Origin of the sequence: Marmoricola sp. URHB0036, from assembly GCF_000426045.1 — a bacterium.
GTDB lineage: Bacteria > Actinomycetota > Actinomycetes > Propionibacteriales > Nocardioidaceae > Marmoricola.
Map to the genome: position 1 here is coordinate 1 of NZ_AUEP01000015.1, position 56050 is coordinate 56050.

The window sequence follows — 56050 nt, forward strand, 5'->3', positions numbered from 1 at the left end:
GACCTCAACGAGGACAGGGCGGCGGAATGGATGCCGGCGGCGGCTGCCTCGATCCGTTCGCAGTCCGCGCGGTCCTCCTCGCGCAGCGATCCGGAACGGGCACTCACACAGAGAACCGCGTCGGCTCTACTGGCCGCCGTCCTTAGCTGGGTTGCCAGCGCAGGCAGGTCACCTACCGCGACATCGGAGCGACGTGCGACGGCGACCGAGTGCTCCGCCGAGCAGACTGCACGCCACATCCGGTGGCGGCGATTCTGGACTGCCCACCAGCCAGGCGCGCCAACAGTGGAAAGCGCCACCGAGCCCCGGACACGCGCGGGGCCCGTGCCGTCCAGTTGCGACGCTTGGAAGAAGCCGCTGAGCCGATCACAGAGGGAGCGGTAACGGCGGCGAACACCCCGGACGACAACCACAGCCACGACGCCAGTCGTGATGACGAACAGCACGCCGGCAACACATGCGACAACCAGAACTTGCTCAACCACAGCGGATCCCTGCTTTCGTGCCGATGGGTCCCCCAAGCGCTTTCGTTTACTGTACGTGCGCCAAGTTCGAGGTCCGACAACGCTGGCGGCAGGCGCTTGCCGTGAGAGCCGACCTCTAGCGCCGCTTCGCGGCGGAATGACGCCTCTACGAGGATCGCAAGTGTTGTCCGCGAGGGATCGCGGCCAGGTCAGCTTGCTAGCACGCCGCAGAGGACTGAAGCGGCGTCGCGTCTTCACCACCGTCTGATCGGGCTGCGTCACCGGGCGCGTCACCGAGAGATGTGCTCCACCATGCCGACCATCAGCTCAACGGCAGACTTGTGGGGCAAGCCCTGTGCCCCGCAGAGCGACTGCCACGTGGTGAATGCCGTGGCGTGCGCGACCGCGGCCCGCACCGACTTGCGGCGGCTGGGTCGATGCACCAGGAGCGTGTCGAGCCACAACTCCTCGCGTGCGCGTCGGGCCGCCACGACGACCGCCGGTACCACGTTCGCGTCGCGGTGGATGTGCGTCAACATCTGCTCGCCGCGCCGATAGAAGTGGTAGATGTCTAGGAGCCCGGTGTGCAGCCGCTCGACCGGGTCCTCGATGGTGGCCCAAGCGTCCGGCTCCGGAAGGTGCTGCCGCGACAACCACTGGCGCGAGCAGGCGAGGAACAATGATTCCTCGTTGGCGAAGTGCCGGTAGACGGTGGCGCGTGTGACCCCGGCTCGTTCGGCAACCGCGGACACCGTCGTGCGGGCGGGCCCGAGGGTGCCATGGAGGTACTCCGCCGCGTCGACGATCCGTTGCCGAGTTCGCCCTTCATCATCGGCGCGCTTGGCCTTCTGATAGGTCCGCTTCGGCGCCGTGGTGCTTCGCTCACTCAAAGGCGTTGACACCCGCACTCTCCCGACCGACTATTTAGTAATACACCAGTGTATCGCGAAATCTAGGAGAGTGAGCAGGATGGGCCGTGTCGAGGCGTCTGAGTTGACCGTCGTACGCCCGGGAGAAGGGGAGGAGCGGGAACTCGGGACCATCGGCGTGGTCTTTAAGCTCTTCGGTGAGCAGACGAATGGGCAGGTGTCCGTCGTGGAACACCCGTTCCCCGTCGGCGCCTGCGTCCCGCCGCACATGCACACGCGGGAGGACGAGTATTCCATCGTCACCGAGGGCGAGATCGGCTTCCGCTCCGGCGACCGAGAGGTCGTCCTCGGCGCAGGCGGCTACATCACCAAGCCGCGAGGCGAGACGCACACCATGTGGAATGCCGGGCGTACGCCGGCGAGGATGATCGAGATAATTAGCCCGGCCGGTTTCGAGCACTTCTTCTGGGGGGTGACAGAGCTGGGCTCGGCAGGGCCGCCCGATCCGGAGGCCCTTGCCGCTCTCGCCGTCGAGCACGGACTGGTCTTTGGCAACGCACCCTGGCTGGACGACATCATCGCCCGCTACGACCTCACCCCACCACCCGGGCGCCGCTGAGGCAGGCTCGGCCACAGGGCCAGTTGGTGCCCGGCCACAACATGCACGTGACTGGGCCGCTCCTGTGGTCACGTGGCATCCGAACAGGGCGAGTCCACTCGCGGTGGAGTGACGCGCGTCGCACTCTGACTTCGATGGTCCGTCACGCGGCCGCAAGCACCTCAGGTGACGCCACCGACGACGTGCCTTGGGTCCGGTGGAGTTAGATCGAGCCATGACCTCCACCGAGCTCGGCACCCAGCTGCGTGCGTGGCGTGATCGGCTCACACCCGAAGCAGTGGGACTGCGCAGCCAGCCACGGCGGCGGGCACCCGGGCTGCGGCGGGAGGAAGTGGCGGGGCTGGCCGGGGTGTCGGGTGACTACCTGGTCCGCCTGGAGCAGGGGCGGGCTAGGCATCCGTCCGTACAAGTGGTCCACGCCCTTGCCCAGGCGTTGCGACTGAGCGACGAGGAAGAGGGTCGGCTGTACCGGATGGCCGGGCACCTGCCGCCCACGTCCGGACGGATGGTGCGCGAGGTCACGCCGAGCATCATGCGGATCATCGACCGCCTCGGCGAGACCCCGGTCAGCGTGATCGATGCGGCCTGGGAGACCGTGCTGCAGAACCCCGCGGCGAACGCGCTGTTCGGCGACGTGTCCGGTGAGAGCGGACGCGGGCGCAACCGCGCCTGGCGGACGTTCATGGACGTGCCCGGCATGGGACGGCTGGAACCACAGACGCGGTCGATGGTCGAGCGCGACGTCGTCGCGGACCTACACGCCGCGTTGATCCGGCTGCCCGAGGACCCCGCGCTGGTCACTCTGGTCGCCGACCTCCGTGAGGCGAGCCCCCGGTTCGCGGAGCTGTGGGACACGACGCCAGCGCGCGTGCGCGGTGCTCAGCGCAAGACGCTCGACCATCCGGTCGTCGGACGGATGACCGTGGACTGCGACGTACTCACCGTGCACGGCAGCGACCTGCAGATCGTGGTCTTCTCGGCCGAGCCGGGCACACCCGATGCCGACGCGCTGTCCATGGCCATCATGATGGACTCCGAGGGCATCTCCGTCGGCTGATCAGTGCCCCACCTGCACGGGCTGCACGCCCTCGAGCGCCTTGAGGTCGTCGGCGTCGAGCTCGATGTCGATCACTGCCATGTTCTGCTCGAGGTGCGCGACGGAACTGGTGCCGGGGATGAGCAGCAGGCGGTCGTACTGCGCGAGCAGCCAGGCCAGCGCGACCTGGCTCGGCGTCACGCGGTGCTTCTCGGCGACGGCGCTGACCTGAGGGTCGGCTGCCAGCGCTCGTGGACCACCGCCGCCGAAGGCGGAGCCGAGCGGGAAGTACGGGACGAAGGAGACACCGTGCTCGCGGCACAGCTCGAGCACGGGTGCGTCGCTGCGGTCCAGGATGCTGAACGGGTTCTGCACCTCGCCGATCCCCACCAGGTCGATCGCCACACGCACCGTCTGGGGGCGGACACTCGAGACGCCGATCAGGTCGATGTCGCCGGCGTCCCGGAGCTCCGCGAGGGCGGCGAGCTGGTCCTCGAGGGCCGGCTCCTGGACGTCCGGGTTGTCCCGCTCGAAGCGACGCAGGTTCACCAGGTCCATACGCTCGACCCCGAGTGACCGGAGGTTCTCGTGCACCGCGGCCTTCAGCTGGTGCGGCTCGGCCGCCGCGTTCCAGCCACCTTCGGCGTCGCGCTCCGCGCCCACCTTGGTGACCAGACGCAGGTTGTCGGGGTAGGGGTGCAACGCCTCCCGAATCAGCTCGTTGACTACGTCAGGCCCGTAGTACTGCGAGGTGTCGATGTGGTCGACGCCCAACTCAATCGCGCGCCGCAGCACCGCACGGGCAGCGTCCGGGTCAGCAGGCGGCCCGAACACACCGGGCCCGGCGAGCTGCATGGCACCGAAGCCGATGCGGTGGACGGGCTTGTCTCCGAGAAACGACATGGAAGTGGTCATACCCCCACACTGCGTCGCCAAGCCTGATGACACGAGAGGACCAGATGTCCTAGGACTCGCAGTACCACCCTGCGACCGCCCCAACCGTTACGGCTAGGCCTTTCGCGGCGGGAAGGGCTAATTCAGAACATGTCCGGGCAGTACGGCGCCCGGTGCCAGCCGAAGGCCGTCGTTGCCGCGGCTACTGCGCCCGGGGTGTGCTCGGTGACGCGGGCGGCGCGGTGCAGGTGCGTCAGGGGTACGCCGCCGAGGTAGATCGTCCCGAGCTCCAGGATGCCCATCGAGATGTCGGGTGGAGTGGAAACTCGCGTGACCTCGGCCGAAGCACCGGACGGATCGCCGTCGGTCACGAGGCGGTAGCGGCCGGAGTTCGCGGGGAGGAGGGGGTCGTCGATCTCGATGACCAGGTCGACGCCGGCGGCGTACTTGCGGGCACGCAGGGCGGCTTCGACGTCGACGACGCGGAGGTAGAGGTTGTCGGTGATCGAGGTGTCGACGGCGCGGGCGTCGGTGACCAGGTGGCGCAGGGGCTCGTCGAGGGGGCCGTTCCAGAGGTGGAAGGTGCGGGCGAGGTCGAGGTCGAGCAGGTAGCGCCAGATGCTGGCGTAGGCCTCGGGGTCCTCGGCCCAGATCTCCTTGACGCGTACGTCGCTCTCGGGCTCGGCCTCGAACTTCGGCTTGAAGCGGTACGTCGCGAAGGCGTCGACGTCGCCGGAGTCGTCGTAGTGCAGGACGTAGCGGATCTCCGAGGAGCCGTTGCGCGCGAACTCCTTGTCGAAGATCGCGAACTCCCAGACGTCGTCGTCGCGGACGAAGGTGCCCGGCCGCTCGGGACGCATCGACTCGTGCAGCCCGCGCGCGACGGGCAGGAACTCCTCGCGGGTCACCTCGTCCACCGATCCCGAGGTGCGTACGCCGGGCAGGAACTGCAACCGCCGGTTGGTGCCCTTGAGCACGGCGCGACTGCTGGCCGGGCCGTAGCCGAACCGCCCGTAGATCAGTGACTCCGAGGCCCAGAGAGCAGCCAACGGCTCGCCGCGCTCGGCGACCTGCTCGAGCTGGTGGGTCATCATCGCGGTGAGCAGCCCGCGGCGACGGTAGGGCGGGTGCACCGTCACGATCGTCACCGCGGCCGTCGGCACCGAGGCGCCACCGGGCACGGTCAGCTCACGCTCGAAGTCGCCGCAGGTCGAGACCCAGCGCCGGCCGACCTTGAAGCCGAACATCCGCTTCTTGTCGAACACCTCGCGGTCCATGTCCGCCAGCTCGGCGTGGTACGGCTCCTGGAAGCCGCGCGCGATCGCCTTGTGGAACTCGGTGAAGGTGGCGTCGGTGAGGTACTTCAGCTGCGGCTCGACCAGGTGGGGCGCGGTGGTTCGCTTGGAGACCATGGGCACATTCCAGCGGATCGCTCCGACAGGACCAAGCGATTAAGCCTGGCTGGCGGCGTGCCGCCCGGCGCGACGACCGAAGTAGGACCCCTCGGCGAGCTGCGTGCCCGACGCGTAGCCTTTGCCGTCCTGGGCGATGTTCACCGCGCAGGCGCCGGCGGCGTACAGGCCGGCGATGACCGACCCGTCCTCGCGCTGCACCTGGCCGTCGAGGGCGACGCGCATCCCGCCCATCGTGAAGCCGGCGTACATCGCCTTGCCCAGCGTCAGGTCATAGGCGCCCCACGGGCCGATGTCCTGTGGTTCCAGCCAGTCGGGGTGCTTGTGGAAGTCGGGGTCCTCCTTGCGCTCCGCGTGCTGGTTGTACGACGAGAGCGTCTCCTCCAGGGCACCGGTCGGGATACCCAGGGCCGACTCCATCTCTGCAACCGTCTCCCACCCGTCGATGAACGGGCACAGCGGAAAGTCGGGGTGCTCGATGTGGGCCGAGTCGACGATGAGGTACGCCGCCTGGTCGGTCTGGTCCATCACGAACCCCGACGTGCGCGAGTGGTAGGAGTCCTCGGCCACGAATCGCTTGCCCTCCTTGTTCACCACGATCCCGGTGACCAGCTGGGCGGGCGGGTAGAACGGCGCGGTGATGAACGCCTGCTCCATGCAGCGCAGCTCCGCGCCGGCGGAGGCGCCGAGCCGGATGCCGAGCCCGTCGTCGTACGTCGAGGCCAGGGGGAACAGCTTCGAGCCGAGCTGGGGGGTGTACTCGGCGATCATCTTGTCGTTGCCGACGTAGCCACCTGCCGCGATCACGACTGACCTGGCCCGGATGAAGCCGCGCTCGTCGTACTTGCGCCAGGCGAGCCCCACGACCGCCCCTCCGCCCTCGGGTCCGACCTCCACGACGAGGTTGGTGGCGCCGGTCTCGTAGCGCACGTCGGCGTCGGTCTCGGCCAGCCGCTCGGCCAGCGCGTCCAGCACGATCTTGGCGCCGCCGGTGTCGCCCGGCTTGGGCACCTTGTGGCCGCGTGGCGCTGGCTTGGCGAGGTCGCGGAACGGATGGACCTTCTCGTTGCCGGTGAACATCAGGCCCTGGGTGCCGGGCTGGATGACGGCCTTCTTCTCGTAGAGCGACCGCTCGAACTCCATGCCGAGCGCCTCGATCCAGTCGAAGTGCTCGACGCTGTCGTCGCAGAAGGCGCGGATCTTCGCCTCGTCGGGATCGAGGCTGACCGCCATCAGGTACTTGAACATCTCCTCGGCCGAGTCCTCGATGCCGGTCGCCCGCTGCACCGCCGTACCGCCGCCGAGGTAGAAGTGGCCGCCGGCCATCGCGCTGGTGCCGCCGTACTCCGACGCCCGCTCGAGCAGGATCACCGAGGCACCGGCCCGGGCGGCCTCGAGGGCAGCGCAGGCTCCGGCGATGCCGAAGCCGACCACGACGACGTCGACCTCGTCGCTCCACGTCTCGACGTCGGCGGCGTGTAGCAGCTCGGGGAGATCGGTGGTCATGGCCGGGAGTCTACGAAGAAACTAGAACGAGTTCTAGTCGGCGGATGCGGGTCAGCGCGTCCGGAGCCACTTGACGTAGGGCAGCCCGGCGAAGACGACGCGCCAGTTCTTCACGACGTAGTTGTGGTAGCCGGCCGTGCCGCCGGTGCCGCCCCAGTTCTCCTCCATGGCGCGCATGGTGCCGTTGCCGGCCGAGCTCACGCTCGAGGAGACGACGACACCGGTGTGCCCGACGTCGTTGAAGCGCCAGCTGGCGGAGAGGCTGAGCACGTCGCCCTTGCGGGGTGCCTTGCCCTTGGTGCCGTTCGCGATCTTCACGAACTTGGTCGGGTAGGCGGCGGCGTACCTGTCCACCGCCTGGGCGCCGTTGGCGATGCCGGGGTCGGCGCCGAAGCGCAGCTTGAGGTACCTCGCGACCAGCTCGATGCACTGGTAGCCGCTGTAGTAGATGGGCGAGCCGACGAAGGGACGGACGACCGGACCGCTCCCGTTCTTGGCGCCGTCGAAGCTGGGGCGACGGCCGCAGGCGTAGACGTGGACGTAGGCGTCGGAGTACGACGTGCCGAGGGCCTTGGCCCCGGTGTACGCCGCGCAGCCGCTGACGACCACGGGTGTGCTGGCACTCGCCGGGGCCGACGTCGCGACCAGACCCGCCAGCAGGGCGAACAGCAGCGCCAGGCACAACGACGAGGTGCGTCGGATCGGCTGGGTGCGCATGGGGTTCTCTCGTGACGGTGACGGATCAGGGTGGGGAGGTCACCGCTGCGACGGGAACGATTGCGACAGTAGGTGTGATAAGGGGTATTCCGGTTATCTGGGGTAAAGCGAACTAGTGGACCTCTGACGGCCACTTGCGCTGCGCTGGAATCCGTGTGGTCAGCGCCCGTCCGGTCGCCTCATAGACTCTGGGTCCGACCCCCCACCGCCGAGGTGCCACCCATGACACTCGACGTGCACACACTCGACCAGGTGCTCCTGGTGGGGGCGGCTGTGCTGCTGCTGTCGATCCTGGCGGTCCGGGTCAGCGTGGGGTTCGGGCTGCCGACCCTGCTGATCTACCTGGCCATCGGCGTACTGCTGGGGGAGTCGGGCTTCGGCCTGGAGTTCGACAACGCGGAGGTCGCGCACGCGCTCGGCTTCGCGGCCCTGATCCTGATCCTGGCCGAGGGTGGTCTGACCACGCCGTGGCCGGAGATACGCCCGGTGATGCGGCTCGGGGTCTCGCTGGCGACGGTCGGCGTCGCCGTGAGCGTGCTGGTGATGGCCGTCTTCTGCCACCTCGTGCTGGGGCTGAGCTGGGAGCTCTCGGTGCTGCTGGGGGCGGTCACCTCGCCGACCGACGCCGCCGCGGTGTTCTCGGTGCTGCGCAAGCTCCCGCTGCCGCGCCGCCTGACCGGTGCGCTCGAGGCCGAGTCGGGTCTCAACGACGCCCCCACGGTCGTGCTGGTGACCCTGGTCAGCGCCGGGTCGAACCACAGCATCCTGGGGTTCGCTGGCGAGATCGTCTGGGAGCTCGGGATCGGCGTCGCCACCGGCCTCGTGATCGGCTTCGGCGGGGCGTGGTTGCTGCGTCGCTCCGCGCTGCCGAGCTCGGGCCTCTACCCGCTGGCGGTGCTCTCACTGACCGTGCTCGCCTACGCCAGCACGGCGTCGGTGCACGGGTCCGGCTTCGCTGCGGTGTACGTCGCCGCGCTGATCCTCGGCAATGCCGAGCTGCCGCACCGGGCGGCCACCCGGTCGTTCTCCGAGGGAGTGGCCTGGCTGGCGCAGATCGGGCTGTTCGTGATGCTCGGCCTGCTGCTGACGCCGAGCCAGATCGACGCCGGCTCGATCGTCACGGCGGTGGTGGCCGGCGTCGCCCTGACGGTGCTGGCCCGGCCGCTCTCCGTCCTCGTCGCGTCGCTGGCACAACCGATGCGACTGCCCGAGCTGGGCTTCCTGTCGTGGGCCGGGCTGCGCGGAGCGGTGCCGATCGTGCTCGCCACGATCCCGCTGGCCAAGGAGGTGCACGGCGCCCAACAGCTCTTCGACATCGTCTTCGTGCTGGTGGTGATCGACACGCTGGTGACGGCGCCGACGCTGCCGTGGGTGGCCAAGGTGCTCAAGGTGGCGCGGCGCAGCGAGCCACGTGACCTCGAGGTCGAGGCCGCCCCGCTCGAGCGGATCGCCGCCGACCTGCTGCAGGTGACGATCTCGCCGAGGTCGTTGATGCACGGCGTCGAGGTCGGCGAGCTCCGCCTGCCGCCCGGCTCGTCGGTCGCGCTCATCGTCCGGGACGGCAGGACCCTGGTGCCGGAGCGTCGTACGGTCCTGCGGCGGGGTGACGACGTGCTCGTCGTGACTCCCCGCAAGGACCGGGTGGCGACCGAGCAGCGGCTGCGGGCCGTCTCCGTCGGGGGCCGTCTCGCGCAGTGGCTCGGCAAGAAGCCGCCGAGCTAGTGCCCCGAGTCGATCAGCTGACCTCGACGCAGGTCTCGACCGGCTTCGGCAACCGGATCTGCTGGGGCGCCTTCTTGTCCAGGCCCTGGAACTTGTTGCCGACCAGGACGTCGACGCCGGGGCCGAGGTCGGTCTTGGTGACCTCGACGCGGGTGCCGCCACCCAGGGCGAGGGCCACCAGCTTGGCGGAGTAGTCGTCGGCCTTGGTGGTCCAGACGACGGCGCGGCGCACCTGGGCGGTGCCGGGGGCGTTGCCGGCGTTGCCCGGGACGAAGCCGGCCGCCTCGATCTTGTCGAGCGTCTGCCCGGCCAGGCCGCTGCGCGTGCCGGCGTTGTAGACGCTGACCTGGACGTCCCCGCGCTTGAGGAACTGCTTGACCTCCTTCTCGGTGGTCGAGCACGGCTTCTTCGAGGAGCTGCCGCCGGGAAGCGGTGCGAGCGCGTGCTTGATCCCGTAGGCAGCCATGCCGCCCAGGACGATCAGCAGTACGACGAGGGTGATGCCGGTCGTCACCTTGCGGCCGGACACGCCTAGTCCTCGGCCACGTGCACGCGGGCATGCAGGACGTGTCGCTGCTGGAGGGCCGCGCGGAGCGCGCGGTGCAGGCCGTCCTCGAGGTAGAGGTCGTCGCGCCACTCGACCACGTGGGCGAAGAGGTCACCGAAGAAGGTCGAGTCCTCGTCGAGGAGGGCGGCCAGCTGCAGGGTGTCCTTGGTGGTGACCAGCTCGTCGAGCCGCACAGGCCGAGGCGGCAGCGCCGCCCAGTCCCGCGGTCCCAGGTCGTGAGCGGGGTAGGGCCGCCCGTCGCCCACGCGCTTGAAGATCACGGCGCCATCATAGGTAAGGCCCGGTCTACGCTGGCCGGCATGACCGATGCCCCCTCTTCGCCGGCCCCCTCGGACCCGATCAGCGCGGCGGTGGCGCCGGGGTACGCCTTCGAGGGACCGGCCCTCGAGCTCGGTGGGCTGATGGTCGACGCGAGCACGTTGAGCGGCGTACCCATCCGGATCCCGCTGGCCATGCTCAACCGGCACGGCCTCGTCGCTGGCGCGACCGGCACCGGCAAGACCAAGACGCTGCAGCTGATGGCCGAGCAGCTGTCCGAAGCCGGCGTCCCGGTGTTCGCCGCCGACATCAAGGGCGACCTGTCCGGCCTGTCGGTGCCCGGCACCGAGAACCCGAAGCTGACCGAACGCGCCAGCTCTCTCGGCCAGGACTGGAAGGCCGAGGGGTTCCCGGTCGAGTTCTTCGCCCTCGGCGGCCAGGGCATCGGTACGCCGCTGCGGGTGACCATGACCGCGTTCGGCCCCACCCTGCTGGCCAAGGTGCTCGGCCTCAACGACACCCAGGAGTCCTCGCTCGGGCTGGTCTTCCACTACGCCGACCAGGCCGGCCTGCCACTGCTCGACCTCGCCGACCTGCGCGAGGTGGTGAAGTACCTGACCTCCGACGAGGGCAAGGCCGATCTCAAGGACCTCGGCGGCCTGTCCAGCGCGACCGCTGGTGTGATCCTGCGCGAGCTGATCGCCTTCTCCGACCAGGGTGCCGACGCGTTCTTCGGCGAGCCGGAGTTCGAGACCAGCGACTTCCTGCGTACGACGCCCGAAGGCAAGGGGCTGATCTCGCTGGTCGAGCTGCCCAACCTGGTCGACCGACCGGCGGTGTTCTCGACCTTCCTGATGTGGCTGCTGGCCGACCTGTTCCACGACCTGCCCGAGGTGGGCGACGTCGACAAGCCCAAGCTGGTGTTCTTCTTCGACGAGGCCCACCTGCTCTTCAGCGACGCGTCCAAGGCGTTCCTCGACGCCATCGCGCAGACGGTGCGGCTGATCCGGTCGAAGGGTGTCGGGGTCTTCTTCGTGACTCAGTCGCCGACCGACGTACCCGACAACGTGCTGGCCCAGCTCGGCTCCCGCGTCCAGCACCAGCTGCGCGCGGCCACGCCCAACGACGCCAAGGCTCTGAAGCAGACCGTGAACACCTACCCGCACTCGTCGTACGACGACCTCGGCAAGGTGATCCTCTCCCTCGGCATCGGCGAGGCGATCGTCACGGTGATGGACGAACGTGGCGCCCCGACGCCGGTGGCGTGGACCCGGCTGCGCGCTCCGGAGTCGCTGATGGGTGCCGCCGACACGACTGCCATGGAGCAGGCGGTGAAGGCGTCGCCGCTCAACGCCAAGTACGCCGAGGGGATCGACCGCGAGTCGGCCCGCGAGAAGCTGGCTGCCAAGCTGGAGGCCGGTGCCGCCAAGGCGAAGGCGGAGCAGCAGGCCGAGCAGCAGGCCAAGGAACAGGAGACGACCGAGGACAAGCTGCGCAAGGAGGCTGACCGCGCGACGCGCACCCGCTCACCGCGCCGGTCGACCCGCCAGGAGAAATCGGTCGTCGAGGAGGTGCTGACCTCCACCACGGCGCGTCAGCTCGGTCGCACCGCCGTACGCGAGATCTTCCGCGGCCTGTTCAAGACCGGCCGCCGCTGACCGGTCGTCCCTGACGCGGTCTGCTCCACCGGGCTGCGTCGATGGACCGTCCCCGCGGTCAGGAGTAGGCAGGACGAAGGGGTGTGGAGAAGCCGCGCCCCCAGCCTGAGGAGGCGCAGATGAGCGTACTCATGACCCTACGAGTCTCGGGAGACCCCAAGGAGGTCGAGGCGACCGATCCGGACGTCCTCAAGACCATCATCGACCGAGCCAAGGAGCACGGCGTCATCTCCCACCACTTCTACGGCTCCGACAACGAGATCCTCGTGATCGACGAGTGGCCGGACGAGGCTTCCTTCCAGAAGTTCTTCGACGCCAGCCCCGACGTCGAGGAGCTGATGCAACGCGCCGCCACCGGTGAGCCGGCGATCTCCTTCTGGCACCACCTCGACACCCACGACGACGTCGGGTGACCGCGCGGGACTAGTGAACCGCAGCCTCTTCGGGCATGTCGGTCAGCTCGGTCGGCGCCTTCTCGTCGCTGTGTCCGGGCCACCAGGCCGTGTGCCCGAGGAGCGCCGTCAGCGACGGCGTGAAGAACATCGCCATCACGAACGCCGACACGAAGATGCCGAAGGAGATCGAGAAGCCCATCGCCACCAGCAGGGCGTTGCCGCCGAGCATCAGGGAGGCGAAGGTGCCGGCGAGGATGACGCCCGCTGCGGCGACCGTCGGACCGGCGTGCTTGAGCGCCTCGGCCGCGGCGTTGCGCGGTGTCTCGCCCTCGCGGGACTCCTCGCGCAGACGGGTGATCATCAAGATGTTGTAGTCGGTGCCGAGCGCGACCACGAACAGGTAGATGTAGATCGGCAGCAGGAAGATCAGGCCGTCCTCGCCCTTGATGTGCTGGAACAGCAGCACGGCCGCGCCGAGCGTTGCACCGAACCCGAGACCGACCGAGGCCATCAGGTAGAGGGGTGCGACCAGGCTGCGCAGCACCAGCGCGAGGATCAGGAAGATCACGATGGCGGCGACCGGGAACACCACGGCGTAGTCGCGGTTCATCGCCTTCTGGAAGTCGACGAACACCGAGGTCGTACCTCCGACCAGGGCGGTGGTGCCGTCCGGTGCCGAGTCGTGTGCCGTCGTACGGATCGGGCCCTTCACGGCGGCCAGCGAGGCGTCGGACGTCGGGTCCTGGCTCAGCACCACGTTGAAGAGCGCGGTGTCGCCCTTGGTGTTGGGGACGCCGGGAGCAACCTGAGCGACGCCGTCTGCCTTGCCCAGGTCCTGCGCGAACGTGGCCAGCTCGGCCTGGTCGAGAGGCGCTCCGTCGTCGGAGGACAGGAACACCTGGGTCGGGTCGGTGGCACCGGCCGGCAGGCCCTTCTGCAGCGTCTTGAGCGCGACCGACGACTCGACGTCGGAGGGGGCACCGGAGTCGCCGAGGTCGAAGGTGGGATTGAAGCCGAACGCGAAGACCGTGAGGATCGCGAGCACCCCGCCGGAAGCCAGGGCGTACCGGACCGGATGCCGTCCCAGCGACTGGCCGACGGCGGCGAACCGGGCGGCCTCGGGCTCGACCTTCCACGACTTCGAGGGCCAGAACACCCGCGTGCCGAGCAACGACACGATCGCCGGGAACAGGGTCAGCGCGGCCAGCACGGTCACGAAGACTGCGATCGCGAGCGCCGGGCCGATCGACTTGAAGATGCCGAGCGAGCTGAGGACGAGGGCCATGAAGGACACGATCACCGCGCCGCCGGCCGAGGCGATGGCCTCGCCTGCGCGCTCGACGGCGTGCTCTACGGCCGCCTTGCTGTCCTCGCCGTCGCGCAGCCGTTCGCGGTAGCGGAACAGGAAGAACAGGATGTAGTCGGTGCCGATGCCGAACAGCACCACGATCAGGATCACCTGGATCGAGGAGTCGGTCTTGAGGTCGAAGAGCTCGTTGGCGAAGCCGACCAGGCCGACTGCCACCTGCGACACCAGACCGATCACGATGAGCGGCAGGACGGCGATGATCACGCTGCGGAAGATCAGGCTGAGCAGCAGCAGGATCAGCGCGAACGTCGCGATCCCCACGATGGCCTCGGCGTTGGCCGATGCCTCCTGCGAGTCGAGGGCCTGCGGCGCCGGTCCGGTGAACCCGAGCCGCAGGTTGGTGTCGGCGACGAGCGGCTTGGCGTCCTTGCGCAGGTCCTTGACCGCGTCCATCGACGGCTTGTCGTAGGCGTTCTTGCCCTCGGCCATGCCGATGACGCCGATCTGCACGAGCTTGTTCTGGCTCGCCGGCTGCGCGGCTGCCCCCTTGAACACCTTCGGCAGGTCGCTGCCGAGCGAGGTGACGATCTTCTGCACGTCGGCCTGGTCGGCGCTGGTCAGCTTGCCGCCGTCCTTGCGGTCGAAGACCAGGATCGCTCCGGGGGTCGTCTGCTGCGGGAACGCGTCCTGCTGCAGCTTCGCGGCCTTGATCGACTCGTAGTGGCTCGGCAGGAACTCCGACTGGTCGCTCGTGGCCGCGAGCTTCGGCGCGGTGGCTACGACCACGACGGTCACCACGATCCAGCCGAGGATCACGTACCAGGGATGACGACGGACGAGACGACCCAGAAATGCGAACACGGACAAAATGTATCGGCCCCACCATTCACTTGCGTATCAGCGTCGTGTCCGGCAGATGAGGAGTGCGTGTCTAGGGTGAGGAGGTGACTGCTTCTCCCGCGCGCGCCGTACAACGCCGCCTCGGCCTCGCGCTGCGTTCGCGTGTCGCTGGCGACGATGCCCCCGAGCGCGCGCAGCGCATCTGGGGTGCGGAGGGTGAGCGGTGGTTCACCTCGGAGGACCCGATCTGGCGGGTGAACGCCGATGCCTCCATGTTCCCCGGCGGGCTGGCCGCGCTGCTGCTGCAGTCCCTGCACCCGTCGGCGATGGCGGGGGTCGCGGGCCACAGCGGCTACAAGGGCGACCCGTGGGGACGCCTGCAACGCACCAGCCACTACCTCGCGGTCACCACCTTCGGGACGGTGGGCGACGCCGAGCAGGCGATCGCCCACGTGCGCTCCCGCCACCGAGTGGTGCGTGGTGTCGACGACCGCGGACGGCCGTACGCCGCCGACGACCCGCACCTCCTGCGCTGGGTGCACGTGGCGGAGATCTGGTCGTTCCTCACCGCCTACCAGTCGTACGCCGAGACACCGCTCTCCGACGACGAGGCCGATCTCTACGTCCACCAGACCACCCGGGCCGCCTCGCTGCTCGGCGCGACCGACCTCCCGCACACGGTCGAGGAGCTCGACCAGGTCATCGACTCCTACCGACCCGAGCTGGAGAGCACCCCGGCCGCCCGCGAGGCGACTCGCTTCATGCTGCTCAACCCGCCCGTCCCGCTGATGATGCGTCCGGGCTACGCCCTGATCGCGGCCGGAGGGGTGGCGCTGCTCCCCGGCTGGGCCAGGCGCTCGCTGCGGCTGCCGCTGGCCGGGCCTGGTCTTGCCGTCGCCAGTCGCGCCGGCTCGGTCTCGGCCGCCCTGGTGCGGTGGGGGATGGCCGGTCTCGAGGACCGTCGGCCGGCCGACGCCCGGGACGCCTCATGAGCTCGTGGTCGCGGCTCGGATCCGCACGAGGACTGCGCAACCTCGCGCTCACCGGTCTCGCCTCGGCGGTCAGCGCCGGTCTCGGCGGGGTGGCCACGACTCCGGAGAGTGCGTGGTACCAGCGGCTCGACAAGCCCCGCTGGCAACCGCCCGCCCTCGCGTTCCCGCTCGTCTGGACACCGCTGTACGCCGACATCGCGGTCACGACCGCAGCGGCGCTGACCGTCCTCGAGGAGGAGGGTCGCATCGACGAGGCGGACGGTCTGCGTCGCTCGCTCGCGCTCAACCTGGCCCTCAACACCGGCTGGTCGGTGGTGTTCTGGCGAGTACGCCGTCCGTGGGTGTCGACCGCCTGGTGCGGCGTACTCACCTGGCAGTCGCTGTTCGTCGCCCGTCGGCTCCAGCACGTCGATCCGGCACTCCACAACGCCTGGGCGCCGTACCCCGCGTGGACGCTGTTCGCGACGGCTCTGAACGCCTCGATCGCGCGCCGGAACTCCTGACTTCGCTCTCCCTCCGGACTGGGTGCAGGATGGCCCGATGAGAACGATCGAGCACTGGATCGCAGGCAAGCCGACCCGCGGCGTCTCCGACCGCACCGCACCCGTCTTCAACCCGGCCAGCGGACAGCAGCAGGCCGAGGTGGTCCTCGCCGACGCGACCGACGTGGAGTCGGCGATCGCGGCGGCGCGCGACGCCTTCCCGGACTGGTCGCAGACCTCGATCAGCCGCCGCACCAAGGTGCTCTTCGCCTTCCGGGAGATCGTGAACCGCCGCGCCTCCGAGCTGGCCGAGGCGATCACCGACGAGCACGGCAAGGTGCTCTCCGACGCCCTGGGTGAGGTGCAGCGCGGGCTCGAGGTCGTGGAGTTCGCGTGCGGCATCCCGACGCTGCTGAAGGGCGACTACTCCGACCAGGTCTCCACCGACGTCGACACCTGGTCGTTCCGCGAGCCACTCGGGGTCTGTGCCGGGATCACTCCGTTCAACTTCCCGGCGATGGTGCCGATGTGGATGTTCCCGGTCGCGATCGCGTGCGGGAACACCTTCGTCCTCAAGCCGAGCGAGCGGGACCCCTCGGCCTCCCTGCTGATCGCCGAGATGTGGCAGGAGGCCGGCCTCCCCGACGGCGTCTTCAACGTCGTGCACGGGGACAAGGTCGCTGTCGACACCATCCTCGACTCACCGGACGTCGCGGCCGTGTCCTTCGTGGGCTCGACCCCGATCGCGAGGTACATCCACGAGCGCGGCTCGGCCACGGGCAAGCGGGTCCAGGCCCTCGGCGGCGCGAAGAACCACGCCATCGTGCTGCCCGACGCCGACATGGACTTCGCGGCCGAGCACCTGGCCGCTGCCGCCTTCGGCTCGGCCGGCGAGCGGTGCATGGCGATCTCGGCCGCCGTGGCGGTCGGCGACGCGGGCGACCGCGTGGTGGCGGCCGTCAACGAGCGCGCCCGCTCCGTCGTCGTGGGCAGCGGTCGTGACGACAGCAGCGAGATGGGTCCGGTCGTGACCCGCCAGGCGCAGGAACGGATCGTGGGGCTGATCGACTCCGGCGAGCGGCAGGGCGCCAGCATCGAGGTCGACGGTCGTGGCTACACCGTCCCCGGCTTCGAGGACGGGTTCTTCGTCGGCCCGACCGTGATCGACCGGGTGTCGACCGAGATGGACGTCTACACCGAGGAGATCTTCGGGCCAGTGCTGTCCGTCGTACGCACGGAGACGGTGGATGACGCCATCGCCCTGATCAACGCCAACCCCTACGGCAACGGGACCGCCATCTTCACCAACAGCGGCGAGGCGGCCCGCCGGTTCCAGCGGGGCGTGCACGTCGGGATGATTGGCATCAACGTCCCGGTGCCCGTGCCGATGGCCTACTACTCCTTCGGTGGCTGGAAGGACTCGCTGTTCGGGGACAAGCACGTTCACGGGCCCGAGGGCGTGAGCTTCTACACCCGCGCGAAGGTGGTCACGGCTCGTTGGCCGCACAGCAGCCACGCCAGCGACGCGAGCTTCCACTTCCCGACCTCGAAGTGAGCCCGGCGCCCGACCCGGTGGCGTCGCCTCGCCGCCGCCGCCGCCGCCGACCCGGCGCCGGCCGAGTTCGCCGTTGAGCCGTCAGGCGAGGCCGGCCTCGATGAGGTTGACGGCCGGGGCGATCGAGCTCCCGAGCGGTGTGGCCATCCTCGAGGAGGGCACCTCGCGACGTCGCCTGAGGCCGGTGCCCTCGCCACCCGCGCGGTCCTGAGCCGCGGAACGACGTACGGCCGGCTCGCCCCGAACTCGAGCGGGGACGGACCCAGCAGTGGAGTGGCGGAGGATAGGGGATTCGAACCCCTGAGGGCTATTAACCCAACCCGCTTTCCAAGCGAGCGCCATAGGCCACTAGGCGAATCCTCCGCCGGAGAGGCTACCGGTTCGCCGTCCGCCCGAGAAATCAGTGGCCGCCCCGCCCGGACGTCATACGAACTGTGGGTTCAAGGCCACGATTCGTATGACGCACCTCGGCACCGGTTTGGGGCAGTCGGCGCGTCTCTCCTAGACTCTGCGCCAACCCCCCGTGCGGCGGTATCTCACTGAATCCCCCAGGGCCGGAAGGCAGCAAGGGCAGGTGGGCTCTTCCGGGTGCACGGGGGGCCTTCTCGTTCCCGGGCTAGCTGCTGGTCTCGAGCACGCGGTCGCGGACGACCTCGAGCAGCACCGGTGGCGTGTGCTTCAGCAGCATCCGCTGCGACTGGGGCGTGCTCCAGATCTGCTGCAGCCGGGGCAGGAACGCCTCGGCCTCGGCCTGCGAGGCGAAGTGCAGGTCGACGTTCACCTGCTGGGGATCGGCCGCGCTGCGGCTGATCCGGTAGGAGCGGACGCCGTGCTCGGCGCGGAAGGACTCGAACTTGTCGAACGCCTCCTGCCAGGCGTCGTACTCGCGGACGGTGTTCTCGATGTGCACGGTGGTGGTCATGACGACTCCTCAATGGGTGGGGACCTCCAGCGTCCGGTCACGCGAGCCGGCAGAACATCCCGGATCCTGGGGGTCTTCGCTCGCCGTACGCTGAGCCCGTGCCGACAACCTCGTCGAGCCTGGACCGGATCGAGCGGCTCAGCCGCGGCTCGCTCACGGCCAAGGCGTTGCGTGAAGAGGTGGTCGCCGAGGTACGCCGGGTCATCGGCTTCGACGGCTACGTGTTCATGCTCACCGACCCCACCACCCGGGTCGGCTGCTCACCGCTGGCCGACGTACCCATGCTCCCGTGGCCGCAGCTGCCGGCACTGATCCGGGCGCGCTACCTGACGCGACTGAACCGGTGGCCCGAGCTCCTCGAGGCGAAGGTGGCCTCCGCCTCGCTGCTCGCCGCCAGCGGACGACAGCCGTCGCGGTCACGGATGTGGGAGGAGATCCAGCGCGACCTCGGCGTCGTCGACGTGGCGGTCGCGCCGCTGGGTGACCGGCACGGCTGCTGGGGGATGCTCGAGCTCTGGCGGACCGACAGAGCGTTCACGCCCGCAGAGGTGGCGTACCTCGGCTCGCTCACGCCGTACGTCGTCACGGGACTCCGGGCGGCGCTGGCCCGCACCTTCGTGGACACCCCCGAGCAGTTCCTCCCCGTCGGCCCGGCCGTCGTGGTGCTCGACCCGGATCTCCAGGTGCATGCCCAGACGGCGGGTGCCGCGGCAGCCCTGCTGCAGCTGAACCCGCCCGACGAGCCGATGACCCCGGTCCCGGCGGCGGCGTACAACGTCGCTGCTGCGCTCGTGGCCCTGGAGCAGGGCGTGCCGGTGGGGGAGCCCTGGGCACGCGTCCACCTCGGCGGCAGTCGCTGGGTGACGGTGAAGGCCGACCGGATGGGGCCCGCCGAGCAGGCCGACAGCCGCGACATCGCGGTCTCCATCGAGCCGAGCACGCCGGCGGAACGCACCGACCTGTTCGCGCGGGTGCACGGGTTGTCGGCGCGTGAGACCGAGGTCCTGGCGCTGCTCGGGAACGGCCTCTCCACCCACGAGGTCGCCGCGCGGCTGGTGCTCTCCGAGCACACCGTCAACGACCACGTGAAGTCGGTGCTGGACAAGACGGGTGCCCGGACCCGGCAGGTACTGATGTCACGCGCCCTCGGCGCCGGCTGACCGGTCCCTGGCACGCGGTGGCCCCCGACCGGATGTCGGCCCGGCTGGTTAGGGTGCGTGTGTGGAACCCTCCCTCGCTCTGTACCGCCGCTACCGGCCGGAGACGTTCGCCGAGGTGATCGGTCAGGACCACGTCACCGAGCCGTTGCGGGCGGCGCTGGCGAACAACCGGGTCAACCACGCCTACCTCTTCTCCGGCCCGCGCGGGTGCGGCAAGACGACCAGCGCCCGCATCCTGGCCCGGGCGCTGAACTGCGAGAAGGCCCCGATCGCCGATCCGTGCGGCGAGTGCCAGTCGTGCCGCGACCTGGCTCGCGGCGGTCCGGGATCCATCGACGTGATCGAGATCGACGCGGCCAGCCACGGCGGCGTCGACGACGCGAGGGACCTGCGGGAGCGGGCGTTCTTCGCCCCGGTCGCCAGCCGCTACAAGGTCTACATCATCGACGAGGCCCATATGGTCAGCACGCAGGGCTTCAACGCCCTGCTCAAGCTGGTCGAGGAGCCGCCGGAGCACCTCCGGTTCATCTTCGCGACCACCGAGCCGGAGAAGGTCATCGCGACCATCCGCTCGCGCACCCACCACTACCCGTTCCGGCTGATCCCGCCGCGCACGCTGTCCGACTACCTCGCCCAGATCTGCGACCAGGAGGGCGTCAAGATCGACCCGGCGGCGCTGCCGCTCGTCGTACGCGCGGGCGCCGGCTCGGCCCGTGACTCGCTCTCCGTGCTCGACCAGCTGCTCGGTGGCGCCGGGCCCGACGGAGTGACGTACGACGTCGCCACCAACCTGCTCGGCTACACCCCCGACAACCTGCTCGACGAGGTGGTCGACTCGTTCGCGGCCGGCGACGGTGCCGGTGTCTTCGGCGTGGTCGACAAGGTGATCGAGACCGGCCAGGACCCGCGGCGGTTCACCGAGGACGTGCTTCGCCGGCTGCGCGACCTCGTCATCGTCGCGGCCGTGCCCGACGCCCCGGCCTCCGGGCTGATCGACGCCCCGGAGGACCAGGCCGAGCGACTGGTCGCCCAGGCGGCCCGGTTCGGCAAGGCCGAGCTGGTGCGCGCCGCTGACCTCGTGGCCGAGGGGCTGACCGAGATGCGCGGGGCGACCACTCCGCGCCTGCTCCTCGAGCTTATCTGCGCCCGCGTGCTGCTGCCCGCCGTCGACCACGACGCCCTCGGGCTGACGGCGCGGATGGATCGTCTCGAGCGGCGTCTTGCCGTAGCACCGGCCGCAGCAGACAGGGTGGTCGAGCAGCGAGCGGAGCGAGTGGTCAGTCGAGACCACACACCTCAGCCGGCCACCCCCGCTCCCGCTGTCGCCGCGGAGACTCCCGTCGTCGCCGAGGACGCTCCGGTGGAGACACAACAGCCCCCGGCAGCACCGACTCCCGAGCCAGAGCCCGCCCCCGCGACCTCCGGGTCCGGAGCACAGCTCTCCCTGGCCGACGTACGCCGGATCTGGCCCGACCTGCTCGAGGCCGTCAAGAAGATGCGCCGGTTCACCTGGATCCTGCTCAGCCAGAACGCCCAGGTGATCGGGGTCGACGCGACCTCCCTGACCGTCGGGTTCAAGACGGCCGGGGCGCGCGACTCGTTCATCGGCGGGGGCAGCGAGGAGATCCTGCGCCAGGCTGCGATCGACATGATCGGTGCCGACTGGAAGATCGAGACCGCCGTGGACCCCTCCGCGCAGCCGGGTTCGGAGTCCGCTCCTCGGGTCAAGCAGTCCGCCACCCGCTCCGAGCCGCCGCCCAGCGTGCCTCCGCCCAGCGAACCCCCGGCCTGGGCCAGCGACGACGGCCCGGCCGAGCGTGAACCGGCCAAGCCCGAGTCCATCGCGGCCGCGCGGTCCAACATCGCGCCCACCCGCAACGGCGACGAGCCGGCCCCCGCGCCCAGCGGACCTGACCCCGACGCCGACGCCCACCGCGACGACCCGGCGGCCGACGACAACGGCCTCGACAGCACCGAGCTCCTCCAGCGCGAGCTCGGTGCCACCGTGATCGAAGAGATCCCCCACGACTGACCGATGCATGCCCATGGACCAACGACGGAACTCACGACCAGGAGCGACCAGATGAGCGACAGCAACCCCTTCGCAGGCCTCGGGGGCGAGGGCGGCTTCGACCTCAACGCCATGCTCGAGCAGGCCCAGCAGATGCAGTCCCAGCTCGTCGCGGCGCAGGAGGAGCTCGCCCAGGCCAAGGTCGAGGGCAGTGCCGGCGGCGTGATCGTCACCCTCACCGGCACCGGCGAGCTGACCGACGTCACCGTCGCCGCGGGGTCCTTCGACGGCTCCGACGCCGACTCGCTGACCGACCTCGGCGACCTGGTGGTGGCGGCCTACCGTGACGCCAAGGCCAAGGTCGACGAGCTCGCCTCCCAGGCCCTCGGGCCGCTGGCCGGCGGCGGCTTCGGCGGTCCCGGCGACGACTCACCCCAGCTGCCGGGCGGTTTCGGTGTATGAGGGTGTCCTCCAGGACCTGATCGACGAGCTCGCCCGGCTCCCTGGCGTGGGACCCAAGGGGGCGCAACGGATCGCCTTCTACCTGCTGGCGGCCGACCCGATCGACGTACGCCGCCTCGCGGACACGCTGGTGGAGATGAAGGCCAAGGCCACCTTCTGCAAGATCTGCGGCAACGTCTCGCAGGCGGAGCTGTGCCGCATCTGCAGCGACGACCGCCGCGACCTGACGCTGATCTGTGTCGTCGAGGAGCCCAAGGACGTGGTGGCGATCGAGCGCACCCGCGAGTTCCGGGGTCGCTACCACGTGCTCGGCGGCGCGATCTCGCCGTTGGAGGGCATCGGTCCCGAGCAGCTGCGCATCCGGGAGCTGATGGGACGACTCTCCGACGGGACCGTCACCGAGGTCATCCTGGCGACCGACCCGAACATCGAGGGCGACGCGACCGCCGCCTACCTCAGTAGGTTCTTGAAGGACATGGACTTGCGCGTGACCCGTCTGGCGAGTGGACTGCCGGTAGGCGGTGATCTCGAGTACGCCGACGAGGTGACCTTGGGACGCGCATTCGCAGGAAGGCGAAACGCCGGTGACTGAGACACAGATGACCCCCGAGCTCGAGGACTTCGCGCAGCAGATCGCCGATGCGGTCGAGTCGTTCCTCGTCGTGCTGCAGGCCATGTCGCGCGAGGAGAACCCCGGCACCGTCGTACCCCTGCTGTTGGTGGAGGTCAGCCAGATCCTGTTCGCGGGTGCGCGGCTCGGTGCCCAGCAGGACTTCACGCCGTCGGCCGAGTACCAGCCCGACGTCGGTCCCGACCCCGACCTCGACGCCATGCGACTGCGGCTGGCCCGGCTGCTCGACCCGGTGGAGACCTACACCTACAACTTCGATCCCTACGCCCCCGAGATCGTCGAGGCTCAGCTCTCCGACGACCTCACCGCCGTCGCGACCGACCTGGCCAACGGCCTGCGTCACTTCCGCGCCGGCAACGTGGCCGAGGCGCTGTGGTGGTGGCAGTACTCCTACGTGGCCGACTGGGGCAACCTCGCCAGCGCTGCCCTGCGCGCCCTGCAGTCCGTGGTCGCCCACGACCGGCTGGACCTCGACTTCGAGGGCGAGAGCGAGCAGATCGCCGCCGCCGAGGCCGTGCTGGACACCGGCGAAGCTGTTATCTGACCCCACGTAGAATCGTGGGCGGCTCGCGGGGAGCGAGCCACCCCGGCAGTGGAGGAGCGCAGCCCCGTGGGCATCGTGGTGCAGAAGTACGGCGGTTCGTCGCTGTCCGACGCGTCCGCGGTGAAGCGGGTCGCCCGCCGGATCGTCGAGGTCAAGAAGTCCGGGCACGACGTCGTGGTCGCCGTCTCCGCCATGGGCGACACCACCGACGAGCTGCTCGAGCTGGCCGAGGGCGTCAGCCCGCTGCCCCCGGCCCGTGAGCTCGACATGCTGCTCACCGCCGGCGAGCGCATCTCGATGGCCCTCGTGGCCATGGCGATCTCCGACCTCGGCTTCACCGCGCGGTCGTTCACCGGCTCGCAGGCCGGGGTGATCACCGACTCGGTGCACGGCAAGGCCAAGATCATCGACGTCACGCCGGGCCGCATCTCGGCCGCGATCGACGACGGCCACATCGTGATCGTCGCCGGCTTCCAGGGCGTCAGCCAGGACACCAAGGAGATCACCACGCTCGGACGCGGTGGCACCGACACCACGGCCGTCGCCCTGGCTGCGGCACTGCACGCCGACGTGTGCGAGATCTACACCGACGTCGACGGAGTCTTCACCGCGGATCCGCGGATCGTCCCGTCCGCCCGCAAGCTCGACAACGTCACCTACGAGGAGATGCTCGAGCTCGCAGCCGGTGGCGCGAAGATCCTGCACCTCCGGTGCGTGGAGTACGCCCGCCGCTACGACATCCCCATCCACGTGCGGTCGTCGTTCAGCCAGCTGGACGGCACTGTCGTGGAGGGCAGCATCAACGACGAGGCCCATCAGGAGGCCACCATGGAAGCAGCCATCATCGCCGGCGTCGCCCACGACCGGAGCGAGGCCAAGATCACCGTCGTCGGCGTACCCGACAAGGTCGGCGAGGCCGCCCGCATCTTCGACGCGCTCGCCAAGGCACAGATCAACCTCGACATGATCGTGCAGAACGTGTCCGCCGCCGCGACCAACCTCACCGACATCTCCTTCACGCTCCCGCGCACCGACGGGGCCACCGCGATGGCTGCGCTCGACGCGCTGAAGCAGGAGATCGGCTTCGACTCCCTGCTCTACGACGACAAGGTCGGCAAGGTGTCCCTGATCGGTGCCGGGATGCGTTCGCACCCCGGTGTCACCGCCAAGTTCTTCACCGCCCTCGCCGGTGCCGGCGTGAACATCGGCATGATCTCGACCTCGGAGATCCGCATCTCGGTCATCGTCGACGAGGTTGACGTCGATGCCGCGGTTGCGGCGACCCACACCGCGTTCGACCTCGACGCCGACGAGGTCGAGGCAGTCGTCTACGGCGGAAGCGGTCGATGATGGGCGTCCGTATCGGCATCGTCGGTGCCACCGGCCAGGTCGGCGTCGCCATGCGCCAGATCCTCCTCGAGCGGAGCTTCCCGGCCGACGAGATCCGCTTCTTCGCCTCGGCCCGCTCGGCCGGCACGGTGCTGCCGTACGGCGACCGCGAGGCCACCGTCGAAGACGCCGCCACCGCCGACCCCAGCGGCCTCGACATCGCGTTGTTCTCGGCCGGCGCCACCACCTCGCGTGCCCAGGCGCCGCGCTTCGCCGAGGCCGGGGTGACCGTGGTCGACAACTCGTCGGCCTGGCGGATGGACGCCGACGTCCCGCTGGTGGTCAGCGAGGTCAACCCGCACGAGATCGCCAACGCCCGCAAGGGCATCATCGCCAACCCCAACTGCACCACGATGGCCGCGATGCCGGTGCTCAAGCCGCTGCACGACGAGGCTCAGCTGGTGCGGATGATCGCCTCGACCTACCAGGCCGTCTCCGGCTCCGGAGTCGCCGGCGTCGAGGAGCTGGCCACCCAGGTCGAGGCCGCCGGCGACAAGGCCCGCGAGCTGTCGTACGACGGATCGGCGATCGCCTTCCCGCCGCCGGTGAAGTACGAGCGCACCATCGCCTACAACGTCGTCCCGCTCGCCGGCTCGATCGTCGACGACGGGCTCGACGAGACCGACGAGGAGAAGAAGCTGCGCAACGAGTCGCGCAAGATCCTCGGCATCCCCGACCTGCTCGTCTCCGGCATCTGCGTGCGCGTCCCGGTCTTCACCGGGCACTCGCTCGCGATCAACGCCGAGTTCGCCTCGCCGCTGTCGGTGGCCCGGGCCCGCGAGATCCTCGGCAGCGCGCCCGGTGTCGAGCTGAGCGACATCCCGAACCCGCTCCAGGCGGCGGGCAAGGACCCGTCGTACGTCGGCCGGCTGCGCCACGACCCCGGCGTACCCGACGAACGCGGCCTCGCCCTGTTCGTCAGCAACGACAACCTCCGCAAGGGCGCGGCCCTCAACACGGTGCAGATAGCCGAGCTGCTTGCAGCTCGTTGAGCCGACCGGGTAGTTCTGCCTGGGAGGAGCGCAGCGGGGGACGGGCAGAAGTGCCCTGTCGGCGTCCACAGCGAACTGTCAGCCGAGAACAGACCCGCTTGTCCCAACTACAAGGGACCGTGAGCCAAACGCAGGCCGCGAACTACCTGTGCAGGTCGTCCCCGGCACCCTGCTCGACGAACGTCTCGGTGACCCACCAGGACAGCAGGAAGGTGAGCGCGGTCAGGGTGGGGAGCACGAGCAGCATCCAGGCCGAGTCCAGTGAGCTGAGGAAGAACAGCAGCGCCATCACCGCGACCAGGCCGACGCCCAGGAAGCTGGTGCTGGTCGGGTCGACGACGCCGAACGCCTTGAGCAATGCTGCGCCGACGAGGACCTCGACCACGAGCACGACAAGCAGGGCGAACAGGCCGATGCCGCCGCAGCTGCCGACGCCGCGCACCGACTCGCAGCCCTGACTGGCGCCGAAGGAGAGCACCACCCCGACAAAGCCCACGACGAGGCCGGTGACGAGGGCGGCGATCCGCGGGTTGATCCGCGGCAAGGTCATCGGCCGGCGTTCCTTGCGCACCTTGGGCGGCTTGGGCTCCTCGGGCGCCGACGCAGGCGGCACCTCGTCGGCGAACAGCGGCGCACCGACCTCGGCCGCGCCCGACTGGGCGGGCTGGTCCATCGGTACCGGCCCGGGCAGCACCGTGGTCTCCTCGACCGGCGCGGGCTGCGGCTCCGGGGTCGGCTCCACCGGAACGGGCGGTGGCTCTGGAGTCGGCTCCACGGGGACGGGCGGCGGGGGCGGCGGGGTCGGCTCGACCGGGGCGGGTTCGGGGATCGGCTCCGGCGCAGGAGGCGGGCTCGGCTCGACCGGAGCAGGATCGGGCACAGGATCCGGCACAGGCTCGGGCACAGGCTCCGGCACAGGTTCGGGAATCGGTTCGGTGGCGGGTGCGACAGGCGGCGCGGACTGGGTCGGGGCCGTCTCCTCGGTGTCACGTGCGGACGGCGGCGGCGTCGGCGGCAACCGGCGGGTCGAGCCCTCGACCGGCACCGGTCCTGCGGCAGGCGTGGCCTCGACCGGAGTACTCGCGTCAGGCTCGGCGGCAACGACCTCGGTCTCTGCGGTCTCGGCCGTCTCTGCGGTCGGCTCCTCGGCCTGACGCTTCTTCTTCCGGCCCCGACCGAACAGCGACGGGAGTTCGAGGTTCGGCTCGTTGCCGCTCTTCTCGGGATCCTCGGGCATGTGGCGAATAGTGCCACGGATGCACCCCGCTGGCCCGGGCATCGCCCGGCCGGTCTCACCGGCGTCTCGTCGTCACCCGGAACGACGACTGCCGGACCCGCGCGAGGCGGATCCGGCAGTCGAGTTTTTCCTTCGGTCGGGGTGACAGGATTTGAACCTGCGGCCTCGTCGTCCCGAACGACGCGCGCTACCAAGCTGCGCCACACCCCGAAGGCGTGGCGAGTCTACTAGAGCGAATTGGGTGCCCCGAACCGGGTTTGCAGCGCCCGGCCGAAGGTGCTCAGGAGGTCTTCGGCAGCAGGGTCAGCAGCGTCGCCTCGGGGCGGCAGCAGAACCGGATCGGGGCGTACGGCGAGGTCCCCGCGCCGGCCGAGACGTGCAGCCAGGACGAGTCCGGGTCACCCGGTCGGGAGTCGGCCGGGTGACGGTGCAGGCCCTTGGCGCGTCCGGTGTCGAGGTCGCAGTTGGTGACGATGGCGCCCTTGACCGGCAGACAGACCTGGCCGCCGTGGGTGTGGCCGGCGAAGGTGAGGTCGTAGCCGTCCCGCGCGTACTGGTCGAGCACCCGGAGGTACGGCGCGTGCGCGACGCCGATGCGCACGTCCGCGTCGGCGGGAGCCGGGCCGGCGACGGCGTCGAGGTCGTCGTAACCGAGGTGCGGGTCGTCGACGCCGACGAACGCGAAGGAGGTGTCGCCCACCCTCAACCGGCCGTGGGTGTTGGTCAGGTCGGTCCAGCCGCGCCCGTCGAAAGCGGCCCGCAGGTCACGCCACGGGAGCTTGGAGGTGTTGGTGTTGCGCTTCCCGTCGTCGGGGAAGAGGTACCACAGCGGGTTGCGCAGGGTCGGCGCGAAGTAGTCGTTGGAGCCGAACACGAAGACTCCCGGGGCGTCGAGCAGCCGGCCGAAGCCCTCGACCAGTGGTTCCACGGAGTCCGGGTGGGCCAGGTTGTCTCCTGTGTTCACCACGAGGTCGGGCTCGAGGTCGGCCAGCGAAGCCAGCCAACGACGCTTCGTGCCCTGGCTCGGGGTGAGGTGCAGGTCGCTGACGTGCAGCACCTTCAGTGGGCGGTGTCCGGCCGGCAGGACCTCCACCGAGACCCGGCGTACGACGAAGTTGCGGACCTCGATGCCGGCGGAGTACGCCAGCGTCCCGAACCCGAGCGCGGCCCCTGCACCCACGGTCCATCCCAGGGCTCGTGCCCCCCGGGAAAGTCGGTTCGGGTCCATGTCCACAGGCTGCCACAATGGCCAACATGAGCCTCAAAGAGCGTCTGCGCGAAGACCTCACCACCGCGATCAAGGCCCGCGACGGGCTCCGGTCCTCGACGCTGCGAATGGTGCTGACCTCGATCACCAACGCCGAGGTCGCCGGCAAGGAGTCGCGTGAGCTCACCGACGAGGACGTCCTCGGGGTGCTGACCAGCGAGTCCAAGAAGCGGCGCGAGGCGGCGGAGGCCTTCGCCGACGCCGGACGTGACGAGCAGGCCGAGAAGGAGAAGGCGGAGGCGGCGGTGATCGCCGACTACCTGCCCGAGCAGCTCACCACCGAGGAGATCGACGCCCTCGTCAAGGACACCATCGACGAGCTCGGCGTCCGCGACGACGGCATGAAGGCCATGGGTCGGGTCATGGGCGTGCTCACCCCGAAGACCAAGGGACGGGCCGACGGTGGCGCGGTCGCGGCCGCCGTACGTCGCGAGCTGGGTGCCTGAGCCTCAGTGACCGTGGCCCCCGCCGCCGTTGCCGCCACCGTGGTTTCGGTGCCCGTGCTGCTTGGGCGGTGACGGGGCCTTGGGTACGTAGGGCCGGGGCTCGGGTGCGATCGGCGGGGTGAACGCCGTCGCGGGGATGAGGTCCTGCACCCGGCGCATGGCGAGGGCCCACATCGGTCCTGCGACCGTCGAGCCGTGCGCGACGTCGATGTAGCGTCCGCCGACCGACTGGCCGTTGAGCGTGATCGGGGTTCCCTTGCTGTTGGCCCCGGCGATCATCGCTGCGGTGGCCAGCTCCGGGGTGTAGCCGTCGAACCAGACCGCCTTGTTGTTCTGGATGGTGCCGGTCTTGCCGGCCGACTCCTTGTCGATGTTCAGGGCCTGGCCGAACCCGCCCGGCTCCATCACGCCGTGCAGGATGTCGTTGATCGTGTCGGCGGTGTCCTGCTTCATCACCTGCCGGCACTGGGGCCGGTAGTCCTTGAACACCTTCCCCGAGCTGTTCAGGATCTTGGTGACGGGCTGGGTCTCGCAGTACCGCCCGCGGGCGGCGACCGTCGCGTAGGCACCGGCCATCTCGAGGGGGCTGACGTCGGCGACGCCGAGCGTGAAGGACGGGACCCGCTCGCTGTGCGGGTGGTCGAGCTCGACGCCCATCGACCTGGCCAGCGCGAACGGCTTGCACAGCCCGGTCTTCTTCTCCAGCTGGGCGAAGTAGGTGTTCACCGAGAGCTGGGCGCCCTGGTACATGTTGAAGTAGCCGTCGTCGGTGGAGTTGTGCGGCTCCCAGAGCGCCGTCGACGGGTAGTTGCCGTCGCAGTCGGGGAACTCGTTCTGCGGGATGTGGACCTGAGCCGGCGAGTTGAAGCTGGTGGAGGCGGGCAGGCCCTGCTCCAGCGCGGCCGCCATCACGAACAGCTTGAACGTCGACCCGGCCTGGAACCCGTTGGAGTCGCCGTACTTGTTGTTCACGATGTAGTTGAGGAAGGTCTGACCCTTCTTGCGGTCACGTCCCATCGGCCGTGACTGCGCGATCGCCAGCACGGCGCCCGTGCCGGGCTTCACCATGGCGAGCGCGCCGATCGCCTGGTCCTGCGGCTTGACGGACTCCTTGGCCGCGGCGTCGGCGGCTCGCTGGAAGCGCAGGTCGACCGTGGTCTTGATGGTCAGGCCGCCGCTGTTGATCAGCTGGACCCGGTCGGCGACGGTGCGTCCGAGGGCGGGATCGGCGAGCAGGTAGCGGCGTACGTAGTCGCAGAAGAAAGCGGCGTCGGTGCCCACGCAGCCGTTGCGACGCTTGCTGACCTTGAGCCCGAGCGGCGTCTTGCCGAGCCGCACGGCGGTCTCGGGGGCGATGACGTTGAGCTGGGCCATCCGGTTGAGCACGACGTTGCGCCGCGTGATCGCCCGGTCCTTGAAGCGCGTCGGGTCGAAGCCGACCGGGTTCTTCACCAGGCCGGCCAGGGTGGCGGCCTGCACCGTGTTGAGCTGGCTGGCGTTGACCGAGAAGAAGTGTCGGGCCGCTGCCTGGATGCCGTAGGCGCCGTCACCGAAGTAGGCCAGGTTGAGATAGCGCTCGAGAATCCAGTCCTTGGAGTAGTTCTGCTCGAAGGCGATGGCGTGCCGGAGCTCCTGGATCTTGCGCTGGTAGGTGTTCTCGGTGGCCGCCTTGCGCTCGGCCTCGGTGCGGGCCTGGGCAAGCAACGTCATCTTCGCCATCTGCTGGGTGATCGACGAGCCACCCTGGGTGCCGCCACCGGAGGTCTGGTTGTTCACGAAGGCTCGCAGCGTGCCCTTCACGTCGAGGGCACCGTGCTGGTAGAAGCGGTAGTCCTCGATCGCGATGATGGCCCGCCGCATGATCGGGGCCACCTTGCTGAGCGAGACGTTGACGCGGTTCTCGTCGTAGAAGGTGGCGATCGTGTTGCCGTTGCGGTCGAGGACCCGGCTGCGCTCGGCCAGCGGGGCCGCCTTGAGCTCCTCGGGGAGGTTCTGCATCGAGCGGGCGGTGGCGCTGGCGCCGTACCCGACGGCACCCACGAGGGGGATGACCAGCCCGGCGGCGAGCACACCGAGGACCGCGGAGACCGCGACGATGACGCCCAGGTGGGAGATGACGGTGCCGAACGTGAGGTGGGTACGGCGACGCGACATAGCACGATCCTAGGGGGGAGGGGGGCAAATACTCCCACGTGCCCGGACGGATCTAGTCATTTCGGACTATAAGAGATTCCCCCAGGTGGGTCTGTTTCGAGTCTCAACATCTCCCTAACCTATAGATGGGTTGAAAACGGACGTATCGGGCGAGCCGAAGCAACTGGGACCTGAAACTTGGAGGGGACATGTCCTGGAACGAACTGTGGGCCAATGCGGCTCTGTGTCAGAAGTCATCACCGGACGAGCTCTTCGTTCGCGGAGCAGAACAGCACAAGGCCAAGGCCGTGTGCGGTGCGTGCCCCGTGCGAGCGGAGTGCCTGGCCGAGGCGCTTGACAACGAGATCGAGTGGGGCGTGTGGGGCGGCCTCACCGAGCGTGAGCGGCGGGCGCTGTTGCGCAAGCGGCCCAACGTGACCTCGTGGCGCCAGCTGCTCGAGACCGCGAAGTCGGAGCACGAGCAGGCAACTGCGAGCGCAACTGCGTGATCCTGCCTGGCTGACCGGTCCCTGACCGGTCAGCCGGCCTGATCGGCTCGTCGGCGAGCCGGCCGGTGGTCCACCTGGGCCCCCAGCAGGTCGCCGATGCGGCGCAGGCCGTCGAGGTCGTGCACGTCGGTCGACAGGGCCGGCAGCACGGCCGTGGGTACGTCGGGATGGCTGGTGCCGAACCGACGGGTCAGCCGCTTCTCGCGCTCGACGACCGTCAGCCGGTCGGCGTGCAACCGGAGCAGCCCGGCCGCCAGGCCGTGGTCCTCACCGGAGGTGCGCAGCTGCTCGACGCCGGTCATCGCCGCGTGCGCGGTCAGGTCGCCGCTCGGCTTGCTGCTCACGCGGTTCACGACGAGCCCGGCCAGCGGCATCTGCTCGGCGCGCAGTCGTTCGACGAAGTATGCCGCCTCGCGCAACGCATCGGGTTCGGGCGCGGCGACCACCACGAACGCCGTACGCCGGTCCTGGAGCAGCTCGAAGGTGCGCAGCGCGCGCTGCCGGAACCCGCCGAAGAGCGTGTCGAACGCGGCGACGAACGCCTTCATGTCCTGGAGGACCTGGGCGCCGATGATCTTGGTGATCGCGTTGGTCACCATCCCGAAGCCGGCCGTCATCAGCCGGGCCGGTCCGCGCGCGGGGGCCAGCAACAGCTTCATGAACTTGCCGTCGAGGAAGCTCGAGAGCCGCTCGGGTGCGTCGAGGAAGTCCAGTGCGCTGCGCGAGGGGGGCGTGTCGACCACGATCAGGTCCCAGCGACCGGTGTGCTGCGCATCCTTGTCGAGCTGGCCGAGCTTCTCCATCGCCATGTACTCCTGCGTGCCCGCGAACGAACTCGACACCGCGATGTAGAAGGGGTTCTTCAGGATCTGCTCGGCCTTCTCCGGGCTGGCCTGGCTCTGCACGACCTCGTCGAAGGTGCGCTTCATGTCGAGCATCATCGCGTCGAGCGAGCCGCCGCCCTTGCCCTTCACCCCGGGCACCGGCCTCGGGGTGTTGTCGAGCGCCTCGATGCCCATCGACTGGGCGAGCCGGCGAGCCGGGTCGATGGTGAGTACGACGACCTTGCGTCCGCGCTCGGCGGCTCGCAGGGCCAGCGCCGCCGACGTCGTGGTCTTGCCGACGCCGCCTGAGCCGCAGCACACGATGATGCCGCGGCTGCGGTCGTCGAGCAGCGCGTCGACGTCGAGGAGCTGCTTGGGCTCGTGGGTGGCGACCAGCGGCCCGACGCGGGCAGTGGCGCGCGAGCTCTGGTGGGTGGCGGCGCGGGGGGTCATCCGAGACCTTCCTCGCACAGCGCTTCGGCCAGCTCGTAGAGGCCGGCGAGGTCGACGCCCCCGGGCATCAGCGGCAGCTCGTACGTCGGGACGCCGAGCTGCTCGACCAGTGCCCGCTGGGTGTCCTCGAGCTGGCGGCGCTCGGCGTGGTCGTGGCCCTCCTCGAGCAACCCGTCCACGAGCTCGTCGTCGGCAGAGATCCCGGCCTTCTCCAGGCTGGCGACCAGGGCTTCCCGGTCGACGGTGCCGTGGAGCAGGGCGGCCCGCTCCGCGGCGTCGAGGTCCTGGGGTCTGACCATGTTGACGATGACCCCGCCGACGGGCAGGTCGGCGCCGCGCAGCTCGGCGATCCCGTCGCCGGTCTCCTGCACGGGCATCTCCTCCAGCACGGTGACCAGGTGGATCGCCGTACGACTGGAGCGGAGCAGCTTCATCACCACGTCGGCCTGCGACTTGATGGGTCCGACCTTGGCCAGCCCGGCGAGCTCGGTGTTGACGTTGAGGAACTGGGAGATGCGGCCGGTGGGCGGCGCGTCGAGCACGATGGCGTCGTACTCCCGCGCGCCCTTGTTGCGGCGGTTGCGGTTGGCGGCCTCGTAGACCTTGCCGGTCAGCAGCACGTCGCGGACGCCCGGGGCGATGGTGGTGGCGAACTCGACGACGCCGAACCGGTCGAGCGCCTTGCCGGCACGACCGAGGCGGTAGTACATGTCGAGGTACTCCAGCAGCGCCGACTCGGCGTCGATCGCCATCGCGTAGACATCACCGGCACCGGTGGTGCCGCGTGCGACGCGGCGTTCCTCGTAGGGGAGCGGGGGCACGTCGAAGAGCTGGGCGATGCCCTGGCGGCCTTCGACCTCGCAGAGCAGCACGGTGTTGCCGCGGGAGGCGAGGGCCAGCGCGAGCGCGGCCGACACGGTCGACTTCCCGGTGCCGCCCTTGCCGGTCACGATGTGCAGCTGTACGCCGGGGAAGTCCGGAGCGGACTCGGCGCGCGGGGCAGGCATGCGGACGAGCGTAGCCGCGGGAAGGGCGCGTCCTGGGGTGACCTCGGGCACACGCCTCATGGCAGGATCGCGGCACGGAGGTGAGCTCGTGGACAAGGTTGTGGGAAGTGCGGCCGAGGCGGTCGCCGACATCCCCGACGGCGCGACGCTGTCGGTCGGTGGATTCGGGTTGTGCGGGATCCCGTCGGTGCTGATCGAGGCGCTCCTGGAGGCCGGGACGACCGACCTCGAGGCGGTCTCGAACAACTGCGGTGTCGACGAGTGGGGTCTGGGCCGGTTGCTGGCCGAGAAGCGGTTGCGGCGGATGGTGGCGTCGTACGTCGGGGAGAACAAGGAGTTCGCCCGGCAGTACCTCTCCGGTGAGCTCGAGGTCGAGCTGACTCCGCAGGGGACCCTGGCCGAGCGGATGCGCGCCGGTGGGTCGGGGATCGCGGCGTTCTTCACTGCGACCGGCGGCGGCACGCAGGTGGCCGAGGGCGGCCTGCCGTGGAGGTACGACGCGAACGGTGAGGTGATCGTGTCCTCCCCGCCGAAGGAGACGCGTGACTTCGGGGGGCGGGAGTACGTGCTCGAGGAGGCGATCATCGCCGACTTCGGACTGGTGCGCGCCTGGAAGGGCGACCGGCACGGCAACCTCGTCTACCGGGAGTCGGCACGCAACTTCAACCCGCTGGCCGCGATGTGCGGGCGGGTGTCGATCGCCGAGGTCGAGCACCTCGTCGAGCCCGGTGAGATCAAGCCGGAGGACGTGCACACGCCGGGTGTCTTCGTGCAGCGGGTGGTGGCCCTGACCCCCGAGCAGGCCGCCGACAAGCGCATCGAGAAGAGGACCACGCGTCTACACCAAACTTCCCAGACTGCCGTGGCGGCACCTGACCCTCGCTCTCCCAGCCACTCGGTGCCGCCACGGCCACCAGCCGAGAATAGGGCCGATATCCCGCTGAGCGACGCGGGTCTTGAAGACGTGATGTTCCACATGAGCCCAGAGGACTGGCGAGCGGCAATGTTCAGCACGGTGGAGACGTGGAACGATGAGTTGGACGCGTGAGGAGATGGCCGCACGCGCGGCCAGCGAGCTGACCGACGGGTCGTATGTGAACCTCGGCATCGGGTTGCCGACGCTGGTGCCCAACTACGTCGACGACGACGTCGAGCTGGTGCTGCAGAGCGAGAACGGCATCCTCGGGGTCGGCGCCTACCCCTACGAGGGCGATGAGGACCCCGACCTGATCAACGCCGGCAAGGAGACCGTCACGCTGCGCAAGGGGGCCTCGTTCTTCGACTCCGCGACCAGCTTCGGGATGATCCGGGGCGGCAAGATCGATGCCGCGATCCTCGGCGCGATGCAGGTCTCCGCGGCCGGCGACATCGCCAACTGGATGATCCCCGGGAAGATGGTCAAGGGCATGGGCGGCGCGATGGACCTGGTCCACGGCGCCAAGCGGGTGATCGTGCTGATGGAGCACAACGCCAAGGACGGCTCCTACAAGATCGTCAACGAGTGCTCGCTGCCCTACACCGGCCGGGCCGTCGTACAACGCATCATCACCGACCTGTGCGTCCTCGACGTGACCGACGAGGGCCTGCAGCTGGTCGAGCTCGCACCGGGTGTCACCGAGGACGAGGTTCGCGAGAAGACCGAGCCGGAGATCATCAGCGCGACGTGACCCATCCCACGACGGGCACCTCGGCGGAATGCCTCGGGGGTGGGGCCAGTTGGGGAAAGTAATCCCACTTTCCACCATCTGTGAGGTTTCACCTGATGTCACGCGCCTTCGCCCCGGTCACGATCGGCTCCTGGAACTTGCCGCAGTCCTTCGTGATGGGTCCGCTCACCCGCAACCGTGCGGGAGCCGGCAACGCCCCGACGCAGCTCAACGCCACCTACTACGCCCAGCGGGCCGGTGCCGGACTGATCGTCACCGAGGGCACCGCCCCGAGCGCGGTCGGTCAGGGGTACCTCAACGTGCCGGGCCTCTACACCGACGCGCAGGTCGCCGGTTGGCGCCTCGTCGCCGACGCGGTGCACGAGCAGGGTGGCCACATCGTGGCCCAGCTCATGCACGCCGGCCGGATCGCCCATGCCGACAACAAGGACGGCGCGGAGACGATCTCGGCGAGCGCTGTGCGCGCGCCCGGCGAGATGGTCACGGCCAACGGCCGGTTCCCGCACGACGAGCCGCGAGCCCTGGAGTCCGAGGAGCTGGCCGGCGTGGTCGCGGACTATGTGACCGCTGCGCAGAACGCGGTCATTGCCGGACTCGACGGGGTGGAGATCCACTCCGCCAACGGCTACCTGCTGCACCAGTTCCTCGACCCGACCATCAACCTGCGCGAGGACGCCCACGGTGGCTCGCCCGAGAACCGCGCCCGCCTCGTGGTCGAGGTGGTGACCGCGGTCGCCGAGGCGATCGGCGCGGAGAAGGTCGGCCTGCGAATCTCGCCCGGCCACCAGTTCAACGGCGTCGGCGAAGAGGCCGGGGCGGACATGTCCGCGACGTACGCCGCCCTGGTGGATGCCGTGGCGCCGCTGGGCCTGGCCTACCTGAGCATCCTGGCCAGCCCGTTGGAGCCGTTGAAGGACCTCGTCGCCGACCTGCGGAGTCGCTTCGGTGGTCCGGTGCTGCTCAACGACGGCTTCGGCGACGTGACCAGCATCGACACCGTCGAGGAGCTGCTCGCGACCGGCCTGGCCGACGCGGTCGTGGTCGGCCGTCAGTTCCTGGCCAACCCCGACCTCGGCGCCCGCTGGGAGCAGGGCGCCGAGCTCAACGAGCCCGACGCCGCCACCTTCTACGGCGGCGGGGCCGAGGGCTACACCGACTACCCCACCCTCGAAGCCTCCTGACGGCTGCGTAGGAACCCGTAGAACCGGATAGTCCAGAACGAAAAGCCGCTGGCTGAGGCAGCTGCCGCGGCCAAACGCTCTGGACTATCCGGTCTTGGCGTCCAGGTCAGGCAGCAGCCTTGTCGAGACGCCAGACGTTCTTCGAGGCCTTGGCCGGGGCGTGCGTCACGCGCTGGTAGCTCTTCCAGGAGTTCTGGTAGTTGCAGACGCTCGGCGCACCGTTGAACGTCTTCTTCATGACCGAGAAGTTGGCGGTGTAGTGGTAGGCGTGCAGGCGATACTTGTGCTGGGTGTCGGCCGGCACGTTGGCGGAGTAGCTCCACTGCTGGGTCCAGGACTTGGAGCCGCCGACCGTGACACCGAGGCTGGTCGACGCCTTGGCGAAGACCACGCCCGCCTCGGCGGAGACGGTGGCCGTCATGGAGGCGCTGACCTGCATGGTCTTGGTCTGGCTGTAGGTGATGCTCCCGCCCCTGCGGAAGACCGCCCAGTCGCTGTGCACGTTGGTCGGGTAGTAGGTGAACGACTTGTTGGTGAACACGTAGATCACCTCGTTGCCGGGTGGGGCGCACCGCGCACTGGCGGGTGCGGCGGCGAGCGCGGGCACGACGAGCGTGCTGGCGAGCAAGGAGATGACAGCGGCGAACTTCTTCATGGTGCTCCCTCTGAGTAGGACTCGAGAGGTCGCCTCCCACGTGAACAACGTCCCCCCGAGCGTGGTGGCACAGTCCTTCCACCCCGGTCGCCGAGCCAAACCTGCGGCCCGGTCATTGGCGGAAAGCCGCCGTATCAGGCGATCTCGAGGCAGGCGACGACCGTCGACCAGGCGACCGACCCGGGCTCGATGACCTCCATGTGTCCGGTCGGCACCTCGTGCAGCTCGGCCCAGGGGTGCCGGGCGACGAACCCCCGGCTCAGCGAGATCGGCACGGTGTCGTCCCCGATGCCGTGCACGATCGAGACCCTCGCCGCCGGCTGTCGGTCGAGCAGCGTCATCGGGTCGGCCTCGGCCGGATCGGCGCCCCCCAGGAAGGCCTGCGTCGCGTCGTCGCTGAGGTGCAACCGGATGGCCTCGCGGAGATCGCACACCGGGGCCAGGGCCACCACCCGGGCGACGGGGAGGTCGTGCGAGGACAGCCACAGGGCGAGGTGACCACCGGCCGAGTGGCCGATCAGCGACATCGGGCCGGTGGCGATGCCGAGCTCGGCGAGCAGCTCCGGGAGGCGGCGTACGGCGAGGAGGACGTCGTCTCCGGTGACCGGCCAGCCACCACCACCCCTGACGCGGCGGTACTCCGGCGTCGCCACCACCGCGCCGAGGTCGGCGATCGCGCGCGCCTGCGTGCGGGTGTGCCGGCGGTCCCACTCCTGCTTCCAGAACCCCCCGTGCAGCAGTACGACGAGCGGCGTGCCGGGACTCGTCGGGCGCGATCCTTCGGGGAGGTGGAGGTCGACCACCGCGTCCTCGTGACCGGCGTAGCGCACGGTCGCATCGGGCAGGTCGGGCGGCATGGTGGCCAACCTAGGACACGCCCTAGTGTGAGGCGCATGACCAAGTGGGAATACCTGACCGCGCCCGTGCTGGTGCACTCGACCAAGCAGATCCTCGACAACTTCGGGTCCGACGGCTGGGAGCTCGTCCAGATGGTGCCGGGGATGAACCCCGAGAACCTCGTCGCCTACTTCAAGCGGCCCCTCGCATGAGCACCCCGGAGGAGCGGCTCGCCGAGCTCGGGCTGAGCGTGCCCGAGGTGGCCAAGCCGGTGGCGGCGTACATCCCGGCCGTGCGCAGCGGCCACCACGTCTTCACCTCCGGCCAGCTGCCGATGCGCGACGGCCAGCTGATGCTGACCGGCAAGGTCGGCGGCGAGGTCAGTCAGGAGGAGGCCGTCGAGTGCGCCCGCCAGTGCGGGCTGAACGCCCTCGCGGCCGTCCGGGCCGAGGTCGGCGAGCTGTCCGCGGTCAAGCGCATCGTCAAGGTGGTCGCGTTCGTCGCGTCGACGCCCGACTTCACCGGGCAGCCGCAGGTCGCGAACGGTGTCTCGGAGCTCCTCGGTGAGGTCTTCGGGGACGTGGGCCGGCACGCCCGCTCCGCGGTCGGCGTACCGGTGCTGCCCCTCGACGCGCCCGTCGAGGTCGAGCTCATCGTCGAAATCTGAGCGGCGTGGCCGGCAACGTCCGCGTCCAGCTGCCGCCCCATCTCGTCGAGCACGCCCGCGCGTTCGCCGACGGCACCCGGGAGCCGGTGGAGCCGCGCAACGCGGCGACCGTGGTGCTGCTGCGCTCCGGGACGTCGGGACCCGAGGTCTACCTCCTGCGGCGACAGACGTCGATGGCGTTCGCCGGCGGCATGTGCGTCTTCCCCGGCGGCGGCGTCGACCCGCGCGACTTCGACCACGCCACCGCCTGGGCCGGACCGACCCCCCAGGAGTGGGCGTCGGGTCTCGGCACCGACGAGGCGACCGCTCGCGCCCTGGTCTGTGCCGCGGTCCGCGAGACCTTCGAGGAGTCCGGCGTGCTGCTGGCCGGCAAGGCCGCCGACACGGTGGTCGCCGACACCACCGGCGAGGACTGGGAGACCGACCGCGCGGCCCTCGAGGCGCGGGAGCTGTCCTTCACCGACTTCCTCGACCGGCGTGGGCTGGTGCTCCGGACCGACCTGCTGGGCGTGTGGGCGGGCTGGCTGACCCCGGTCTTCGAGCCGCGCCGCTACCGGACCTGGTTCTTCGTCGCCGACCTGCCCGAGGGCCAGCGCACCCGCGACGTCTCCACCGAGTCCGACCAGGTGACCTGGCTGCCGGCCAGCAAGGCGGTCGAGGACGTCGAGGACGAACGAATCCTGATGCTGCCGCCGACCTACCTGACCTGCCTCGAGGTGGGTCAGTACGCCGACCCGGCCGCCGTGCTCGACGCCGCCCGCGACCGCACCGTCGAGATGTACACGCCCCAGGTCGAGGAGAACGAGGACGGCGGCACCCTCTCGGTGCCCGCGCGGTTTGAGCCGCTGCTGGAGGCTCGCCGATGAGCTGGACCGGGGGATCCTTCGGTGAACGCGCGCAGTGTGTGCTCGCCCCGAACGCCAACATGATGACCCTCGACGGCACCAACACCTGGGTCCTGCGGGAGCCGGGTGCGCGACGCTCCGTCGTGATCGACCCGGGCCCGCCCGATGAGTCCCACCTCGATGCCGTGGCCGAGCTGGCCGGTGACGTGGGCGTCGTACTCCTGACCCATCACCACCTCGACCACTCCGAGGCCGCCCGGCAGTTCGCCGAGCGGGTCGGCTGCGGCGTACGCGCGCTGGACCCGGAGTACCGCCTCGGCTCCGAGGGTCTCGGTGGTGGCGACGTCGTCGAGGTCGACGGGCTGGAGATCCGCGTCGTGTCCACGCCCGGCCACACCGCCGACTCGCTCTCCTTCGTGCTGCCGGCCGAAGGCGCCGTCCTCACCGGCGACACCGTGCTCGGGCGCGGCACGACCGTCGTCGCGCATCCCGACGGCCAGCTGGGCGCCTACCTCGACTCCCTCGACCGGCTGCACGGCCTGGCCGCGGCCCACGAGATCGGCACCATCTGGCCCGGACACGGGCCGGTCATCGACGACGCGCTCGGTGCCCTCGACTACTACATCGCGCACCGCTCCGAACGGCTCCAGCAGGTGGAGTCGGCCCTGGCCGGCCTCGGTCCCGAGGGACTCACTGCGGAGGAGCTCCCGCGCCGCGTCGTGGAGATCGTCTACGCCGACGTCGACCAGGTGCTGTGGGGTGCGGCCGAGCTGTCGGTGCGCGCCCAGCTGGCGTACCTCGCCCAGAGATGATCCAGAGATGATCCAGACATGATCCAGCGCTGACCGGGGCTGAAACCCGGTCGGCCGAAACGCTCACGTCGCCCTCGGTCCGGCCGATGGGAGCACTCGATGCTGGAGAAGTGGTTGCTGACCGTCGGTGCGGTCAGCCTGTCGTTCGCGTGGGGCGCTGGGTTCATGTGGGCCCAGGGCGGGTTCACGCCTACCAGCGACACCTCGTCGGTGGCGCAGCCCGTGAACCCCGAGCTGCCGATGGCGCCGGTCGGTTACGGCAACGCGACCCCGATGCCATCGCCCTCTCCGGCCCCCATCAGGCTCAAGCCCAAGCCGACGGCCACGCCGAAGCTCGTCCTGCGTCAGCTGCCCGCCCAGCCGCGCGTCGGCAGCTCGCTCCCGTCCTCGACCGGGCTCGCCGGCACCGGTTCGCCGCCCACGGACACGCCTCCGACGACGACCCCGTCCTCGGGAGCGGGGACCCAGTTCACGATGGCCACCTTCAACCTGCTGGGCAGCTCGCACACGGCCAAGGGCGGGCACAGTCCCGGCATGGCCTCGGGCGTGGCCCGGATGCCCGGTGCCCTGCAGATCTTGGCCCAGCACCAGGTCAGCGTGGCCGGACTCCAGGAGTTCCAGCCCGACCAGCGTGCGGCTTTCCAGCGGCAGGCGACCGGCTGGGCGATGTACCCGGGCCTGTCGATGGGCCGCAAGGCCGGTGAGAACTCGGTCGCCTGGCGCACCGACACCTGGGACCTGGTCAAGACGGGCCTGGTCGACATCACCTACTTCAACGGCCGGGAGCGGCCGATGCCCTACGTGCTGCTGAAGAACAAGGCGACCGGCGCTCAGGCGTACTTCTCGACCTTCCACAACCCGGCCAACATCGGCGGCAACATGCAGCGCTGGCGCGCCGAGGCCACCAGCCGCGAGATCAAGCTGTTCAACGAGCTCGAGGCGACCGGCATCCCGCAGCTCGTCACCGGCGACATGAACGAGCGTGCGGAGTACTTCTGCCGCGTCACCGCCGGCACCCGTCTCCTCGCTGCTGCCGGCGGTAGCAACGACGGCAGCTGCCGCCCGCCGAAGCCGATCGGGATCGACTGGATCCTGGGCAGCCCGAGCGTGAAGTTCAGCGACTACACCGTCGACCGCAGCCCGCTCGTGCGTCGTACGACGGACCACCCGGTCGTGGTCACCCACGTCACCCTGGGCGCCGCCTCGTAGGAGTCCGCGCCCGCCGTCCGGGGATCGGTCATTTGGTGCACGACCTGCTGTATGCCCCGGTATCGTTTTGGGGTGCGGGAGAAGTTGGGTATGGCGGCGTTCGTGCTGCTGCTCGTCGTCGTCTGGGGAGGCGGCTTCCTCTGGTTCAAGGGGGGCTTGAAGCCCGACTCGGACAAGAAGTCCGACAAGACGGCTCAGGCTGATGCCAAGCCGAGCGAGTCCGCCGCGCCCAGCAGCCCGACCGCGGTGCCGTCCGCCGAAGCGACGTACGCCGGCAAGGTGTCCGCCCGCGACGAGAAGAAGGCCGTCGACATCAACCCGGCAGCGGTGCGCCCCAAGCCGATCGCGCTGCCCCCGGTCGCCAGCTTCAACATGGCGACCTTCAACCTGCTCGGCAGCTCTCACAGCAAGTCGGGCGGTTCGTCGGCCCGGTTCGGCCCCGGCGTGCAGCGCCTCAACGGCGCCCTGCAGATCCTGGCCCAGCACCAGATCAGCGTGGTCGGCTTCCAGGAGTTCCAGCCCGATCAGCGGGCGGCGTTCCGCAGCCGGGCCCAGGGCTGGGAGATGTACCCCGGGCTCTCGATGGGTCGTCGCGCCGGTGAGAACTCGGTCGCCTGGCGCTCGGACACCTGGGAGATGGTGCGTCCCGGCCTGATCCCGATCCCCTACTTCCACGGCCGCATCCGACCGATGCCCTACGTGCTGCTGCGCAACAAGCAGACCGGCGTGCAGGCGTACTTCTCGACGTTCCACAACCCGGCCAACATCGGCGGCGACATGCAGCGCTTCCGCACCGAGGCGACCACCCGCGAGATCAAGCTGTTCAACTCCCTGGAGACCCAGCAGATCCCGCAGTTCGTCACCGGCGACATGAACGAGCGCTCGGAGTACTTCTGCCGCGTCACCGCCGCCACCCCGCTGCTCGCGGCGGCCGGGGGCAGCAACTCCGGTGGCTGCGCACCGCCCAAGCCGACCCAGATCGACTGGATCTTCGGCAGCCCGGGCGTGCAGTTCAAGAACTACGTGATCGACCGCGGCCCGCTCGTGCGTCGTACGACGGACCACCCGGTCGTGGTCACGAGCGTGACCATCGACGCGCTGAAGTTCGCCAAGAGCTACGACCCCACGGCGCCCACAGGCGGAGCCGCCGTCACGCCGTAGGGGGCATCAGCGCGCGCGGCGGCGCAGCCGCTCGACGTCGTGGATGACGACCGAGCGCGGCTCCAGGCGTAGCCAGCCGCGCGAGGCGAAGTCGGCCAGTGCCTTGTTGACGGTCTCGCGGGAGGCGCCGACCAGCTGGGCGAGCTCCTCCTGGGTGAGGTCGTGGTGGACGTGGACACCGTCGTCGGCGGTGCGGCCGAAGCGGTCGGCCAGGTCGAGCAGCGCCTTGGCCACGCGCCCGGGGACGTCGGAGAAGACCAGGTCGGCGACGACCTCGTTGGTCTTGCGCAGGCGGCCGGCCAGCTGCGTCAGCAGGCCGAGCGAGACGCCGGGCCGTCCTTCGAGCCAGCGCAGGAGGTCGTCGTGCGACAGGGACAGGAAGGTCGTCTCGGTGACGGCCGTGACCGTGGCCGAGCGCGGACCGGGGTCGAACAGCGACAGCTCGCCGAACATCTGGCCGGGACCGAGGATCGCCAGCAGGTTCTCGCGACCGTCGGAGGAGGTGCGGCCGAGCTTCACCTTGCCGTCGGTGACGATGTAGAGCTTGTCGCCCGGGTCGCCCTCATGGAACAGCACCTCTCCACGACGCAAGCGGTTCTCGCTCATCGACGAGCGCAGTGCTGCCGCGGCCTCGTCGTCGAGGGCGCTGAACAGCGGCGCCTGCCGGAGTACGTCGTTCTCCACGTGATGTCCCTTTCTCGTCGCGCACAACCAGCCCGGCCGAGGTCTGGGGCCGGTAGCCGTGTTGCAGGTCACAGTCTGTCCCATCGTCCCCACAATCGCCACGCGACCCCGCTCGTCCCACCGCTCGGCACCGCAACCCGAGCGGCCGGGGTGTCCCCACTGCGCCGTACTCTGGTCGGCGTGCCAGCCCCTGTCCCCGCCGCTCCGGACACGTCTCTCGTCCGCCGGGCCCGCAAGGTCAACCGGGTGCTGGCGGAGACCTATCCCGACGCCACCATCGAGCTCGACTTCGACGACCCGTTCCAGCTGCTGGTGGTCACCGTGCTCAGCGCGCAGACCACCGACCGCCGGGTCAACGCGGTGCGCCCGGTGCTGTTCCAGGCCTACCCGGACGCCCGGGCCATGGCCTCGGCGCCGCGCGAGGACCTCGAACGCATCATCGGCCCGTTGGGGTTCTTCCGGGCCAAGACCGAGTCGTTGCTGAAGCTCTCCGCGGCGCTGGTCGCCGACCACAACGGTGAGGTCCCGGCCAGGCTCGACGACCTCGTCAAGCTTCCCGGCGTGGGTCGCAAGACCGGCAACGTGGTGCTCGGCAACGGCTTCGGTGTCCCGGGGATCACCGTGGACACCCACTTCGGTCGACTGGTCCGGCGGCTCGGCTGGACCGAGGAGACCGACCCGGTGAAGGCCGAGCACGCGATCGGGGCGCTGTTCCCCAAGCGCGACTGGACGATGCTGAGTCACCACCTGATCTGGCACGGTCGCCGTGTCTGCCATGCCAAGAAGCCGGCCTGCGGTGCCTGCACGGTGGCGCGCTGGTGCCCGTCGTACGGCGCCGGCCCGACCGACCCCGAGGAAGCAGCGAAACTGGTGAAGACCCAGGGGCCGGCGTGAAGTGGCTCGCGGCAGTCGTCGTTGCGCTGCTGCTCGTCACCGGGTGCTCCTCGGAGAAGAAGGACACCACGGTCGGCACCGAGCTGCCCGACGTCACCCTCCAGCCGCTCAGCGGCGGTCAGGCCGTCGACCTCTCCGGCCTGAAGGGCCCGCTGGTGATCAACCTCTGGGCGAGCTGGTGCGGGCCGTGTCGCGAGGAGCTCCCGCAGTACCAAGCCTTCTCGAAGAAGTACGCCGGGAAGGTGGACGTGCTCGGCGTCGACTGGCAGGACACCCGCACCTCCCAGGCCCGGGCGCTGATCCGCTCGACGGGGGTCACCTACCCGCTCGTCACCGATCCGGGCGGGCGACTGCGGGCCCAGGCGCTGCCCAAGGTGATCCTGGTCGACGAGGACGGCAAGGTCGCTCACCAGGAGTACGCGAGGATCACCTCCGTGAAGATGCTGGAGGACCTGGTGCACCGCTACCTCGAGGTGTCCGGCTGATGGGTCTGCCCGACTGGCTCGAGCCCATCCGCGAGGGCGCGAGCACCATCACCGCCGAGGACATCAGCCGCTTCGTGCCTCCGCCGGGCTCCGACGCGCGCAAGGGCGCGGTGCTGATGCTGTTCGGCGAGGGTCCCAACGGTCCCGACCTGCTCCTCACCGAGCGCGCCCACGACATGCGCTCCCACCCCGGTCAGGTGAGCTTCCCCGGCGGCTCGATCGACGACACCGACCCGTCACCGGAGGCCGCGGCCCTGCGGGAGGCCGAGGAGGAGACCGGGCTCGATCCGGCCGGCGTCGAGGTCTTCGCCAGCCTGCCCGAGCTCTGGCTCCCGCCGAGCAACTTCGCCGTCACCGCGGTGCTCGGGTGGTGGCAGGAGCCCTCGCAGGTCGCTGTGGTCGACCCGGCCGAGGTCAACGCCGTCCTGCGCGTGCCGATCGAGGAGCTGCTCGACCCGCAGCACCGCGTGACCGTCGTACACCCGATCGGCTACAGCAGCCCGGGCTTCCTGATCGGGGACGAGAAGGACCTGATCCTGTGGGGGTTCACCGCCGGCCTGATCAACAAGCTGTTCGACCATGTCGGGTGGACCCGGCCGTGGGACGCGTCCGTGGAGCAGCAATTGCCCGACTACATGTTCGGACTGAGTCAAGATTGACCTCGTCCCCCTGGCCTGACGGCCGGCCTCCCGAAGGGCCTGCATGAACTTCCTCGACTGGTGCCTGGTCGTGCTGACCCTCGCCTATGCGCTCTCCGGCTACTGGCAGGGCTTCATCACCGGTGCCTTCGCGACGGCCGGGCTGCTGCTCGGTGGGTTGGTCGGCATCTGGCTGGCGCCGCTGCTGCTCGGCGACGCAGCCCCGTCGATGTGGGTCTCGCTGGGAGCACTGTTCGTCGTACTCGTGATGGCCTCCCTCGGCCAGGCCGTCCTCCAGTTCGCGGGCACCCGCATCCGGGCCAAGATCACCTGGCAGCCGATCCGGGCCGTCGACGCCATCGGGGGCGCGGCCCTGAGCGTGGTCGCCGTGCTGGTCGTCGCCTGGATGCTCGGCGTGGCGATCAGCGGGTCGCGGATCCCCGGGATCAGCCCCCAGGTGCGCGACTCCAAGGTGCTGCTCGCGGTCAACCGGGTGATGCCGGTGCAGGCCCAGCAGGCGCTGCGGTCCTTCGACCAGGTCGTCGGCTCGAGCTTCTTCCCGCGCTACCTCGAGCCGTTCGCGCCCGAGCGGATCGTCAACGTCGAGCCGGCCCAGGCGCGCGTCGTACGCGACCCCGACATCCGCAACGCGCGCCAGAGCGTCTTCAAGGTCCGCAGCACCAACCGCTGCGGCAGCGGCGTCGAGGGCACCGGCTTCCTCTACGCCCCCCACCGGCTGATGACCAACGCCCACGTCGTGGCCGGCGTCACCGAGCCCGAGATCAAGGACGGCGACCGGACCCTCGACGCCACGGTCGTCTACTACAACCCGGACGTGGACGTGGCCGTGCTCGACGTACCCGACCTCGACGGGCCGACCATCCGGTTCGAGCTCGACGGCAAGGAGAAGATGCAGGGCGCCGTCCTCGGCTACCCCCAGGACGGACCGTACGACGCCCAGCCGGCCCGCATCCGCGGCGAGCAACGACTGCGCTCACCCGACATCTACGGCAACGGCACCGTCACCCGCCACGTGTTCTCCCTGCGCGGCAGCATCCGCCCGGGCAACTCCGGCGGCCCGTTCGTCTCCAGCGCCGGCAAGGTGCTCGGCGTCGTCTTCGCCGCTTCGGTCAGCGACAAGGACACCGGCTACGCGCTGACCTCCGACCAGGTCCGCCAGGCGGCGGCCAGGGGGCTGCAGTCCGACGAGCGGGTGTCGAGCGGCAACTGCGCATAGGGGCCGACTGCGGTCGCGGTGCTGAGCATGGCGCGGGACGAACCGGACCGGGCAGACGGCCGATTCTGGAGGCGGAGGGCCGAAGTATCGCCCTTCCGGGTCCAGTTTCCCCGGGCGGCCGGGGAAACCGACGGGCTCCTCAGCTGCTGCGCTTGAAGGCAGCCGGGATCTGCTTGCCCTGCTCGATGGCGCGCTCGGGGGGACGGACGGTCTTGATCTTCTTGACCCCGACGAAGGCGAGCAGCGCGGCGACCAGCACGTAGACGCCGAACACGATCAGGAAGCTCCACGCCAGGTCCCAGTCGAACCAGAGCGTGAGGAAGTAGGCGAAGGCCACCGAGAGCATGATGATCGACAGCAGCACGAGGAACCCGGCCGCTGCGAACAGGCCCAGGCTGATCCCACCGGCCCGCAGCGAGACCTTGAGCTCCGACTTGGCCAGCTCGATCTCGCTCTTGATCAGGGTGGAGACGTCACGGCTCGCGTCGACGACCAGCCTGCCGATGGTCGGCTCTTCTGCGGGGGGCGTGACGGGCTCACGGTGTGCCATGGCTGATGGTTTCCCTTCGGTTCCGACGTCCGACCGAACCCTATCCTCACGCGTCCCGGTGTCGCCGGTTGCGCCGACCCGGCGCTGCGGACGGACGCGCCGGTAGCATTCGCACGAGGTGCGCCGGGAAGTCTGGTCGGCAACGAGACTGCCGTACGCAAAACCTGACTGGGGAGCGCCATGTCCGACACCTACACCTTCGCGCTGCTGTTGGTGGTGACGGCTGCGGTGGTGCTGGCGGCGGTGCTGGCCAACCGCCTGACCCAGTGGCTGCGGATCCCCGCACCAGCGCTGGTGCTGGCTGCCTCCGCGGTCGCACTGCAGGTCTTCCCGGACCTGCACACCCCGGCCGAGCAGACGGTCGACCGGCTCGTCACCGTGGCGCTGATCTTCATCCTGTTCGACGGGGGGATGGGGATCGGCTGGTCGAGGTTCCGGGGTGCGGCCCGCCCGATCGCGATGGTCGGCATCCTGGGCACCTTCCTGACCGCCGTCGCAGGCGCCCTGTTCCTGCACCTGGTCGTGGGCCTGGACTGGTACGCCGCCGTGCTGGTCGCGACCGCGATCGCGCCGACCGATCCCGCCGTCGTGTTCTCCGTCCTCGGCCAGCGCGAGGTGTCCGGTCGCAGCGGCACCATCCTGGAGGGCGAGTCGGGCGCCAACGACCCGGTCGGCATCGCCCTGATGGCCAGCCTGCTCACCGCGGGTGGCATCTCCGGAGGCGCCATCGGGCACATCGCCGCAGAGTTCCTGCTGCAGATGGCCGTGGGAGCCGTGGTGGGCGTCCTCGGGGGGCAGGCCCTGCTCTGGTTCATGCGGCACGTGCCGTTGCCGGAGGAGGGTCTCTATCCGCTCCGGACTCTGGCCTGCGCGCTGGCCCTGTTCGGGGTGGCGACCCTCGCGCACGGGTCCGGCTTCCTGGCCGTGTTCGTCGCCGGCATCCTGATCGGGGACGCGCGGGCGCCGTACAAACGGGAGATCGAGCACTTTCACTCGGGACTCTCCAGCCTCGCCGAGATCGTGGCCTTCGTCGCGTTGGGACTGACCGTGGACCTGGGCGTGCTCGCGCATACGGAGGTCTGGGTTCCGGGCGTCGCACTGGCGCTCGTCGTCTCGCTGGTGATCCGGCCCGTCGTGGTCGGTCCGCTCCTCGCCGGCTCAGGACTGCAACGGAACGAGAAGCGCTTCTTGATGTTCGCGGGGCTCAAGGGGGCGGTGCCGCTCCTGCTCGGCAGCTTCATCCTCAGCGAGCACATCGACGATGCCGAACGGCTCTACGGGATGGTCGTGATCGTCGTCGTGCTCTCGGTGGTCGGCCAGGGCAGCCTCGTGCCGACAGTGGCTCGCCTCCTGAAGGTGCCCATGCGGGAGGTCGAGCCGGAGCCGTGGTCGCTCGGAGTACGGCTCCGCGACGAGCCCAACGGCGTACACCGCCTCACGGTCGCACGCGGTTCGGCCGCCGACGGGTCGAGGATCTCCGACCTCACGGTGCTGCCCGAGGGTGTGTGGGTGAGCTTCGTCGTACGTCGGGGCCAACTGGTGCCGGTCAGCGCAGAGACGGTGCTGGAGGCAGCCGACGAGGCGTTGGTTCTCGGCGATCCCAGCGCGGGCCCGGAGCTGCGTGCCGTGTTCGAGGGCTCTGCGTCCGAGGAGTAGCCCCGCGTCCACCGGGTCGATTTCCTGGTCGGCCCTGTGTCTGGGAGGATGGGACCCGTTGGAGGGGAGTATTCCTTCGCGGCGGTCTCGTCATCACGGTCTGGCCACAGCACCTCGGCCCAGACCCGGGATCGTCGGTCGCGACGATGCGGCGGAAGAGACCTCCGGACAGCTGACACCCGCACGCGTCGTACGTCGCGTGCGCAGGAACTGGTCCGGAGGCCCGAAGCATGGATGTATCCCCACTCACCTGGTGGCTCACGATCGGCATCACCAGTGCCGTCCTGCTCGTCGACATCGTCGTCATCGGCCGACGCCCTCACGAGCCCTCCCGCAAGGAGGTCAGTGTCGCGCTGGGCGTGTTCGTCGGCATGGCCGTCGCGTTCGGCATCGGCGTCTGGTTCTTCGCCGGTCACCAGTACGGCACCGAGTTCTTCGCCGGCTGGCTGACCGAGTACTCCCTCTCGGTCGACAACCTGTTCATCTTCCTGATCATCATGAACAAGTTCGCCGTACCCAAGCAGCTGCAGCAGAGTGCCCTGCTCGTCGGCATCGTGCTCGCGCTGATCATGCGCGGCATCTTCATCGCCGTCGGTGCGGCCGCGATCAACGAGTTCAGCTGGGTCTTCTACCTCTTCGGTGCCTTCCTCATCTACACCGCCGTCAAGCTGGCCCGCGAGGGGCAGGAGGACGAGCAGGACTTCGAGGAGAACCGACTGATCAAGTTCGTCGAGCGCCGGTTCCCCGCGACAGCTGAGTGGCACGGCAGCAAGATCCTGACGCACGAGAACGGCAAGCGCGTGATCACGCCGATGTTCATCGTGATCATCGCGCTGGGCACCACCGACCTGCTGTTCGCGCTCGACTCGATCCCGGCGATCTACGGCCTCACCAGCGAGCCGTACATCGTGCTGACGGCGAACATCTTCGCCCTGATGGGGCTGCGTCAGCTCTACTTCCTGATCGGTGGCCTGCTCGAGAGGCTGGTGTACCTCTCCTACGGACTCGCCTTCCTGCTCGGCTTCATCGGCGTCAAGCTGGTGCTGCACGCGCTGCACGAGAACGAGCTGCCGTTCATCAACGGCGGCGAGCCCGTCGGCTGGGCGCCCGACGTCCCGATCTGGGTGTCCCTGGGCGTGATCATCGGCACCCTCGTCATCACGACCGTGGCCAGCCTGATGAAGACCGGGCTGTCTGGCCGCAAGCCCGCCGACCAGGTGTGAGAGGGCCGACACCCTCACCCGGAATCAGGGCGTGACCTCCGATGTTGTTGAACGTTGAAGTACCAACGCGACAACCTCGACCGAAGGAACACATGAACATCCTGATGCTGGTGGGCAGCCTGCGGGCCGACTCGTGGACCGCGCGGCTGACCGGATCAGCGGCCTCGCTGCTGCCTGAGGGCACCGACACGCTGGTCTACGACGGACTCGGCGACCTGCCGCACTACGACCAGGACCTCGACACCGACCAGCCCCCGGCTGCCGTGGTCGCCTTCCGTGAGGCCGTACGACGGGCCGACGGGCTGGTCGTGGCCACGCCCGAGTACAACGGCTCGATGCCGGGCGTGCTCAAGAACGCGATCGACTGGGCCTCCCGCCCGCGCGGCGAGTCCTCCATCGCGGGCAAGCCGGTCGCCGTGATCTCGGTGAGCCCCTCGCCCCGGGGAGCGCAGTGGGCCCGCGAGGAGGCAGAGAAGGTGCTCCGGGTCGCGGGCGCCGTACCTCTCGAGCAGAGCCTGGGCGTCCCCTCCGTGCACGCCGCCGTGGTCGACGGCCAGCTCGCCGACGCCGACGTCGAGCGCGCACTCCGCGACCTGATGCAGGCTCTCGTCACGGCCGACGAGAACCGCCGCACCGCCGCCTGAAAGCACTCGGACGTCATACGAGGTGGTTGCAATAGCGACCACCTCGTATGACGTCTGCTGCGGTGAGGATCAGTCCTCGTCGGCCTTCTCGGAGTTCATCCCGTCCTCGATCAGCTGCATCACCGAGTCGTCGGCCAGGGTGGTGACGTCGCCGACCTCGCGGTGCTCGGCGACGTCCTTGAGCAGGCGGCGCATGATCTTGCCGGAGCGCGTCTTCGGCAGCTCGGCCACCACCAGGATCGACTTCGGCTTGGCGATGGCGCCGATCTCCTTGGCCACGTGGTCGCGCAGCTCCTTGATCAGGTCGTCAGGAGCCTCCTCGCCGTCCTTGAGTGCCGACTCGCGCAGGATCACGAAGGCGTTCACCGCCTGGCCGCTCTGCTCGTCCTTGGCGCCGACGACCGCCGCTTCGGCGACCCGTGGGTGGGAGACCAGGGCCGACTCGATCTCGGTCGTGGAGAGCCGGTGGCCGGACACGTTCATCACGTCGTCCACGCGGCCCAGCAGCCAGATGTCGCCGTCGTCGTCGAGCTTGGCGCCGTCGCCAGCGAAGTAGTAGCCCTGCTTCTCGAACCGGGACCAGTAGGTCTCCCGGTAGCGGTCGTCGTCGCCCCAGAGGGTGCGCAACATGGCCGGCCACGGCTCGGTCAGCACGAGGTAGCCGCCCTTGCCGTTGCCCACGGGCTCGCCCTCGTCGTTGACCACCTCGGCCGAGATGCCCGGCAGCGCCTTCATCGCGGAGCCTGGCTTGCCCGCCGTGACACCCGGGAGCGGGCTGATCATCAGCTGCCCGGTCTCGGTCTGCCACCAGGTGTCCATCACCGGGCACGTGTTCGCGCCGATGTTCTCGCGGTACCAGATGTAGGCCTCGGGGTTGATCGGCTCACCGACCGAGCCCAGCAGGCGGAGCGAGGAGAGGTCGGCCTTCTCCGGGATCTCCTTGCCCCACTTCATGAACGTGCGGATCGCGGTCGGGGCGCAGTAGAGGATCGTCACCTTGTACTTCTCGATGATGTCCCACCACCGTCCCTTGTGCGGGGTGTCGGGAGTGCCCTCGTACATCACCGAGGTGGCCCCGTTGGCCAGCGGCCCGTAGACGATGTAGCTGTGCCCGGTGACCCAGCCGATGTCGGCAGCGGTCCAGAAGATGTCGGTCTCGGGCTTGATGTCGAAGACCGCCCAGTGGGTGTACGACGTACCGACGAGATAGCCACCGGTCGTGTGCAGGATGCCCTTGGGCTTGCCGGTGGTGCCGGAGGTGTACATCACGTAGAGCGGGTGTTCGCTGTCGAAGGCCTCCGGGGTGTGCTCGGTGCTGGCCTTCTCGACCGTGTCGTGCCACCAGACGTCGCGGCCGTCGTCCCACTCGACGTCCTGACCGGTGCGCTTCACGACGAGCACGGAGCGTACGTCGGGACACTGGCTGACCGCCTCGTCCACGGCCGGCTTGAGCGAAGCCGGGGCGCCGCGGCGGTAGCCGCCGTCGGCGGTGATCACGACGCGGGCGTCGCAGTCCTGGATGCGATCACGCAACGCGGAGGAGGAGAAGCCGCCGAACACCACGGTGTGCGGGGCGCCGAGCCGGGCGCAGGCCAGCATGGCCACGACGGTCTCGGGGATCATCGGCATGTAGATGGCGATGCGGTCGCCGGTCTCCACGCCCAGCTCGATCAGCGCGTTCGCGGCCTGGCACACGGAGTCCTTGAGCTCGGCGTAGGTGATGTCACGGGTGTCGTCGTCGGGCTCGCCCACCCAGTGGAAGGCGACCTTGTCGCCGTTGCCGTTCTCGACGTGCCGGTCGACGCAGTTGTACGCCGCGTTGAGCTTGCCGCCCACGAACCACTTCGCGAACGGGGCGTTGTCCCAGTCGAGCACCTGGTCCCACTTGGTGTCCCAGGACAACCGCTCGGCGGCCTTCTCCCAGAACGCGAGGCGGTCCTTGTCGGCCTCCTCGTAGGCATCAGCCTTGACGTTGGCGTTCTCGGCGAGCTCCTTGGGGGGCTCGAAACGGCGCTCCTCGTGCGACAGGTTGGCCAGCGTCTCGTCACTCACGTCTACTCCGATCAGTCGTCGTATGCCCACCGTAGGCGGAAGCCGCAGGGTCTACGAGGGTCAGTTGTTGAAAAGACGGGGCGGCGCGGCCGAGTCGTGCCGCACCGCCCCGGTGCCAGATGGGCTCTTGCGTGGTCAGCGCGGCGCGACCGGGACCAGCTGCCTCTTGTGCGTGAACGCCGTGACACCGGCGAACGACGCGTACCACGCTGCCAGCGCGGTGAGCAGCCCGACGTAGCCACCGAGCTTGTGGATGCCGTCGGAGGTGGCGAACTCACCCCAGGCGAGGATCAGGAAGGTCAGGGTCAGCAGTACGAAGACCGCCAGCACTGCGCCGCTCACCTTGCTGGCGGCGACCGACATGTAGGCGGTGAAGATGCCCCAGACCAGCAGGTAGAGGCCGACGCCCTTGGCCGCGTCGTCGGCGGGGATCTTGTCGACGCCGGAGTGGCCGGTCAGCCACCAGAACGAGACCCAGAAGGCGCCGTACGACGAGAACGCGGTCGCGCCGAAGGTGTTGCCCTTGGCGAACTCCCACATGCCGGCCGCGAACTGGCCGACACCGCCGTAGGCCAGGGCGAGTCCGAAGACGACAGGCTCGACGCTGGCCGGGACCCAGCCGGCGTTGACGGCACTCAGCACGGCCGTGGTCAGCGCGAACGCCGCCAGTCCGAGGGGGGCGGGATCGGCGATGTGGGCACCGGGTGCGAGACCCGCCGCCGGGGCGGTCTCGGGTGCGTGTGTCTGAGACATGGGATCTCCTAGCGGTCGGGATGTGCCTCTCGCCACCGAGGCTAGGGAGAGCGGCACCCGACCCGGGAGGGCTGGAGCGCCCCGGTCGCTCAACGGCACCGAACCATCGGTATGGCGCACGTCACACTGCGACGAGCGGCGGTATCCGTGCGACGAACGGAGGGTCAGCTCCGCGCGTTCTCGGGGTGGTAGCTGCCCCGATCGAGGTCGAGGTCCTCGGGGGTGTGCAGCCGCACGAGGGTGCGGGCCAGGTGTGCCGGCAGGTGGGCGCGCGTCAGCAGCGAGACCCCGATCATGCTGGCGAAGGCGGCCGGCACGCTGACCAGTGCCGGCTGGGTGACCACGGCGCCGAGCCACCCGGAGGGGGCCCCACCGAGCATCACGGTGAGAACGGCGGAGGAGGAGAGGATGCCGCCCACCGAGAGCCCGGCGACGGCACCCGGTGCGGTCAGGCCGCGCCACCAGATGCCCAGCAGCAGGAGCGGGCAGAACGTGGAGGCGGCCACGGCGAAGGCGAGCTCGACGGCGTGGGCGACCGCGAGTCCCGACGAGAGCAGGGTGAGCACGAGCGCGGCGGCGACGGCCAGGACGCCGGCGACCCGGAAGGCCGGGACGCCGCCGAGCCAGCGGCCCAGCAGGTCCTGGCCCAGCACCCCACCGACCGAGACGACCAGTCCCGACGAGGTCGACAGGAACGCCGCGAACGCGCCGGCTCCGAGCAGCGCGGTGAGCAGGTCGCCGCCGGTGCCGCCGAGGATCCGGCGCGGCAGCTCGAGCACCACCGAGTCGGTGCGTCCGGAAGCGATCAGGTCGGAGGCGTAGACGCGGCCCAGGACGCCGTACATCGTCGGGAGCAGGTAGAAGGCACTCAGCATGCCCAGCACCGTCACCGTCGTACGACGGGCGGCGTGGCCGTCGCGGTTGGTGTAGAAGCGCACCACCACGTGGGGCAGCCCCATCGTGCCGAGGAAGGTGGCCAGGATCAGCGAGTAGACGAGGTAGGTGGAGTGCGGCCCCTGCATCGGCTCCACCCAGGCGCGGGAGTCGAGGTGGGCGTGCACGGCGCCGGTGTCCAGCCAACGGCGGAGCAGGAAGACCAGCGGGGTGAGCAGGGCGACCAGCTTGAGCCAGTACTGGAAGGCCTGCGCGATGGTGATGCTCCGCATGCCGCCCGAGACGACGTTGGCGAGCACGACGAGTGCCACCACCATCGCCCCCACCCACGTCGGTGACCCGGTCAGCGCGCTCAGGGTGAGTCCGGCTCCCTGGAACTGCGGCACCAGGTAGAGCAGCCCGATCAGCACCACCAGCGCGCTGGCCACCCGTCGGGCCGGCAAGGACTCGACCCGGAACTCCGCGAAGTCGGGGAGCGTGTAGGCGCGGGACCGCCGCAGCGGCGCCGCGACGAACACCAGCAGCATCAGGTAGCCGGCCGTCCAGCCGACTGGGTACCAGAGCATGTCGACACCCCGCAGCAGCACCAGCCCGGCCACGCCGAGGAACGACGCGGCGGAGAGGTACTCGCCGCTGATCGCCGACGCGTTGAGGACCGGTCCGACGGCGCGGGAGGCGACGTAGAAGTCGCTCGTGGTGCGCGAGATGCGCAGCCCGACGGCGCCGACCGCCAGGGTCACGAGCGAGACCGCCAGCACGGCGAGGACGGCCAGGGTGTTCACGACGGTCCTCGTTCGCGTCCCACCATGTCGGTGAAGTCGGCCTCGATCCGCTCCGCGCGGCGTACGTAGAAGACAGCGAGGGCGAGGATCACCGGGTAGACGCCCACGCCGAGGACCAGCCAGGGGAGAGGTACGCCGAGCAGGTGCATCCGTCGTACGCCGGAGCTGAGTCGGAACACGAGCGGAAGCACCCCGACCGTGGCAGCGAGGAGTCCCACGACCGTGAGCGCCAGTCGCAGCTGGATGCGCATCAGCGAGCGCATGTAGACCTCGCCGACGGTGCTCTGCGCGTCGATCTCCGAGGCGATGGTCGTCGGGCGGCGCCGACCCACGCGCGGGCTGGTCACCACGACGCGCTGGGGCCGCGGTCCGGGCTCGGCCTCGGGAGGAGTCACGAAGCGCCCTGGCGGTGCAGCCGGAGCAGCTCGCGCAGCTCGGGTGCGTGCCGTCGGCTGGCCTGGAGGACGGTGCCGCCGACCAGCACCGTGCAGCGGCCGTCCTCCACGCGCACCTCGTCGACGTGGTGCAGCGCGATCAGCAGCGAGCGGTGGATCCGCAGGAAGCCGTGCTCGCTCCACCGCTGCTCGAGCGAGCTCAGCGGCAGCCGCACGAGGTGGCTTCCCGACGCCGTGTGCAGCCGCGCGTAGTCGCCCTGGGCCTCGACGTAGCGGACCTCCGAGCGCTGGACGAACCGCGTCACGCCGCCGAGCTCGACCGGGATGCTGTCCTCGCTGGGCGGCGCCGCGCCGACCTCGGTGACCCGGCGGACGGCCTCGCGCAGACGGTCCTCGCGCACCGGCTTGAGCAGGTAGTCGACGGCGTGCAGGTCGAAGGCGTCCACGGCGTGCTCGGTGTGGGCGGTGACGAAGACGACCTGCGGCGGCTGCTTGAAGCGGCTGAGCACCGAGGCGAGCTCGAGCCCGTCGAGGCCGGGCATGGCGACGTCGAGGAAGACCACGTCGACCTCGGTGTCGCGCAGTACCCGCAACGCTTCCGGTGCGGAGTCGCACCCGTCGATGGAGCCGACGCGCTCGTCCTTGCCGAGCTGGTAGACGAGCTCGTCGAGGGCGGGCTGCTCGTCGTCGACCACGAGCACCCGCAGCGGTTGCGTCGTACTCACGGGCGCACCCCCACGGCGAACTTGGGCACGCGCAGGGTCACCCGGGTGCCGGCTCCGGGAGCGGTCTCGACGACCAGGCCGTACTCGTCGCCGTACGCCGTCCGGAGGCGCTCGTCGACGT

56 protein-coding genes, 2 tRNA genes, 1 other RNA gene and 1 pseudogene (1 of these 60 cut by a window edge) are annotated in these 56050 nt (G+C 69.7%); 34 read left to right on the forward strand and 26 right to left on the reverse strand.

Going from position 1 to position 56050, the window contains the following annotated elements:
* Window positions 1-754: 754 nt before the first annotated feature.
* A complete protein-coding gene (locus H976_RS26960; protein ID WP_196804128.1) occupies window positions 755-1372 on the reverse strand; it encodes a TetR/AcrR family transcriptional regulator in 618 nt (205 codons plus the stop codon).
* A gap of 85 nt (window positions 1373-1457) precedes the next feature.
* On the opposite strand from H976_RS26960, the gene H976_RS0117030 reads away from it, so the two are divergent.
* Both H976_RS0117030 and H976_RS0117035 read left to right on the forward strand, forming a co-directional pair.
* On the forward strand, window positions 1458-1952 hold the full coding sequence (locus H976_RS0117030; RefSeq protein WP_196804129.1) for a cupin domain-containing protein: 495 nt from the start codon (window positions 1458-1460) through the stop codon (window positions 1950-1952).
* 214 nt (window positions 1953-2166) lie between these two features.
* Window positions 2167-3009 (forward strand): helix-turn-helix transcriptional regulator, encoded by an 843-nt coding sequence (locus H976_RS0117035; protein ID WP_027862523.1) that lies wholly within the window; start codon window positions 2167-2169, stop codon window positions 3007-3009.
* Here H976_RS0117035 and H976_RS0117040 read toward each other — a convergent pair whose 3' ends face one another.
* From H976_RS0117040 to H976_RS0117055, 4 genes are all read right to left on the reverse strand, one after another.
* Window positions 3010-3891 carry an oxidoreductase gene (locus tag H976_RS0117040; RefSeq protein ID WP_231388974.1) on the reverse strand — a complete coding sequence of 294 codons (882 nt, stop codon included), beginning with the start codon at window positions 3889-3891 and terminating at the stop codon, window positions 3010-3012.
* A 134-nt stretch (window positions 3892-4025) separates the two neighbouring features.
* Window positions 4026-5294 (reverse strand): GNAT family N-acetyltransferase, encoded by a 1269-nt coding sequence (locus H976_RS0117045; protein WP_051276961.1) that lies wholly within the window; start codon window positions 5292-5294, stop codon window positions 4026-4028.
* Window positions 5295-5333: 39 nt separating this feature from the next.
* Window positions 5334-6800: an FAD-binding protein gene (locus H976_RS0117050; protein ID WP_027862526.1), complete on the reverse strand. Its 1467-nt coding sequence runs from the start codon at window positions 6798-6800 to the stop codon at window positions 5334-5336.
* Window positions 6801-6851: 51 nt separating this feature from the next.
* Complete coding sequence (locus H976_RS0117055) at window positions 6852-7517, reverse strand: CHAP domain-containing protein (RefSeq protein ID WP_027862527.1); 666 nt, start codon at window positions 7515-7517, stop codon at window positions 6852-6854.
* Between the two features lie 222 nt (window positions 7518-7739).
* Here H976_RS0117055 and H976_RS0117060 point away from each other — a divergent pair, with 222 nt between their 5' ends.
* Entirely contained in the window at window positions 7740-9239 is a 1500-nt protein-coding gene (locus tag H976_RS0117060) for a potassium/proton antiporter (RefSeq protein ID WP_027862528.1), read from the forward strand.
* Window positions 9240-9252: 13 nt separating this feature from the next.
* Here H976_RS0117060 and H976_RS29015 read toward each other — a convergent pair whose 3' ends face one another.
* On the reverse strand, window positions 9253-9768 hold the full coding sequence (locus tag H976_RS29015; RefSeq protein WP_051276962.1) for a LytR C-terminal domain-containing protein: 516 nt from the start codon (window positions 9766-9768) through the stop codon (window positions 9253-9255).
* A gap of 2 nt (window positions 9769-9770) precedes the next feature.
* Complete coding sequence (locus H976_RS0117070; RefSeq protein WP_027862529.1) at window positions 9771-10067, reverse strand: type II toxin-antitoxin system VapB family antitoxin; 297 nt, start codon at window positions 10065-10067, stop codon at window positions 9771-9773.
* 39 nt (window positions 10068-10106) lie between these two features.
* Between H976_RS0117070 and H976_RS0117075 the strand changes: the two genes are divergently transcribed.
* Entirely contained in the window at window positions 10107-11723 is a 1617-nt protein-coding gene (locus H976_RS0117075) for a helicase HerA-like domain-containing protein (protein WP_027862530.1), read from the forward strand.
* A gap of 131 nt (window positions 11724-11854) precedes the next feature.
* Window positions 11855-12136 carry a hypothetical protein gene (locus H976_RS0117080; protein WP_155918402.1) on the forward strand — a complete coding sequence of 94 codons (282 nt, stop codon included), beginning with the start codon at window positions 11855-11857 and terminating at the stop codon, window positions 12134-12136.
* A gap of 10 nt (window positions 12137-12146) precedes the next feature.
* Here the strand turns inward: H976_RS0117080 and H976_RS26970 are convergent, their stop codons facing one another.
* Complete coding sequence (locus H976_RS26970; protein WP_036227082.1) at window positions 12147-14288, reverse strand: MMPL family transporter; 2142 nt, start codon at window positions 14286-14288, stop codon at window positions 12147-12149.
* Window positions 14289-14371: 83 nt separating this feature from the next.
* On the opposite strand from H976_RS26970, the gene H976_RS26975 reads away from it, so the two are divergent.
* Genes H976_RS26975 through H976_RS0117100 form a run of 3 tightly spaced genes read left to right on the forward strand, consistent with a single transcriptional unit; the run spans window position 14372 to window position 17296 of the window.
* The gene (locus H976_RS26975; RefSeq protein WP_036227084.1) at window positions 14372-15259 is read left to right on the forward strand and encodes an oxygenase MpaB family protein; all 888 of its coding nucleotides are present in this window, start codon (window positions 14372-14374) and stop codon (window positions 15257-15259) included.
* Window positions 15256-15762: a TspO/MBR family protein gene (locus H976_RS0117095; RefSeq protein ID WP_051276963.1), complete on the forward strand. Its 507-nt coding sequence runs from the start codon at window positions 15256-15258 to the stop codon at window positions 15760-15762. The genes H976_RS26975 and H976_RS0117095 overlap by 4 nt, the downstream gene beginning before the upstream one ends.
* Before the next feature lie 37 nt (window positions 15763-15799).
* Window positions 15800-17296 (forward strand): CoA-acylating methylmalonate-semialdehyde dehydrogenase, encoded by a 1497-nt coding sequence (locus H976_RS0117100; RefSeq protein WP_027862533.1) that lies wholly within the window; start codon window positions 15800-15802, stop codon window positions 17294-17296.
* A 274-nt stretch (window positions 17297-17570) separates the two neighbouring features.
* Here the strand turns inward: H976_RS0117100 and H976_RS0117110 are convergent.
* Window positions 17571-17659 (reverse strand) — tRNA-Ser (locus H976_RS0117110).
* A 152-nt stretch (window positions 17660-17811) separates the two neighbouring features.
* On the opposite strand from H976_RS0117110, the gene ffs reads away from it, so the two are divergent.
* An RNA gene (gene ffs / locus H976_RS29650) (signal recognition particle sRNA small type) lies at window positions 17812-17901 on the forward strand.
* Window positions 17902-17912: 11 nt separating this feature from the next.
* Here the strand turns inward: ffs and H976_RS0117115 are convergent.
* Complete coding sequence (locus tag H976_RS0117115) at window positions 17913-18218, reverse strand: hypothetical protein (protein ID WP_027862534.1); 306 nt, start codon at window positions 18216-18218, stop codon at window positions 17913-17915.
* Window positions 18219-18316: 98 nt separating this feature from the next.
* On the opposite strand from H976_RS0117115, the gene H976_RS0117120 reads away from it, so the two are divergent.
* The 7 genes from H976_RS0117120 to H976_RS0117150 all read left to right on the forward strand — a co-directional run bounded on the left by H976_RS0117120 (window position 18317) and on the right by H976_RS0117150 (window position 25407).
* Window positions 18317-19378: a helix-turn-helix transcriptional regulator gene (locus H976_RS0117120; protein ID WP_027862535.1), complete on the forward strand. Its 1062-nt coding sequence runs from the start codon at window positions 18317-18319 to the stop codon at window positions 19376-19378.
* 61 nt (window positions 19379-19439) lie between these two features.
* On the forward strand, window positions 19440-21410 hold the full coding sequence (locus H976_RS0117125) for a DNA polymerase III subunit gamma and tau (RefSeq protein ID WP_027862536.1): 1971 nt from the start codon (window positions 19440-19442) through the stop codon (window positions 21408-21410).
* A 51-nt stretch (window positions 21411-21461) separates the two neighbouring features.
* On the forward strand, window positions 21462-21851 hold the full coding sequence (locus H976_RS0117130) for a YbaB/EbfC family nucleoid-associated protein (RefSeq protein WP_027862537.1): 390 nt from the start codon (window positions 21462-21464) through the stop codon (window positions 21849-21851).
* Window positions 21844-22443 carry a recombination mediator RecR gene (gene recR / locus H976_RS0117135; RefSeq protein ID WP_027862538.1) on the forward strand — a complete coding sequence of 200 codons (600 nt, stop codon included), beginning with the start codon at window positions 21844-21846 and terminating at the stop codon, window positions 22441-22443. Before H976_RS0117130 ends, recR begins: the two co-directional genes overlap by 8 nt.
* A complete protein-coding gene (locus H976_RS26980) occupies window positions 22436-23026 on the forward strand; it encodes a DUF5063 domain-containing protein (protein ID WP_081682991.1) in 591 nt (196 codons plus the stop codon). The genes recR and H976_RS26980 overlap by 8 nt, the downstream gene beginning before the upstream one ends.
* Before the next feature lie 66 nt (window positions 23027-23092).
* Entirely contained in the window at window positions 23093-24376 is a 1284-nt protein-coding gene (locus H976_RS0117145; protein ID WP_027862539.1) for an aspartate kinase, read from the forward strand.
* Window positions 24376-25407 (forward strand): aspartate-semialdehyde dehydrogenase, encoded by a 1032-nt coding sequence (locus H976_RS0117150; protein ID WP_036227114.1) that lies wholly within the window; start codon window positions 24376-24378, stop codon window positions 25405-25407. The genes H976_RS0117145 and H976_RS0117150 overlap by 1 nt, the downstream gene beginning before the upstream one ends.
* 142 nt (window positions 25408-25549) lie before the next feature.
* Here the strand turns inward: H976_RS0117150 and H976_RS29020 are convergent, their stop codons facing one another.
* The 3 genes from H976_RS29020 to H976_RS0117165 form a co-directional block, all read right to left on the reverse strand.
* Window positions 25550-26644 (reverse strand): hypothetical protein, encoded by a 1095-nt coding sequence (locus H976_RS29020; RefSeq protein WP_027862541.1) that lies wholly within the window; start codon window positions 26642-26644, stop codon window positions 25550-25552.
* A gap of 136 nt (window positions 26645-26780) precedes the next feature.
* Window positions 26781-26854 (reverse strand) — tRNA-Pro (locus H976_RS0117160).
* Between the two features lie 70 nt (window positions 26855-26924).
* On the reverse strand, window positions 26925-27824 hold the full coding sequence (locus H976_RS0117165; RefSeq protein WP_231388975.1) for a metallophosphoesterase: 900 nt from the start codon (window positions 27822-27824) through the stop codon (window positions 26925-26927).
* Between the two features lie 65 nt (window positions 27825-27889).
* On the opposite strand from H976_RS0117165, the gene H976_RS0117170 reads away from it, so the two are divergent.
* Window positions 27890-28357: a GatB/YqeY domain-containing protein gene (locus H976_RS0117170; protein WP_027862543.1), complete on the forward strand. Its 468-nt coding sequence runs from the start codon at window positions 27890-27892 to the stop codon at window positions 28355-28357.
* Between the two features lie 3 nt (window positions 28358-28360).
* Here the strand turns inward: H976_RS0117170 and H976_RS26990 are convergent, their stop codons facing one another.
* Window positions 28361-30511 carry a transglycosylase domain-containing protein gene (locus tag H976_RS26990; RefSeq protein WP_051276964.1) on the reverse strand — a complete coding sequence of 717 codons (2151 nt, stop codon included), beginning with the start codon at window positions 30509-30511 and terminating at the stop codon, window positions 28361-28363.
* Between the two features lie 188 nt (window positions 30512-30699).
* Between H976_RS26990 and H976_RS26995 the strand changes: the two genes are divergently transcribed.
* On the forward strand, window positions 30700-30999 hold the full coding sequence (locus H976_RS26995; protein ID WP_051276965.1) for a WhiB family transcriptional regulator: 300 nt from the start codon (window positions 30700-30702) through the stop codon (window positions 30997-30999).
* A gap of 29 nt (window positions 31000-31028) precedes the next feature.
* Here H976_RS26995 and H976_RS27000 read toward each other — a convergent pair whose 3' ends face one another.
* Entirely contained in the window at window positions 31029-32276 is a 1248-nt protein-coding gene (locus H976_RS27000) for an ArsA-related P-loop ATPase (RefSeq protein ID WP_081682992.1), read from the reverse strand.
* A complete protein-coding gene (locus tag H976_RS0117190; RefSeq protein ID WP_027862544.1) occupies window positions 32273-33283 on the reverse strand; it encodes an ArsA-related P-loop ATPase in 1011 nt (336 codons plus the stop codon). The genes H976_RS27000 and H976_RS0117190 overlap by 4 nt, the downstream gene beginning before the upstream one ends.
* Before the next feature lie 88 nt (window positions 33284-33371).
* Here H976_RS0117190 and H976_RS27005 point away from each other — a divergent pair.
* From H976_RS27005 to H976_RS0117205, 3 genes and pseudogenes are all read left to right on the forward strand, one after another.
* A pseudogene (locus tag H976_RS27005) lies at window positions 33372-34121 on the forward strand (CoA transferase subunit A); the annotation flags it as partial.
* A gap of 193 nt (window positions 34122-34314) precedes the next feature.
* A complete protein-coding gene (locus tag H976_RS0117200) occupies window positions 34315-34950 on the forward strand; it encodes a CoA transferase subunit B (RefSeq protein WP_027862545.1) in 636 nt (211 codons plus the stop codon).
* A gap of 95 nt (window positions 34951-35045) precedes the next feature.
* Complete coding sequence (locus H976_RS0117205; RefSeq protein ID WP_027862546.1) at window positions 35046-36131, forward strand: alkene reductase; 1086 nt, start codon at window positions 35046-35048, stop codon at window positions 36129-36131.
* Between the two features lie 106 nt (window positions 36132-36237).
* Here the strand turns inward: H976_RS0117205 and H976_RS0117210 are convergent, their stop codons facing one another.
* Together H976_RS0117210 and H976_RS0117215 are read right to left on the reverse strand one after the other, a co-directional pair.
* Window positions 36238-36786, reverse strand: coding sequence for a hypothetical protein (locus H976_RS0117210; protein WP_027862547.1), 549 nt, complete (start codon window positions 36784-36786; stop codon window positions 36238-36240).
* Between the two features lie 134 nt (window positions 36787-36920).
* Window positions 36921-37643, reverse strand: coding sequence for an alpha/beta hydrolase (locus tag H976_RS0117215; RefSeq protein WP_036227094.1), 723 nt, complete (start codon window positions 37641-37643; stop codon window positions 36921-36923).
* A gap of 36 nt (window positions 37644-37679) precedes the next feature.
* Here H976_RS0117215 and H976_RS30090 point away from each other — a divergent pair, with 36 nt between their 5' ends.
* From H976_RS30090 to H976_RS0117245, 6 genes are all read left to right on the forward strand, one after another.
* Window positions 37680-37835, forward strand: a complete 156-nt coding sequence (locus H976_RS30090) for a DUF4177 domain-containing protein (RefSeq protein ID WP_155918408.1) — start codon at window positions 37680-37682, stop codon at window positions 37833-37835.
* Entirely contained in the window at window positions 37832-38290 is a 459-nt protein-coding gene (locus tag H976_RS0117225; RefSeq protein WP_027862549.1) for a RidA family protein, read from the forward strand. Before H976_RS30090 ends, H976_RS0117225 begins: the two co-directional genes overlap by 4 nt.
* A 5-nt stretch (window positions 38291-38295) precedes the next feature.
* Window positions 38296-39156, forward strand: a complete 861-nt coding sequence (locus H976_RS27010) for an NUDIX domain-containing protein (protein WP_051276966.1) — start codon at window positions 38296-38298, stop codon at window positions 39154-39156.
* Window positions 39153-39947 (forward strand): MBL fold metallo-hydrolase, encoded by a 795-nt coding sequence (locus H976_RS0117235; RefSeq protein WP_027862550.1) that lies wholly within the window; start codon window positions 39153-39155, stop codon window positions 39945-39947. The genes H976_RS27010 and H976_RS0117235 overlap by 4 nt, the downstream gene beginning before the upstream one ends.
* Window positions 39948-40046: 99 nt before the next feature.
* Window positions 40047-41156 (forward strand): endonuclease/exonuclease/phosphatase family protein, encoded by a 1110-nt coding sequence (locus tag H976_RS0117240; protein WP_027862551.1) that lies wholly within the window; start codon window positions 40047-40049, stop codon window positions 41154-41156.
* A 72-nt stretch (window positions 41157-41228) separates the two neighbouring features.
* Window positions 41229-42317: an endonuclease/exonuclease/phosphatase family protein gene (locus H976_RS0117245; protein WP_155918411.1), complete on the forward strand. Its 1089-nt coding sequence runs from the start codon at window positions 41229-41231 to the stop codon at window positions 42315-42317.
* Window positions 42318-42323: 6 nt separating this feature from the next.
* On the opposite strand, the gene H976_RS0117250 is transcribed toward H976_RS0117245, so the two are convergent.
* On the reverse strand, window positions 42324-43001 hold the full coding sequence (locus tag H976_RS0117250; RefSeq protein ID WP_027862553.1) for a Crp/Fnr family transcriptional regulator: 678 nt from the start codon (window positions 42999-43001) through the stop codon (window positions 42324-42326).
* Between the two features lie 180 nt (window positions 43002-43181).
* On the opposite strand from H976_RS0117250, the gene nth reads away from it, so the two are divergent.
* The 4 genes from nth to H976_RS0117270 are packed head-to-tail and all read left to right on the forward strand — an operon-like array spanning window position 43182 to window position 46255.
* On the forward strand, window positions 43182-43895 hold the full coding sequence (gene nth / locus H976_RS0117255) for an endonuclease III (RefSeq protein WP_036227095.1): 714 nt from the start codon (window positions 43182-43184) through the stop codon (window positions 43893-43895).
* Entirely contained in the window at window positions 43892-44380 is a 489-nt protein-coding gene (locus H976_RS27015) for a TlpA disulfide reductase family protein (RefSeq protein WP_051276967.1), read from the forward strand. The genes nth and H976_RS27015 overlap by 4 nt, the downstream gene beginning before the upstream one ends.
* Complete coding sequence (locus tag H976_RS27020; RefSeq protein ID WP_036227096.1) at window positions 44380-45039, forward strand: CoA pyrophosphatase; 660 nt, start codon at window positions 44380-44382, stop codon at window positions 45037-45039. Before H976_RS27015 ends, H976_RS27020 begins: the two co-directional genes overlap by 1 nt.
* A 43-nt stretch (window positions 45040-45082) precedes the next feature.
* Entirely contained in the window at window positions 45083-46255 is a 1173-nt protein-coding gene (locus H976_RS0117270; protein WP_027862555.1) for a MarP family serine protease, read from the forward strand.
* A 139-nt stretch (window positions 46256-46394) separates the two neighbouring features.
* Here the strand turns inward: H976_RS0117270 and H976_RS0117275 are convergent, their stop codons facing one another.
* Window positions 46395-46805 (reverse strand): phage holin family protein, encoded by a 411-nt coding sequence (locus H976_RS0117275; protein ID WP_027862556.1) that lies wholly within the window; start codon window positions 46803-46805, stop codon window positions 46395-46397.
* A 180-nt stretch (window positions 46806-46985) separates the two neighbouring features.
* On the opposite strand from H976_RS0117275, the gene H976_RS27025 reads away from it, so the two are divergent.
* The 3 genes from H976_RS27025 to H976_RS0117290 all read left to right on the forward strand — a co-directional run bounded on the left by H976_RS27025 (window position 46986) and on the right by H976_RS0117290 (window position 50328).
* On the forward strand, window positions 46986-48461 hold the full coding sequence (locus H976_RS27025; protein WP_051276968.1) for a cation:proton antiporter: 1476 nt from the start codon (window positions 46986-46988) through the stop codon (window positions 48459-48461).
* A 230-nt stretch (window positions 48462-48691) separates the two neighbouring features.
* Window positions 48692-49684, forward strand: a complete 993-nt coding sequence (locus H976_RS0117285) for a TerC family protein (RefSeq protein WP_027862557.1) — start codon at window positions 48692-48694, stop codon at window positions 49682-49684.
* Between the two features lie 92 nt (window positions 49685-49776).
* Complete coding sequence (locus H976_RS0117290) at window positions 49777-50328, forward strand: NADPH-dependent FMN reductase (RefSeq protein WP_036227097.1); 552 nt, start codon at window positions 49777-49779, stop codon at window positions 50326-50328.
* Between the two features lie 69 nt (window positions 50329-50397).
* On the opposite strand, the gene acs is transcribed toward H976_RS0117290, so the two are convergent.
* The 6 genes from acs to H976_RS0117320 all read right to left on the reverse strand — a co-directional run.
* Window positions 50398-52380, reverse strand: a complete 1983-nt coding sequence (gene acs, locus H976_RS0117295) for an acetate--CoA ligase (protein ID WP_027862559.1) — start codon at window positions 52378-52380, stop codon at window positions 50398-50400.
* A 135-nt stretch (window positions 52381-52515) separates the two neighbouring features.
* The gene (locus H976_RS27030) at window positions 52516-53133 is read right to left on the reverse strand and encodes an acetate uptake transporter family protein (protein ID WP_036227098.1); all 618 of its coding nucleotides are present in this window, start codon (window positions 53131-53133) and stop codon (window positions 52516-52518) included.
* 164 nt (window positions 53134-53297) lie between these two features.
* Complete coding sequence (locus H976_RS0117305) at window positions 53298-54809, reverse strand: cation acetate symporter (protein ID WP_027862560.1); 1512 nt, start codon at window positions 54807-54809, stop codon at window positions 53298-53300.
* Window positions 54806-55204: a hypothetical protein gene (locus tag H976_RS0117310; RefSeq protein WP_027862561.1), complete on the reverse strand. Its 399-nt coding sequence runs from the start codon at window positions 55202-55204 to the stop codon at window positions 54806-54808. The genes H976_RS0117305 and H976_RS0117310 overlap by 4 nt, the downstream gene beginning before the upstream one ends.
* Window positions 55201-55929: a LytTR family DNA-binding domain-containing protein gene (locus tag H976_RS0117315; protein ID WP_027862562.1), complete on the reverse strand. Its 729-nt coding sequence runs from the start codon at window positions 55927-55929 to the stop codon at window positions 55201-55203. The genes H976_RS0117310 and H976_RS0117315 overlap by 4 nt, the downstream gene beginning before the upstream one ends.
* Window positions 55926-56050: the final stretch of a sensor histidine kinase gene (locus tag H976_RS0117320; protein WP_027862563.1), read on the reverse strand. It continues 997 nt past the right edge of the window; 125 of the gene's 1122 nt are visible here — the last part of the coding sequence; the start codon falls outside the window, past its right edge — the gene reads right to left on this strand; the stop codon is at window positions 55926-55928. Before H976_RS0117320 ends, H976_RS0117315 begins: the two co-directional genes overlap by 4 nt.

What these genes read in the sequence shown, in the direction of transcription:
- H976_RS0117035 (WP_027862523.1), top strand. Translation starts at nt 2,167, where the DNA reads ATGACCTCCACCGAGCTCGGCACCCAGCTGCGTGCGTGGCGTGATCGG.
- H976_RS0117040 (WP_231388974.1), bottom strand. Translation starts at nt 3,891, where the DNA reads ATGTCGTTTCTCGGAGACAAGCCCGTCCACCGCATCGGCTTCGGTGCC.
- H976_RS0117045 (WP_051276961.1), bottom strand. Translation starts at nt 5,294, where the DNA reads ATGGTCTCCAAGCGAACCACCGCGCCCCACCTGGTCGAGCCGCAGCTG.
- H976_RS0117050 (WP_027862526.1), bottom strand. Translation starts at nt 6,800, where the DNA reads ATGACCACCGATCTCCCCGAGCTGCTACACGCCGCCGACGTCGAGACG.
- H976_RS0117055 (WP_027862527.1), bottom strand. Translation starts at nt 7,517, where the DNA reads ATGCGCACCCAGCCGATCCGACGCACCTCGTCGTTGTGCCTGGCGCTG.
- H976_RS0117060 (WP_027862528.1), top strand. Translation starts at nt 7,740, where the DNA reads ATGACACTCGACGTGCACACACTCGACCAGGTGCTCCTGGTGGGGGCG.
- H976_RS0117075 (WP_027862530.1), top strand. Translation starts at nt 10,107, where the DNA reads ATGACCGATGCCCCCTCTTCGCCGGCCCCCTCGGACCCGATCAGCGCG.
- H976_RS0117080 (WP_155918402.1), top strand. Translation starts at nt 11,855, where the DNA reads ATGACCCTACGAGTCTCGGGAGACCCCAAGGAGGTCGAGGCGACCGAT.
- H976_RS0117095 (WP_051276963.1), top strand. Translation starts at nt 15,256, where the DNA reads ATGAGCTCGTGGTCGCGGCTCGGATCCGCACGAGGACTGCGCAACCTC.
- H976_RS0117100 (WP_027862533.1), top strand. Translation starts at nt 15,800, where the DNA reads ATGAGAACGATCGAGCACTGGATCGCAGGCAAGCCGACCCGCGGCGTC.
- H976_RS0117115 (WP_027862534.1), bottom strand. Translation starts at nt 18,218, where the DNA reads ATGACCACCACCGTGCACATCGAGAACACCGTCCGCGAGTACGACGCC.
- H976_RS0117130 (WP_027862537.1), top strand. Translation starts at nt 21,462, where the DNA reads ATGAGCGACAGCAACCCCTTCGCAGGCCTCGGGGGCGAGGGCGGCTTC.
- H976_RS0117150 (WP_036227114.1), top strand. Translation starts at nt 24,376, where the DNA reads ATGGGCGTCCGTATCGGCATCGTCGGTGCCACCGGCCAGGTCGGCGTC.
- H976_RS29020 (WP_027862541.1), bottom strand. Translation starts at nt 26,644, where the DNA reads ATGCCCGAGGATCCCGAGAAGAGCGGCAACGAGCCGAACCTCGAACTC.
- H976_RS0117170 (WP_027862543.1), top strand. Translation starts at nt 27,890, where the DNA reads ATGGCCAACATGAGCCTCAAAGAGCGTCTGCGCGAAGACCTCACCACC.
- H976_RS26990 (WP_051276964.1), bottom strand. Translation starts at nt 30,511, where the DNA reads ATGTCGCGTCGCCGTACCCACCTCACGTTCGGCACCGTCATCTCCCAC.
- H976_RS26995 (WP_051276965.1), top strand. Translation starts at nt 30,700, where the DNA reads ATGTCCTGGAACGAACTGTGGGCCAATGCGGCTCTGTGTCAGAAGTCA.
- H976_RS27000 (WP_081682992.1), bottom strand. Translation starts at nt 32,276, where the DNA reads ATGACCCCCCGCGCCGCCACCCACCAGAGCTCGCGCGCCACTGCCCGC.
- H976_RS0117190 (WP_027862544.1), bottom strand. Translation starts at nt 33,283, where the DNA reads ATGCCTGCCCCGCGCGCCGAGTCCGCTCCGGACTTCCCCGGCGTACAG.
- H976_RS0117200 (WP_027862545.1), top strand. Translation starts at nt 34,315, where the DNA reads ATGAGTTGGACGCGTGAGGAGATGGCCGCACGCGCGGCCAGCGAGCTG.
- H976_RS0117205 (WP_027862546.1), top strand. Translation starts at nt 35,046, where the DNA reads ATGTCACGCGCCTTCGCCCCGGTCACGATCGGCTCCTGGAACTTGCCG.
- H976_RS0117210 (WP_027862547.1), bottom strand. Translation starts at nt 36,786, where the DNA reads ATGAAGAAGTTCGCCGCTGTCATCTCCTTGCTCGCCAGCACGCTCGTC.
- H976_RS0117215 (WP_036227094.1), bottom strand. Translation starts at nt 37,643, where the DNA reads ATGCCGCCCGACCTGCCCGATGCGACCGTGCGCTACGCCGGTCACGAG.
- H976_RS30090 (WP_155918408.1), top strand. Translation starts at nt 37,680, where the DNA reads ATGACCAAGTGGGAATACCTGACCGCGCCCGTGCTGGTGCACTCGACC.
- H976_RS0117225 (WP_027862549.1), top strand. Translation starts at nt 37,832, where the DNA reads ATGAGCACCCCGGAGGAGCGGCTCGCCGAGCTCGGGCTGAGCGTGCCC.
- H976_RS0117235 (WP_027862550.1), top strand. Translation starts at nt 39,153, where the DNA reads ATGAGCTGGACCGGGGGATCCTTCGGTGAACGCGCGCAGTGTGTGCTC.
- H976_RS0117240 (WP_027862551.1), top strand. Translation starts at nt 40,047, where the DNA reads ATGCTGGAGAAGTGGTTGCTGACCGTCGGTGCGGTCAGCCTGTCGTTC.
- H976_RS27020 (WP_036227096.1), top strand. Translation starts at nt 44,380, where the DNA reads ATGGGTCTGCCCGACTGGCTCGAGCCCATCCGCGAGGGCGCGAGCACC.
- H976_RS0117270 (WP_027862555.1), top strand. Translation starts at nt 45,083, where the DNA reads ATGAACTTCCTCGACTGGTGCCTGGTCGTGCTGACCCTCGCCTATGCG.
- H976_RS0117275 (WP_027862556.1), bottom strand. Translation starts at nt 46,805, where the DNA reads ATGGCACACCGTGAGCCCGTCACGCCCCCCGCAGAAGAGCCGACCATC.
- H976_RS27025 (WP_051276968.1), top strand. Translation starts at nt 46,986, where the DNA reads ATGTCCGACACCTACACCTTCGCGCTGCTGTTGGTGGTGACGGCTGCG.
- H976_RS0117285 (WP_027862557.1), top strand. Translation starts at nt 48,692, where the DNA reads ATGGATGTATCCCCACTCACCTGGTGGCTCACGATCGGCATCACCAGT.
- H976_RS0117290 (WP_036227097.1), top strand. Translation starts at nt 49,777, where the DNA reads ATGAACATCCTGATGCTGGTGGGCAGCCTGCGGGCCGACTCGTGGACC.
- H976_RS27030 (WP_036227098.1), bottom strand. Translation starts at nt 53,133, where the DNA reads ATGTCTCAGACACACGCACCCGAGACCGCCCCGGCGGCGGGTCTCGCA.